Source organism: Comamonas sp. A23 (assembly GCF_004522605.1).
Lineage (GTDB): Bacteria > Pseudomonadota > Gammaproteobacteria > Burkholderiales > Burkholderiaceae_C > Comamonas > Comamonas thiooxydans.
This window is the reverse complement of record NZ_RSDT01000008.1, coordinates 168788-223138: the sequence shown is the minus strand read 5'-3', so window position 1 is coordinate 223138 and position 54351 is coordinate 168788. Positions and strand designations below refer to the sequence as shown.

At 62.0% G+C, this 54351-nt stretch carries 60 protein-coding genes (2 of these 60 only partly in view); 42 read left to right on the top strand and 18 right to left on the bottom strand.

Annotated elements, in window-relative coordinates; translation table 11 throughout:
* A protein-coding gene (locus EIC84_RS18430; protein WP_003070372.1) for a hypothetical protein crosses the window boundary here: on the top strand, positions 1-115 show its 3' end. It extends 557 nt beyond the left edge of the window; only the last 115 of its 672 coding nucleotides appear in the window; its start codon lies beyond the left edge, outside the window; the stop codon is at positions 113-115.
* A gap of 11 nt (positions 116-126) precedes the next feature.
* Here the strand turns inward: EIC84_RS18430 and EIC84_RS18425 are convergent, their stop codons facing one another.
* The 5 genes from EIC84_RS18425 to EIC84_RS18405 form a co-directional block, all read right to left on the bottom strand.
* Entirely contained in the window at positions 127-480 is a 354-nt protein-coding gene (locus EIC84_RS18425; RefSeq protein ID WP_003070374.1) for a hypothetical protein, read from the bottom strand.
* Positions 481-566: 86 nt separating this feature from the next.
* On the bottom strand, positions 567-785 hold the full coding sequence (locus tag EIC84_RS18420) for a hypothetical protein (protein ID WP_003070377.1): 219 nt from the start codon (positions 783-785) through the stop codon (positions 567-569).
* Between the two features lie 90 nt (positions 786-875).
* On the bottom strand, positions 876-1997 hold the full coding sequence (locus tag EIC84_RS18415; protein WP_237704520.1) for an HPP family protein: 1122 nt from the start codon (positions 1995-1997) through the stop codon (positions 876-878).
* Between the two features lie 133 nt (positions 1998-2130).
* Positions 2131-2706 carry a nitroreductase family protein gene (locus EIC84_RS18410; protein WP_034363350.1) on the bottom strand — a complete coding sequence of 192 codons (576 nt, stop codon included), beginning with the start codon at positions 2704-2706 and terminating at the stop codon, positions 2131-2133.
* A gap of 100 nt (positions 2707-2806) precedes the next feature.
* Positions 2807-3844, bottom strand: coding sequence for a hypothetical protein (locus tag EIC84_RS18405; RefSeq protein ID WP_003070384.1), 1038 nt, complete (start codon positions 3842-3844; stop codon positions 2807-2809).
* 276 nt (positions 3845-4120) lie between these two features.
* Between EIC84_RS18405 and serA the strand changes: the two genes are divergently transcribed.
* The 4 genes from serA to EIC84_RS18385 all read left to right on the top strand — a co-directional run bounded on the left by serA (position 4121) and on the right by EIC84_RS18385 (position 8790).
* A complete protein-coding gene (gene serA / locus EIC84_RS18400) occupies positions 4121-5350 on the top strand; it encodes a phosphoglycerate dehydrogenase (protein WP_003070385.1) in 1230 nt (409 codons plus the stop codon).
* 158 nt (positions 5351-5508) lie between these two features.
* Positions 5509-7509: an OPT family oligopeptide transporter gene (locus EIC84_RS18395; RefSeq protein WP_003070387.1), complete on the top strand. Its 2001-nt coding sequence runs from the start codon at positions 5509-5511 to the stop codon at positions 7507-7509.
* On the top strand, positions 7506-8330 hold the full coding sequence (locus tag EIC84_RS18390) for a hypothetical protein (RefSeq protein ID WP_003070389.1): 825 nt from the start codon (positions 7506-7508) through the stop codon (positions 8328-8330). The genes EIC84_RS18395 and EIC84_RS18390 overlap by 4 nt, the downstream gene beginning before the upstream one ends.
* Positions 8331-8451: 121 nt before the next feature.
* Positions 8452-8790, top strand: coding sequence for a YegP family protein (locus tag EIC84_RS18385; RefSeq protein ID WP_003070392.1), 339 nt, complete (start codon positions 8452-8454; stop codon positions 8788-8790).
* 41 nt (positions 8791-8831) lie between these two features.
* Here the strand turns inward: EIC84_RS18385 and EIC84_RS18380 are convergent, their stop codons facing one another.
* The 5 genes from EIC84_RS18380 to gatC form a co-directional block, all read right to left on the bottom strand.
* Positions 8832-9644 (bottom strand): alpha/beta hydrolase, encoded by an 813-nt coding sequence (locus EIC84_RS18380; protein WP_003070394.1) that lies wholly within the window; start codon positions 9642-9644, stop codon positions 8832-8834.
* 1065 nt (positions 9645-10709) lie between these two features.
* Positions 10710-11402, bottom strand: coding sequence for a hypothetical protein (locus EIC84_RS18375; RefSeq protein ID WP_003070396.1), 693 nt, complete (start codon positions 11400-11402; stop codon positions 10710-10712).
* A 128-nt stretch (positions 11403-11530) separates the two neighbouring features.
* Complete coding sequence (gene gatB / locus EIC84_RS18370) at positions 11531-12988, bottom strand: Asp-tRNA(Asn)/Glu-tRNA(Gln) amidotransferase subunit GatB (protein WP_003070398.1); 1458 nt, start codon at positions 12986-12988, stop codon at positions 11531-11533.
* A 150-nt stretch (positions 12989-13138) separates the two neighbouring features.
* A complete protein-coding gene (gatA, locus tag EIC84_RS18365) occupies positions 13139-14629 on the bottom strand; it encodes an Asp-tRNA(Asn)/Glu-tRNA(Gln) amidotransferase subunit GatA (protein ID WP_003070401.1) in 1491 nt (496 codons plus the stop codon).
* Between the two features lie 20 nt (positions 14630-14649).
* The gene (gene gatC / locus EIC84_RS18360; RefSeq protein ID WP_003070403.1) at positions 14650-14949 is read right to left on the bottom strand and encodes an Asp-tRNA(Asn)/Glu-tRNA(Gln) amidotransferase subunit GatC; all 300 of its coding nucleotides are present in this window, start codon (positions 14947-14949) and stop codon (positions 14650-14652) included.
* Between the two features lie 212 nt (positions 14950-15161).
* Here gatC and EIC84_RS18355 point away from each other — a divergent pair, with 212 nt between their 5' ends.
* The 4 genes from EIC84_RS18355 (at position 15162) to mrdA (ending at position 19986) form a co-directional block, all read left to right on the top strand.
* Complete coding sequence (locus EIC84_RS18355; protein ID WP_003059473.1) at positions 15162-16205, top strand: rod shape-determining protein; 1044 nt, start codon at positions 15162-15164, stop codon at positions 16203-16205.
* Between the two features lie 165 nt (positions 16206-16370).
* Positions 16371-17396 (top strand): rod shape-determining protein MreC, encoded by a 1026-nt coding sequence (gene mreC / locus EIC84_RS18350; RefSeq protein ID WP_003070406.1) that lies wholly within the window; start codon positions 16371-16373, stop codon positions 17394-17396.
* A complete protein-coding gene (gene mreD, locus EIC84_RS18345) occupies positions 17393-17911 on the top strand; it encodes a rod shape-determining protein MreD (protein WP_003070409.1) in 519 nt (172 codons plus the stop codon). The genes mreC and mreD overlap by 4 nt, the downstream gene beginning before the upstream one ends.
* A 122-nt stretch (positions 17912-18033) precedes the next feature.
* Positions 18034-19986 carry a penicillin-binding protein 2 gene (gene mrdA / locus EIC84_RS18340; RefSeq protein ID WP_003070410.1) on the top strand — a complete coding sequence of 651 codons (1953 nt, stop codon included), beginning with the start codon at positions 18034-18036 and terminating at the stop codon, positions 19984-19986.
* A 36-nt stretch (positions 19987-20022) separates the two neighbouring features.
* Here the strand turns inward: mrdA and EIC84_RS18335 are convergent, their stop codons facing one another.
* Together EIC84_RS18335 and EIC84_RS18330 are read right to left on the bottom strand one after the other, a co-directional pair.
* Positions 20023-20781, bottom strand: a complete 759-nt coding sequence (locus EIC84_RS18335) for a TSUP family transporter (RefSeq protein WP_003070412.1) — start codon at positions 20779-20781, stop codon at positions 20023-20025.
* Positions 20782-21354: 573 nt separating this feature from the next.
* Positions 21355-23022 carry a GMC family oxidoreductase gene (locus EIC84_RS18330; RefSeq protein ID WP_003070413.1) on the bottom strand — a complete coding sequence of 556 codons (1668 nt, stop codon included), beginning with the start codon at positions 23020-23022 and terminating at the stop codon, positions 21355-21357.
* 312 nt (positions 23023-23334) lie between these two features.
* Here EIC84_RS18330 and EIC84_RS18325 point away from each other — a divergent pair, with 312 nt between their 5' ends.
* From EIC84_RS18325 to EIC84_RS18305, 5 genes are all read left to right on the top strand, one after another.
* Complete coding sequence (locus tag EIC84_RS18325; protein ID WP_003070415.1) at positions 23335-24462, top strand: ABC transporter permease; 1128 nt, start codon at positions 23335-23337, stop codon at positions 24460-24462.
* A 126-nt stretch (positions 24463-24588) separates the two neighbouring features.
* Positions 24589-25449: an ABC transporter ATP-binding protein gene (locus EIC84_RS18320; protein WP_003070417.1), complete on the top strand. Its 861-nt coding sequence runs from the start codon at positions 24589-24591 to the stop codon at positions 25447-25449.
* Complete coding sequence (locus tag EIC84_RS18315; RefSeq protein ID WP_003070419.1) at positions 25449-26396, top strand: MlaD family protein; 948 nt, start codon at positions 25449-25451, stop codon at positions 26394-26396. Before EIC84_RS18320 ends, EIC84_RS18315 begins: the two co-directional genes overlap by 1 nt.
* A 106-nt stretch (positions 26397-26502) precedes the next feature.
* The gene (locus EIC84_RS18310) at positions 26503-27186 is read left to right on the top strand and encodes an ABC-type transport auxiliary lipoprotein family protein (RefSeq protein WP_003070420.1); all 684 of its coding nucleotides are present in this window, start codon (positions 26503-26505) and stop codon (positions 27184-27186) included.
* A 172-nt stretch (positions 27187-27358) separates the two neighbouring features.
* A complete protein-coding gene (locus EIC84_RS18305) occupies positions 27359-27856 on the top strand; it encodes a hemerythrin domain-containing protein (protein WP_003070423.1) in 498 nt (165 codons plus the stop codon).
* Positions 27857-27952: 96 nt separating this feature from the next.
* On the opposite strand, the gene EIC84_RS18300 is transcribed toward EIC84_RS18305, so the two are convergent.
* Complete coding sequence (locus EIC84_RS18300) at positions 27953-28600, bottom strand: MarC family protein (RefSeq protein ID WP_003059455.1); 648 nt, start codon at positions 28598-28600, stop codon at positions 27953-27955.
* Between the two features lie 182 nt (positions 28601-28782).
* Here EIC84_RS18300 and EIC84_RS18295 point away from each other — a divergent pair, with 182 nt between their 5' ends.
* Complete coding sequence (locus EIC84_RS18295; protein WP_003070425.1) at positions 28783-29475, top strand: dienelactone hydrolase family protein; 693 nt, start codon at positions 28783-28785, stop codon at positions 29473-29475.
* Between the two features lie 165 nt (positions 29476-29640).
* Here the strand turns inward: EIC84_RS18295 and EIC84_RS18290 are convergent, their stop codons facing one another.
* Positions 29641-30843, bottom strand: a complete 1203-nt coding sequence (locus EIC84_RS18290) for a magnesium transporter CorA family protein (RefSeq protein WP_134737336.1) — start codon at positions 30841-30843, stop codon at positions 29641-29643.
* 133 nt (positions 30844-30976) lie between these two features.
* Entirely contained in the window at positions 30977-31987 is a 1011-nt protein-coding gene (gene hemB / locus EIC84_RS18285) for a porphobilinogen synthase (RefSeq protein ID WP_003059450.1), read from the bottom strand.
* A gap of 144 nt (positions 31988-32131) precedes the next feature.
* Here hemB and EIC84_RS18280 point away from each other — a divergent pair, with 144 nt between their 5' ends.
* The 21 genes from EIC84_RS18280 to EIC84_RS18180 all read left to right on the top strand — a co-directional run bounded on the left by EIC84_RS18280 (position 32132) and on the right by EIC84_RS18180 (position 47095).
* Positions 32132-32548 carry a CopD family protein gene (locus EIC84_RS18280; RefSeq protein WP_003064013.1) on the top strand — a complete coding sequence of 139 codons (417 nt, stop codon included), beginning with the start codon at positions 32132-32134 and terminating at the stop codon, positions 32546-32548.
* A gap of 57 nt (positions 32549-32605) precedes the next feature.
* Positions 32606-33703 carry a VanZ family protein gene (locus EIC84_RS18275; protein WP_034357922.1) on the top strand — a complete coding sequence of 366 codons (1098 nt, stop codon included), beginning with the start codon at positions 32606-32608 and terminating at the stop codon, positions 33701-33703.
* 11 nt (positions 33704-33714) lie between these two features.
* Positions 33715-34071 (top strand): ferredoxin, encoded by a 357-nt coding sequence (locus EIC84_RS18270; RefSeq protein WP_003064010.1) that lies wholly within the window; start codon positions 33715-33717, stop codon positions 34069-34071.
* 161 nt (positions 34072-34232) lie between these two features.
* Positions 34233-34871, top strand: coding sequence for an alpha/beta hydrolase (locus tag EIC84_RS18265; RefSeq protein ID WP_003064008.1), 639 nt, complete (start codon positions 34233-34235; stop codon positions 34869-34871).
* 151 nt (positions 34872-35022) lie between these two features.
* Positions 35023-36195 carry a D-alanyl-D-alanine carboxypeptidase family protein gene (locus tag EIC84_RS18260; protein ID WP_003064007.1) on the top strand — a complete coding sequence of 391 codons (1173 nt, stop codon included), beginning with the start codon at positions 35023-35025 and terminating at the stop codon, positions 36193-36195.
* Between the two features lie 238 nt (positions 36196-36433).
* Positions 36434-36811: a 30S ribosomal protein S12 gene (rpsL, locus tag EIC84_RS18255; protein WP_003059441.1), complete on the top strand. Its 378-nt coding sequence runs from the start codon at positions 36434-36436 to the stop codon at positions 36809-36811.
* A gap of 168 nt (positions 36812-36979) precedes the next feature.
* Positions 36980-37453: a 30S ribosomal protein S7 gene (gene rpsG, locus EIC84_RS18250; protein WP_003059438.1), complete on the top strand. Its 474-nt coding sequence runs from the start codon at positions 36980-36982 to the stop codon at positions 37451-37453.
* A gap of 145 nt (positions 37454-37598) precedes the next feature.
* On the top strand, positions 37599-39707 hold the full coding sequence (gene fusA / locus EIC84_RS18245) for an elongation factor G (protein WP_003064006.1): 2109 nt from the start codon (positions 37599-37601) through the stop codon (positions 39705-39707).
* A 180-nt stretch (positions 39708-39887) separates the two neighbouring features.
* Positions 39888-41078, top strand: a complete 1191-nt coding sequence (gene tuf, locus EIC84_RS18240) for an elongation factor Tu (protein ID WP_012836789.1) — start codon at positions 39888-39890, stop codon at positions 41076-41078.
* Positions 41079-41103: 25 nt separating this feature from the next.
* A complete protein-coding gene (gene rpsJ, locus EIC84_RS18235) occupies positions 41104-41415 on the top strand; it encodes a 30S ribosomal protein S10 (protein ID WP_003059431.1) in 312 nt (103 codons plus the stop codon).
* A 200-nt stretch (positions 41416-41615) separates the two neighbouring features.
* Entirely contained in the window at positions 41616-42290 is a 675-nt protein-coding gene (gene rplC / locus EIC84_RS18230) for a 50S ribosomal protein L3 (RefSeq protein ID WP_003059417.1), read from the top strand.
* Complete coding sequence (gene rplD, locus EIC84_RS18225) at positions 42290-42913, top strand: 50S ribosomal protein L4 (protein ID WP_003065421.1); 624 nt, start codon at positions 42290-42292, stop codon at positions 42911-42913. The genes rplC and rplD overlap by 1 nt, the downstream gene beginning before the upstream one ends.
* Complete coding sequence (gene rplW / locus EIC84_RS18220) at positions 42910-43224, top strand: 50S ribosomal protein L23 (RefSeq protein WP_003059415.1); 315 nt, start codon at positions 42910-42912, stop codon at positions 43222-43224. Before rplD ends, rplW begins: the two co-directional genes overlap by 4 nt.
* Positions 43225-43226: 2 nt before the next feature.
* Positions 43227-44051: a 50S ribosomal protein L2 gene (gene rplB / locus EIC84_RS18215; protein ID WP_003059414.1), complete on the top strand. Its 825-nt coding sequence runs from the start codon at positions 43227-43229 to the stop codon at positions 44049-44051.
* 10 nt (positions 44052-44061) lie between these two features.
* Complete coding sequence (rpsS, locus tag EIC84_RS18210; protein ID WP_003059413.1) at positions 44062-44337, top strand: 30S ribosomal protein S19; 276 nt, start codon at positions 44062-44064, stop codon at positions 44335-44337.
* A gap of 10 nt (positions 44338-44347) precedes the next feature.
* Positions 44348-44680: a 50S ribosomal protein L22 gene (gene rplV / locus EIC84_RS18205; protein ID WP_003059408.1), complete on the top strand. Its 333-nt coding sequence runs from the start codon at positions 44348-44350 to the stop codon at positions 44678-44680.
* A gap of 16 nt (positions 44681-44696) precedes the next feature.
* The gene (rpsC, locus tag EIC84_RS18200; RefSeq protein ID WP_003059406.1) at positions 44697-45566 is read left to right on the top strand and encodes a 30S ribosomal protein S3; all 870 of its coding nucleotides are present in this window, start codon (positions 44697-44699) and stop codon (positions 45564-45566) included.
* A gap of 2 nt (positions 45567-45568) precedes the next feature.
* Complete coding sequence (gene rplP / locus EIC84_RS18195) at positions 45569-45985, top strand: 50S ribosomal protein L16 (RefSeq protein ID WP_003059405.1); 417 nt, start codon at positions 45569-45571, stop codon at positions 45983-45985.
* Between the two features lie 10 nt (positions 45986-45995).
* The gene (rpmC, locus tag EIC84_RS18190) at positions 45996-46193 is read left to right on the top strand and encodes a 50S ribosomal protein L29 (RefSeq protein ID WP_003059403.1); all 198 of its coding nucleotides are present in this window, start codon (positions 45996-45998) and stop codon (positions 46191-46193) included.
* A 9-nt stretch (positions 46194-46202) separates the two neighbouring features.
* Positions 46203-46472, top strand: coding sequence for a 30S ribosomal protein S17 (gene rpsQ, locus EIC84_RS18185; RefSeq protein ID WP_003059401.1), 270 nt, complete (start codon positions 46203-46205; stop codon positions 46470-46472).
* A 116-nt stretch (positions 46473-46588) separates the two neighbouring features.
* Entirely contained in the window at positions 46589-47095 is a 507-nt protein-coding gene (locus EIC84_RS18180; RefSeq protein WP_003065420.1) for a peroxiredoxin, read from the top strand.
* A gap of 116 nt (positions 47096-47211) precedes the next feature.
* Here EIC84_RS18180 and EIC84_RS18175 read toward each other — a convergent pair whose 3' ends face one another.
* Positions 47212-47700 (bottom strand): GNAT family N-acetyltransferase, encoded by a 489-nt coding sequence (locus EIC84_RS18175; protein ID WP_003065419.1) that lies wholly within the window; start codon positions 47698-47700, stop codon positions 47212-47214.
* Between the two features lie 83 nt (positions 47701-47783).
* The gene (locus EIC84_RS18170; RefSeq protein WP_050788964.1) at positions 47784-48488 is read right to left on the bottom strand and encodes a DUF4017 family protein; all 705 of its coding nucleotides are present in this window, start codon (positions 48486-48488) and stop codon (positions 47784-47786) included.
* Positions 48489-48625: 137 nt separating this feature from the next.
* Here EIC84_RS18170 and EIC84_RS18165 point away from each other — a divergent pair, with 137 nt between their 5' ends.
* Positions 48626-49072 carry a cytochrome c gene (locus tag EIC84_RS18165; RefSeq protein WP_003065417.1) on the top strand — a complete coding sequence of 149 codons (447 nt, stop codon included), beginning with the start codon at positions 48626-48628 and terminating at the stop codon, positions 49070-49072.
* Positions 49073-49270: 198 nt separating this feature from the next.
* Here the strand turns inward: EIC84_RS18165 and EIC84_RS18160 are convergent, their stop codons facing one another.
* On the bottom strand, positions 49271-49783 hold the full coding sequence (locus EIC84_RS18160) for a TlpA disulfide reductase family protein (RefSeq protein WP_003065416.1): 513 nt from the start codon (positions 49781-49783) through the stop codon (positions 49271-49273).
* A 151-nt stretch (positions 49784-49934) separates the two neighbouring features.
* Here EIC84_RS18160 and EIC84_RS18155 point away from each other — a divergent pair, with 151 nt between their 5' ends.
* The 5 genes from EIC84_RS18155 to EIC84_RS18135 all read left to right on the top strand — a co-directional run.
* Positions 49935-50498 carry a hypothetical protein gene (locus tag EIC84_RS18155; RefSeq protein ID WP_003065415.1) on the top strand — a complete coding sequence of 188 codons (564 nt, stop codon included), beginning with the start codon at positions 49935-49937 and terminating at the stop codon, positions 50496-50498.
* 97 nt (positions 50499-50595) lie between these two features.
* A complete protein-coding gene (locus EIC84_RS18150) occupies positions 50596-51051 on the top strand; it encodes a PTS sugar transporter subunit IIA (protein WP_003065414.1) in 456 nt (151 codons plus the stop codon).
* Positions 51020-51289 (top strand): HPr family phosphocarrier protein, encoded by a 270-nt coding sequence (locus tag EIC84_RS18145; RefSeq protein ID WP_003059390.1) that lies wholly within the window; start codon positions 51020-51022, stop codon positions 51287-51289. The genes EIC84_RS18150 and EIC84_RS18145 overlap by 32 nt, the downstream gene beginning before the upstream one ends.
* A 205-nt stretch (positions 51290-51494) precedes the next feature.
* Positions 51495-53270: a phosphoenolpyruvate--protein phosphotransferase gene (gene ptsP / locus EIC84_RS18140; protein ID WP_003065413.1), complete on the top strand. Its 1776-nt coding sequence runs from the start codon at positions 51495-51497 to the stop codon at positions 53268-53270.
* Between the two features lie 42 nt (positions 53271-53312).
* Positions 53313-54351, top strand: the 5' portion of a protein-coding gene (locus EIC84_RS18135; protein WP_003065412.1) for a YwqG family protein. 2 nt of this gene lie beyond the right edge of the window; the window shows 1039 of its 1041 coding nt (coding positions 1-1039); it begins with the start codon at positions 53313-53315; its stop codon straddles the right edge of the window (only 1 of its three bases is visible, at position 54351).

Sequence of the window (54351 nt, the reverse complement as noted above, 5' to 3'; positions counted from 1 at the left end):
CATCAAGCAGCAGGAAGAGGAAAAGCAGCGCATCAACCAGCGCTTCGATGCCGAGCTGCAGCAGCTGCGCAAGCTATGGGCTGATCTGCAGCCGGCCGCAACGCGCTCGCACTGACGGCTGTGCCTTCAGTCTTCGTGGCCGTCTTTGTGCATGGCCATGACGCGGCCCAGCAGCAGGGTCGCAATCCAGGCCACTCCAGCGATGATCAAGGGCATCTGCACCAGCAGCGGTGCCTGAGCCATGAGCATCAGCGCATCGGCTTGCCACAGCGCCCCATAACCCTTGAACAAGCCATAGGCCAGCCATAGCAGCAGGCCTGCGCTGGCAATGGCGGCCATGCTGCGCATATTGCGGCCGTCACGGCTGCCTGCGGGGATGCGAAGGGCGGTACGCCATAGCCAGCCCACGGCGGCCAGTACCAGCAGCACGCAGGCCGCAACGGACAGCGGCATCCACAACGAAAGAGGAATCAGCGACATGGCGCCGCACTTTAGCCCAGTTGATCCCTGGATGAAAAAGAAAATACCCACCGAAGTGGGCATGCATGAAGAGGCTTGTCAGCGGCTCAGTTTGCGCGCCAGACCACATGGTGGCCCGGCACGGACTGAATGCCCAGCACGGTGGCGTGGTGGGCGAGCAGCTCTTCGAAGGTCTTGGTGATTTCGCTGCTGGCAGTGCTGCCTTCATATTCCGTGGCCACCTGTGTCGCGGTAAAGGAACTGGCTCCAAAGCTTTGCACGATGTTGCGCAGCTTGTCGAGGTTGGGGGTGAACACGGCGTCCATGGCAGCAACTCCTTTTCGGGCAATCAAACCAGTACTGCCCATAGTTTATCCAGCAGTCCGTGTCAGGCAAGAGGGCCTTTGCCCGCATGGCTATTGATTGATGGAGAGCAAGGTGCGAATCACGTCGGAGCGCGTGATGACCCCGATCAGGGTTTTGCCGCGCAGCACGGCAATGAACTGAACGCTGTGCGATGCCAGCTCGTGCAGCAGATCGCCCATGGGTGTGTCTTCCTGCACGCTCATCTCTGGTGCGCGCATCAGTTCCTGGGCTACGGACTGCACTTTGGATGGCCGGCTGCGCAGGCGCTGCCAGAGGTTTTGCTGCTGGCGCGCGCGGTGATCCTGCCAGAGCCAGTCGAACAGGTCGGCGCGCAGCACGCGGCCAATCAGCTCACCTTGCGCATCGACCACGGGAAGGCTTTTGATCAGATGGCGGTGAAACAGCTCGGCGACCTCTTCGAGCGGAGTTTGCGGGCTGACGGTCAGGAGCTTGGCGGACATGACGGTGCCGCAGTTCACGCTGGACAGCCGGCGCTTGATGGCTTCCTCCTCGGCGGCGGCCAGCAGCTCGCCCAGGTCCTCGGGTGTCAGGTTGTAGCTTTGCTCGAAGCGCTGCAACAACTGCTCCAGATCCTGCTCGCTCAGCGCCAGGCGCGTGGTGGGGCGCTGGGTCTTGGTCGCTTGGGGCGGCTGGTGGAGGTAGGGACGGCCGCAGGCACGATGGTAGAGCACGCCGACTGCAGCAAGAACGCCTGAGAGCACGGCCATGGGGATCAGCAGATGCCAGCCCAGCGGCGCCATCTGGGCCGCCGCCAGTACCGTCAGCAAGGCCACGGCGCCACCTGGCGGGTGCAGGGCACGCAGCAGCAGCATCAGGGCAATGGCTCCTGCCACGGCCAGCGCGGCCAGCGAGGTCTGGGACAGCGTGGGAAAGGCCCAGAGCAGCAGCAAGGTATAGAGAGCAGGCACGGTGTTGCCGACGACACAGTTCCAGGGCTGGGCCAGCGGGCTGCTGGGCACGGCGAACACCAGCACGGCCGTGGCGCCCAGCGGTGCGAACAGAAACAGGGTGTTGGGAAAGAAATGCTCGACCAGCCCAACCAGAATGCCTGCCAGCGCGAGACCCAGGCCTGCGCCAATGCTGGCGCGGATCAGCTCTTTCCAAGAAGGGCGCGAGGCCACCGGCCCCAGGCGCTGCCACATTGTTTGCATGACGGACATAGGCTCAGGCTACGGGGCGCAAATTTGATAGCTGCTCCCGCAATGTTGTATTGATTAATGCGGCAATTCTGTCAAAAAAAGCTCCACAGGGTGAGCTGTGGAGCTTTGGCGGGATTGCTCCGCTTCAGGCGGTTGCGGAGGCTTGAACGGCTCCGGCACTCAGCATTTCGGTCAGCGGCTTGCGGTCAGAGGGCTGCTCGCGCTCGCGCAGATCGTCGGGCAGCGTGGAGGCATCGGCGCGGCGGCCCACGGCGATCACGCATTCGGGCACCAGATGCTCGGGCAGGTTCAGCACCTTGCGGGCTTCATCGGCAGAGAAGCCGCCCATGGCGTGCGTGGCCAGACCCATGGCATGGGCCTGCAGCGCCAGATAGCCCCAGGCACAGCCCGCATCGAAGCTGTGCTTGGCGGCGGAAGCCTGCCTGTCCGACAGCAGCACGATCAGCGCGCCGCCATTCAGGCACCAGCGGCGGTTGGCTTCGTTGGGGATCTGCGAGAGCGCCTGCCAGTTCGCGTCGTCACGCAGGGCGTAGGCAAAGTGCCAGGGCTGCTTGTTGCTGGCCGAAGGCGCCCAGCGGGCGGCTTCCACCAGTTGCTCGATCTGGGCAGCGCTCAGTGCTTCAGGCACAAAGGCGCGCGGCGACATGCGCTCGACGAATTGCGCGTGGACGGGGACGGTACTGCTACGGGTGGTGCTCATGGTGATATCGCTGAACTGAAAAGAAAAGGGCCCGCCTGCTGTACAGCGGCGGGCCCGAAACCATAGCGCAAGCTCCGGCCTTTGTGCCGGAGCCGGAAGATCAGGACTTTTGACCCGATTGCGCGCCGATGCCGCGCAGATGGCGCTCCATACGGAACATCACCAGCGCCATCATCACCATCACCAGGCAGGAAATCAGCAGCGTGGCAAAAGCCGTGTCCATGCCCAGAAACTCCCACTTTTCCTCATCGGGGTTGTCGCCGCGCAGCTTGGCGGCCGTGCGGTCGAACGACAGTGTGTAGTTGGTCAGCAAGGTGTTGACGATCTGCGGAGCGGACTGCTGCTGCAGCTTCTTGGCCAGGCTTTCGTTGCCCAGCACCTTCTCCAGCGCCACGGGCAGCCCCTTGATGTAGGCCGCGTATGAACCTTCGCCATGCTCCATCTCGGCTGCCTGGGCACGGTCGTTGATTTCTGAGGCCAGGTTCACCGGATCCATCAGCATGGCGTCTTCGCCCGAAGCCTCGGCGGCTGCCGCAATCGCTGCATCGGCTGCAGCATCTGCGGCGGCACGGGCCATGCGGTCCTCGCGGGTCAGCGAGATGCGGCGAGCCGTCCAGGCGGCATCCACCTCGGCAGCGGCCGCGTCGGCAGCCTCCTTGTCGCAGCAGGAGTTTTCACGTGCCTCGCGCATCTTGATCTGGCGGTTGACATCGTCGGCCGAGGGCAGGGCATCGCCCTTGAGCAGGGGGTGGATGGGATCCAGGCCCTGGCTGCTGTTTTCCGTTTCTACGCGTTTGCGCGCAGCCGTGTCCCGGTAGATGAAGCCACGCAGCAGGCCGTCGGCCTTGCGGAAATCAGGACGCAGGGCGGGGTCGGCCAGACGCTTTTCCATGGGCACGGCGTTGCCGAGGACGCTCAGGTCGCGGCCGGTCTCTTCTTCCATGTACTTGAGGTCGTAGGGCGCATCCTTCCAGTTCAGCGCCGTTGCGCCGGCAGTGGCGATATCGGGCTTCTTGGGCTTGTAGTGGTCCCAGATCCAGTGGCCCATGCCAAACAGCACAAAGATGGAAAAGGCGAGCAAGACAAGACGCAGAACTTGAATCAGCAAATCTTCTGCGCGGCGCAAGAGGGTCAGCATAGGCAGCAAATCCTTGTAAAAAGCTTGAGTGGTCTGCACTTTCAACTATGAAATTGGAAGCGCGTGAATGATCGCGATTGTAGGAAGCGAATCGGAAAGTCGTAATTTGTTACAGCTGAGTCGACACATGCACGCTTCCGTCCCGCCCAGTGCTTGTTTTTGGGCCAGGGACGCCAGTGCGGCTCCTCTGCACTTCACGAAGGGGCGATGCACCCAGATCCTGTAACGGAATTACGAAACCGCTGTAATGGAGTTTTGATGGATCGAGGCTGGATCATGGGTAAGACATCGCTGGATAAATCGAAGATCAAGTTTTTGCTGCTCGAGGGCATACATCCCTCTGCGCTCAAGGTGCTGCATGACGCGGGCTACACCAATGTGGAGGCACTGACCGGCGCGCTGGACGGCGAGGAGCTCAAGCGCAAGATTGCCGATGTGCACTTTGTCGGCATCCGCTCGCGCACCCAGCTCACGGCCGATGTGTTCGCGGCCGCGCAGAAGCTGGTGGCCGTGGGCTGCTTTTGCATCGGCACCAACCAGGTGGATCTCAACGCAGCGCGCGAGCGCGGTGTGGTGGTCTTCAACGCGCCTTACTCCAATACCCGTTCGGTGGCGGAGCTGGTGCTGGGCGAAGCCATTTTGCTGCTGCGCGGCATCCCCGAAAAGAATGCCGTCTCCCACCGCGGCGGCTGGAAGAAGAGCGCGGAGAATTCCTTCGAGATCCGCGGCAAGACGCTGGGCATCGTCGGCTATGGCTCCATCGGCACCCAGCTGTCGGTGCTGGCCGAAAGCCTGGGCATGAAGGTCATCTTCCACGACGTGGTGACCAAGCTGCCGCTGGGCAATGCCCAGCAGAGCAGCGGTCTCAACGAGCTGCTGGCCCAGTCCGACATCGTCACCCTGCATGTGCCCGAGCTGGCCTCCACCAACGGCATGATGGGAGCGGCGCAGATTGCCGCCATGAAGCCCGGCAGCATTCTCATCAATGCATCGCGCGGCACGGTGGTCGATATCGAGGCGCTGGCGGAGTCGCTGCAAAGCGGCAAGCTGCTGGGCGCGGCCATCGACGTCTTCCCCAAGGAGCCCAAGAGCAACAAGGACGAATTCCTGTCGCCGCTGCGCGGCATGGACAACGTCATCCTCACGCCGCATATCGGCGGCTCCACCATGGAGGCGCAGGCCAATATCGGTCTGGAAGTGGCGGAAAAGCTGGTCAAGTACAGCGACAACGGCACGACCACATCGGCCGTCAACTTCCCCGAAGTGGCGCTGCCCGAGCACCCCGGCAACAACCGCATCCTGCATGTGCACGAGAATCGCCCCGGCATTCTCTCTGCCATCAACCAGGTGTTTGCCGACAACGGCATCAATATCGCCGGTCAGTACCTGCGTACCGATGAAAAAGTGGGCTATGTGGTGATCGATATCGATGCCAAGTCCTCGGCGCTGGCGCTGGAAAAGCTCGCGCAGATTGCGGGCACCATCCGCTGCCGCGTGCTGTTCTGAAGCCTTGGCCGCTGAACGGAAAAGGAGACCTTGGTCTCCTTTTTTCATGGACCGGCCATTGGCGATGCCAGGAGCTGGCCCGAACGGCGCGCGACGGACATGGTGTTGCGCGCCGCTGATGCTAGGCTTGTGCCGTTACAGACCCTCCCGCTTGCACAATGAATACACCAATCAAGAGAGAGTTCACCTTTCGTGGCGTGCTGCTTGGCGCGCTCATCACCCTGGCGTTCACCGCCGCCAACGTCTATCTGGGGCTCAAGGTCGGGTTGACCTTTGCCTCGGCGATTCCCGCTGCCGTGATCTCCATGGCGCTGCTCTATCGCTTCAAGGATTCCAACATCCTTGAAAACAATCTGGTGCAGACCCAGGCCTCCGCGGCCGGCACCTTGTCTTCGGTCATCTTTGTGCTGCCGGCATTGCTCATGCTGGGGCTGTGGACGGGTTTCCCGTTCTGGCAGACGGCATTGATCTGCGCGGCCGGCGGCACGCTGGGCGTGCTCTACACCGTGCCCCTGCGCCGCGTGCTGGTGGTGCAGTCCGAGCTGCCCTATCCCGAAGGCGTGGCCGCTGCCGAGGTGTTGCGCGTAGGCGATGAGCAGCGCCATCTTCACGATCCGGAGAACCTGGGAAAACCGCGTAGTTCGGGCTTGCGCGAGCTGGGGTGGGGCACGGGGCTGGCCGCGCTGTTCGGCTTTCTCAGCGGCGGTCTGCGCCTGCTTGGCGATGCCTTCAATTTCTGGATTCCCGCAGGCAGCGTGGCCTTTCGCGTGGCGGCAGGCTTTTCGCCCGCCCTGCTGGCTGCCGGCTATCTGATGGGGGCGGCCGCAGGCATTGCCGTGCTTGCGGGGCTGGCGCTGTGCTGGGGCGTGGTCGTGCCCTGGCTGACGGCCCAGGCTTCTCCTGCGGCCGGCCAGGCGCTCTCCGAGCTGTCCACCCAGCTCTGGGGCAGCAAGGCCCGCTTTCTGGGGGCGGGCGTCATCGGCATCTCGGCGCTGTGGACCGTGGCCACGCTGGCCAAGCCCATTGTCCAGGCGATTCGCAACCAGCCTGCACGCAGCGTTGCCGAGGGGGCCGGTGGCGACGAAACCGACAAGGACATGCCGCGCAGCTGGATGCTGACGATAGGTGCTGCCGCCCTGGGCGTGCTGTTCCTGGTGGTCAATGACTTCATCGCCGGGCATATGCCCGATCTGGCCGCTGGCGCACGCTACGGCCTGGCGGCCTTGTGCGTGCTGTTCGCGGCCCTGTTCGGCTTTCTGGTGGCGGCGGCCTGCGGCTATATGGCCGGTCTGGTGGGCTCGTCGGCCAGTCCCATCTCGGGCATCGGCATCATCGCCACCTTGCTCATGGGCGTGGCCCTGCTGGCGCTGCATGCCCTGGTGCCGGCCTATGCCAGCGCCGTCGCGGGGCAGATGGGCATTGCGCTGGTGCTGTTCATGGTTTCGGCCGTTCTGGCCATGGCTGCGATCTCCAACGACAACCTGCAGGATCTCAAGACCGGCTATCTGGTGGGGGCCACGCCCTGGCGTCAGCAGATCGTGCTCATCATCGGCTGTCTGGTGGGCGCGCTGGTCATACCGCCCGTGCTGGATCTGCTCTACAACGCCTACGGTTTTGCCGGCAGCATGCCGCGTGCCGGCATGGACCCGAATCAGGCCCTGGCCGCGCCACAGGCCACGCTGATGATGCAGATTGCCAGCGGCATCTTCAAGGGCTCGCTGGACTGGAGCATGCTGGGTCTGGGCGTGGCCGTGGGCATTGCCGTCATCCTGATCGATCTGACCCTGCGCAAGAGCGGCAAGGGCGCGCTGCCGCCGCTGGCCGTGGGCCTGGGCATCTATCTGCCGCCCACCATAGGCCTGACGCTGACCATAGGCGCGGTGCTGGGCTGGTGCATTGCCAGAGCCATCAAGGCCTATGCGCAGTGCGGCGGCAAGGACTGGACGGCGGCGGCCGAGGAGCGAGGCCTGCTGCTGGCCTCCGGCTTGATCGTGGGCGAGAGCCTGATGGGCCTGCTGATTGCGGCACTCATAGGCTTCAGCGGCAAGGACGCACCGCTGGCCCTGGTGGGCGAAGGCTTTGCGCCCGCCATGTGGCTGGGCCTGGCCTATTTCGTGGGCCTGTGTGTGTTCTTTTATCGCCGGGTGCTGCGCAAATGAAGACAGGAGGATTCGACGGGGAACAGGCCGAATACCGCCAGGGCAACTTCGGATTCGCCCATGAATGGCTGCAGGAGTTCAAGACGCTGGACGAGGTGCTGGAGCGGCTGGACGCGCTGCGTGCCGCCGACCCTGCACATCGCTACCTCTGCACGCTGGACGATGTGAGTCAGTGCAGCTACACCAGCGGCCATGCGAGCCAGGATGAGCGCCTGTATCTGGACAGTCCCGACGACATGGACTGGGAGGACCCGGCGCAGGAGCAGGCCCTGACGCTGGCTTCGCTGCAGCACCGCGTGGCGCAGCTGCAGCGGCCCGAGCTGGTGCAGGACTGGGCGCAGGTCTGCGGCACGCTGCTGCTGGCTGCGGAGGACGTGGATGCCCTGCTGCAGGCCAACCGCAGGCCCGAGGTGCTGCTCGACGAGGTGGTCTATGTCCAGTGTCTGCCCGTGCCCGACGACGAGCTCATGATTGCGGGCCAGCCCAACGGCTATTTCAGCGCGGACTGGGACAGATTCCAGAACCGCGCCGTCATTCGTCATCTTGCGGCGCAATATGGTTATCGCTTCTTCGGCATGGGCGCCGCCTGGATGGGATTTGTGCGCGCCAGCTTGCCCGATGCGGTGCTGGTCGATCGGCTGATAGAGGATTTGCGCATGCTCTACGGTCAGGGGCTGGACGAGGTGCGGGAACATGCGGGCTGGGCGCAGTTGGCGTCCGTGCTGCTATCACGGCGCACGCTGATGCTCGGCTATGCCGAGGGCTTGGCAGAAGGCCTGGGGCTTGATCAGCCGTCTTCTGAAAGCACTATGAAAAGCTGACAGGGTTGGATTCATGAACGCTGGAGCCGGTCATGAGATGTCCGGTTTCAGCGGTGATGGTTTTATAGTGTGCGGGCTACCCCCGCGGCGCAGGCCGCTTTTTGCAACCAAGGAGAAACCGATGGCAGGTCATTTCGAGTTGAGCAAGAGCAGCGATGGGCAGTTCCGGTTTGTGCTCAAGGCCGGCAACGGCGAGATCATTCTCACCAGCGAGCTGTACAAGACCCGGGCGGCGGCCGAGAACGGCATCGCCTCGGTGCAGACCAACAGCCCGCTGGCCGAGCGCTACGAGAAAAAGACCGCCAGCAATGGCAAGGAGCATTTCAACCTCAAGGCCGCCAACCACCAGGTCATAGGCAGCAGCCAGCTCTATGCCTCGGCGGCCTCGCGCGATGCGGGTATCGAGTCCGTCAGGAAAAACGGCGCGACGACGGTCGTCAAGGATTTGACTGGCACTTAACGCATCGCCGGACAGCACCTGCTGGGAGCGTCGGAGGCCTTTCAGGCCGCTTTGTGATGCCCGTCCACGAACTGCTCTATGGCGCTCCAGAAGCCGTTGGCGCGGAAGATGGTCGAGTGATTCGCCTGGGCGAATGCCTGCACCTGCACAGCCTTGTCCCTGAGGCTGTGCAGCAGGGCGTCGGTGCGCTCGGGCTGCACCACCTGATCGCGTCCGGCGCGCAGCACCAGAATCGGCCCATGGTAATTGCGCAGATGCGCGGCAGAGTCGAACGGGTCGCGCAGCAGCAGTTCCACAGGTAGCCAGCCATACATGCCGCGTACCGTGTTCAGAATGCTGTCGAAGGGCGTGACCAGCACCAACTGGTCCGGCTGGCGCAGGTCGGCCACGGCAGCCGCCACGCCCGTGCCCAGGCTGCGGCCGATCACGGTGATGGGTAGCTCGGGGTGCAGGCGCCTGACCTCATCGAACAAGGCGGCGGCATCGAGCTCCACCAGTTCTTGCGTGGGCTCGCCCTCGCTGGCGCCATAACCGCGGTAGGCCAGCATATAGATATCGCTGTGCGGCAGGCTGCGCGCCAGCTGCTGGCGCCGGTGGGCAATGTTCTCGGCATTGCCGCCAAAGTAGATCACCGCATTGCGCGCCTTGCCATCCGCCGGGTGTAGCTGCCAGCCCCGCAGCAGCACATCGGCGCGTTGCAGCGAGAAATCGGTGCTCTCGGCCGCCACCTGCGTGCCGCCGCCCGGAAAAATCATCTGGCGCTGCTGCGCAAACATATAGCTGCAGATACAGATATAGACCGCCAGGCACAGGGCCAGCAGCCAGAGCAGGGGCTTGAGCAGCTTTGAGAGCATGGAGCGCAAAAGTATGAGGTTTGCGCCGGATTGTGCGCAGATTTGTGTGGGTTTGGTGTGCGCTTTACCTCGGCTTTATGTAAGCGGAGGTTTGAGGAATTGATAGCGGTTGGTGCTGGTGTTGTCTGTGCTTGGGGCTGGTTTGGCTCGTAATTCGGCTTCAGCCCTTCTTCTGGATGACGGAGCTGTCTGTATGCCTGCTTTTTGGGCAAAGAGCCGGCCCCTGCTGCCCACGACCCCTTCGCTGCGTTTCACTTCGCTATGGGGCAACCTGCGCCCTCAAGCTCTTGGGGCTGTACGGCAAAACTCACTGCGCGCTTGCAGCGCTTCGCTCAAACAGGTTGCCGTAAAAGTGATGACGATGCAGTTGCACTCTGCGGTGCAACTGTCAGCCTCAAGAACTTGCCGTCGCAGGCGTGGGCACAAGGGGCAATACTGGATACGGGATAGCTTCTTTGGAAAATTAATAGCTGCTACCGCAATACAGATAAGCGAAAGAAGCCAATTTCGTCATAACTCTCGCAGGCCGTCCGCACCCGCTTCCACCCGTGTGTCAGCGCCTGCGGCACGCGGTTCAGGCTGTGGGCAACGCTGCCGCAGGACAGCGTTGCATCGTGCTCTGACCTGCCGCCGCTTGTTTGAGCGAAGCGCTGCAAGCGCGCAGCGAGTTGGGCGGCACCGCAGACTGAATGGCGTGACGCAGGTTTGCCCGGAGCGAAGCGCAGGGACGCAGACAGTCGGGTTTGTGTTCTTTGCTCACTTTCTTGCACAAGCAAGAAAGTGAGTCGCCAGCCGGGGCGAAATCCCGGCCTCTGTCGCTGGCGACAAAGCAATGCTTTTTTAATAGCTGTCAGTGCCTGAGGTGATCGGGTTGGAGGCCCATTTGACTTGAAGCCTCTGTTTTAGCGACATGCCTGATTAGTGGACAGTGGGCGGGCCTCAGCCCGCCATGCCGACCTACTTTCTGCTACCGGTATGCCGGACCACCAGAAAGTAGGCAAAGAGCCAGCCCCTACTGCCCCCGTTCCTTCGGCTGCGCCTGCGAGGGGATCAGACACCTAACTATCACGCCCCCGGCAAAAAATACCCCGCCTTATGCTGATTCCGCGAACTGCTCACGCACAGCTTCAACCGCGCCTCCATGTACTGCCGCACTTCCGAGCGGTCGCACATCTGGGCCAGGTCTTCCCAATAGAGCAGGCTGGTGAAAGAAGGCTTCGAGGACTCAGCCGCGTCGCCCTCGCTCACTTCTGCGGCGCGCGCAGGGGTGGGAACATAGATAGGTCCATTCACCGGGGCGTAGTGCTGCACCGGGCGGCCTGCGGCTTCTTCCTTGCGGCGCGAGGTCAGCACAAAGTAATGCTGGCAGGCGTCCGCCAGATGGGGCTTCTTGTCGGCGTCGAAGACCTTGTCCAGGCGCTCCAGCCCTTTGGCCACATCGGCGGCGTAAGTCCAGTTGCTCAGGTATTTGGTCTCGATGAACAGAAAGACCTGGCGTGCCGGGTCGGAGATGAGGACATCGGCCAGCTTGCTGCGCAGGCGCTCGTGGCACAGGTAGGCGTGGGTGTCAAACGAGATATGGGGACTTTGAATGCCCAGGTCTTCGCGGCCTGTGACTTCCTGGATGTAGCGGTTGAACTGGACGATGCGCTTGGCATAGCCGGCCGTGAATTCGTTGAAAAAGTAGCCGGCAAAGAACTTGGTGCAGAGGTTGCGTTCTTTTTCAGATTCGATGAGGGAAGCGTTCGAGAAGATCACTGAAATTTTCCTGCGCCGCGCGGCGCAGGGCATGGAGACGGCGGACCTGGATGTCCGGCAAGCAACAAGGCCGCAGGCATGTGCTGCCTGCGGCCTTGAACGGTGGGTTGGCGCCTGGAGTTGGCGGCTTAGGCCAGCTTGGCCTTGAGCAGCTCGTTGACCTGGCCGGGGTTGGCCTTGCCCTTGGAGGCTTTCATGACCTGGCCGACCAGGGCGTTGAAGGCCTTGTCCTTGCCGGCGCGGTATTGCTCCACGTTGGCGGGGTTGGCGGCGATCACCTCGTCGATGATGGCTTCCAGTGCGCCGGTGTCGTTGGACTGCTTGAGGTCCTTGGCTTCAATGATGGAGTCCACATCGGAGCCTTCGCCGGTCCACAGCGCCTCGAACACCTGCTTGGCCGAGTTGTTGCTGATGACATTGCCGTGGATGCGGGCGATCAGGGTGCCCAGCTGCTCGGCGCTGACCTTGACCTGGTCCATGCCGATCTCTTCCATGTTCAGGCGGCGCGAGATCTCGCCCATGATCCAGTTGGACGCCAGCTTGGCCTGGCCGCAGGCCTTGGCGGCGGCTTCAAAGTAGGCGGCCATGGCCTGGCTTTGTGTCAGCGTGGTGGCATCGTACTCGGGCAGGCCGTATTGCTCGACAAAGCGCGCGGCCATGGCGCGGGGCAGCTCTGGCATTTCGGCCTTGACCTGCTCCACCCACTCGGGCGCCACGACCAGCGGAGGCAGGTCGGGGTCGGGGAAGTAGCGGTAGTCGGCCGCGTCTTCCTTGGTGCGCATGGCGCGGGTCTCGCCCGTGTCGGGGTTGAACAGCACGGTGGCCTGCTGGATCTTGTGGCCGTCCTCGATCTGCTCGATCTGCCAGAGGATTTCGTAGTCGATGGCGATCTGCATATTCCTGAACGAGTTCAGGTTCTTGATCTCGCGGCGTGTACCCAGCGGCTGGCCGGGCTTGCGCACGGAGACGTTGGCGTCGCAGCGGAAGCTGCCTTCCTGCATATTGCCGTCGCAGATGCCGATCCAGGTGACGATCTTGTGCAGCTCCTTGGCGTAGGCCACGGCTTCGGCGGTGGAGCGGATATCGGGCTCGGTCACGATTTCCAGCAGCGGCGTGCCGGCGCGGTTCAGGTCGATGCCGGACTGGCCGATGAACTCGTCGTGCACGGACTTGCCGGCGTCTTCCTCCAGGTGGGCGCGCACCAGGCGCACGGTCTTGAGGACGTTGTTCTTGCCTTCTTCCAGATAGAAGCTGACTTCACCGCCTTGCACCACGGGGATCTCGAACTGGGAGATCTGGTAGCCCTTGGGCAGGTCGGGGTAGAAGTAGTTCTTGCGCGCGAAGATGGAACGCGGAGCAATCGTCGAGCCCAGCGACAGGCCGAGCTTGATTGCGCATTCCACGGCCTTTTTGTTCATCACCGGCAGCGTGCCGGGCAGGGCCAGGTCCACGGCGCTGGCCTGGGTGTTGGGCTCGGCGCCGAAGGCGGTGCTGGCACGGCTGAAGATCTTGCTGTTGGTCGCCAGCTGGGTGTGGGTTTCGAAGCCGATGACGACTTCGTAGCCATTGATTAGTTTCACAGTCATGTTCTTGCTTCAAAAAGTGGGCTGTATCCATGGCGCCGCGCATGAAACCGGCGCGGCCCGATCCAGGGACAGCGAGCAAGGGCCGCCCCGCAGCGAGGCTGTCGTCCCCCTTGAGGGGGAAGGCGCGAAGCGACTCAGGGGGTGTTTCATTTAAATGCCGGCGGGGCTCTTCAGGTGGAAGTCTGTCGCTTGCTGGAAGCGGTGGGCCGCGTTCAGCAGTTTGGCTTCGCTGAAGTAGTTGCCAATCAGCTGCAGGCCCACGGGCATGCCGCCGTCGCCGAAGCCTGCGGGCAGGCTGAGACCGGGCAGGCCGGCCAGCGATGCGGGCAGGGTGAAGATGTCTGCCAGGTAGTTGCTGACCGGATCGGCCTTGCCGCCAATGGCCCAGGCCGTCGTCGGCGCGGCCGCGCCGGCGATGACGTCGCAGTCCTTGAACGCGGCCTGGAAGTCGTCGGCAATCATGCGGCGGATCTTCTGCGCCTGCAGATAGTAGGCGTCGTAATAGCCTTCGGACAGCACATAGGCGCCGATCATGATGCGGCGCTTGACCTCGTCGCCGAATCCTTCGGCGCGGGTCTTCTTGTACATATCGTTGAGGTCTTCGTACTTGGCGGCGCGATGGCCGAACTTCACGCCGTCAAAGCGCGACAGATTGGACGAGGCCTCGGCCGGAGCCAGGATGTAGTACACGGGCACGGACAGTTCGGTGCGCGGCAGGCTCACGGGCACCAGCTTGGCGCCCAGCTTTTCGTATTCCTTGAGCGCTGCGTCGACGGCTGCGCGGACATCGTCGGACAGGCCTTCACCAAAGAACTCGGCGGGCACGCCGATGCGCAGGCCTTCGATCGAGTCACCCAGGCGGGCAGCGAAGTCCTCGGCCGGGTAGTCCAGGCTGGTGGAGTCGCGGTCCAGATCGGGGCCGCACATCTCGGAGAGCAGCAGCGCGCAATCTTCGGCACTGCGGCCCATGGGGCCGGCCTGGTCCAGGCTGGAGGCAAAGGCGATCATGCCGTAGCGGCTGGCGCGGCCATAGGTGGGCTTGATGCCGGTGATGCCGCAGAACGAGGCGGGCTGGCGGATGGAGCCGCCGGTGTCGGTGCCGGTCACGGCCGGGGCCAGGCGCGCGGCCACGGCAGCGGCCGAGCCGCCCGAGGAGCCGCCGGGCACGCGCTCGTTGTTCCAGGGGTTGCGCACGGGCTGTGCCGCGTCAAAGCCCACGGGGGCCACGGCCGAGTTCTCGTTGGCGCCGCCCATGGCGAATTCGTCGCAGTTGAGCTTGCCCAGGGTGACCACGCCGGACTCCGCCAGCTTGCGCACCACGGTGGCGTCAAACGGCGATTGGTAGCCCTCCAGCATCTTGCTGGCGGCGGTGGTGGGGAAGTCCTTGGTGACGAAGATGTCCTTGTGCGCAATGGGCACGCCGGCCAGCTTGCCGCCCTTGCCTTCGGCGATCAGGGCGTCGGCCGCCTTGGCCTGGGCCAGGGTGGCGTCTTCATTGATGGCGACAAAAGCGCCCAGGTTCTGGTGCTGCCTGGCGCGGGCCAGGAAATGCTGGGCGGCTTCGGTGGCAGAGACCTGCTTGGCGCGCAGCTGCGCGGCCAGCTCGGCCACGCTCAATTGGTGGAGTTCGGTTTGGCTCATGTTCTTGTGGTTCCGCGCGTTTATTCGATGACCTTGGGCACGAGGAAGTAACCCTTTTCGGCTGCAGGGGCGTTCTGCATGTTGGCGTCGCGGTTATTGCCCTCACTTACCAAATCGTCACGTAGCCGTAAGGCGACGTCCTGGATGGCTGCCACCGGATGTGACAGAGGGCTGACGCCCGAAGTATCCACAGCCTGCATTTTTTCGACGATGCCGAAAAAGTTGTTTAGTTGCGCGAGCATGCGCTTACTTTCGTCTTGTGACAGTTCAAGGCGGGCCAAGTTGGCGATGCGCGCAATGTCTTGATCGTTCAATGCCATAGAAATTATTTAACAGGGCCGCCGCGTGTAAAGCAGTGTTTCTAACCCTGACAGTAGAAGTTATTCACAGGGGATACGGTATTATCTCGGCTTTGCCGCAATACCTCCGTTCGGCTGGTCATTGTGCAAAAAATGCCCACCACCCAGACTCCATTACCTTACATCCCGGCGACGGCCAGCCGATGCGCAAGCCGTGCCTGAGAGGACCCTGAATGTTCGGAGCTTTCCGTCGGTACTTCTCCACCGACCTTGCCATTGACCTTGGCACAGCTAACACCCTGATTTTCGCCCGAGACAAGGGCATTGTTCTGGACGAACCTTCGGTGGTTGCGATCCGTCACGAAGGCGGCCCCCACGGCAAGAAGGTGATTCAGGCTGTCGGCCGCGAAGCCAAGGCCATGCTGGGCAAGGTGCCCGGCAACATCGAAGCTATTCGCCCCATGAAGGACGGCGTGATCGCCGACTTCGTGATCACCGAGCAGATGATCAAGCAGTTCATCAAGATGGTGCATCCGCGCTCGGTGCTGACGCCCAGCCCCCGCATCATCATCTGCGTGCCCTGTGGCTCCACCCAGGTCGAGCGCCGCGCCATCAAGGACGCTGCCGAAGCTGCGGGCGCCACGGCCGTGTACCTGATCGAAGAACCCATGGCTGCCGGCATCGGCGCGGGCCTGCCCGTTTCCGAAGCCTCCGGCTCCATGGTGGTGGACATCGGCGGCGGTACGACCGAAGTGGGCGTGATCTCGCTGGGCGGCATGGTCTACAAGGGCTCCGTGCGCGTGGGTGGCGACAAGTTCGACGAGTCCATCATCAGCTATATCCGCCGCAACTACGGCATGCTGATCGGCGAGCCGACGGCAGAACTGATCAAGAAGCAGATCGGCTCGGCTTTCCCCGGCTCCGAAGTCAAGGAACTGGAAGTCAAGGGCCGCAACCTGTCCGAAGGCGTGCCGCGCAGCTTCACCATCTCTTCCAACGAAGTGCTGGAAGCGCTGACCGACCCCCTGAATCAGATCGTTTCCGCCGTGAAGAATGCGCTGGAGCAGACGCCTCCCGAGCTGGGCGCCGACATTGCCGAGCGCGGCATGATGCTGACCGGCGGCGGTGCGCTGCTGCGCGATCTGGATCGTCTGCTGGCCGAAGAGACGGGTCTGCCCGTGTTGGTGGCCGAGGAGCCGCTGACCTGCGTGGTGCGCGGTTGCGGCATGGCGCTGGAGACCATGGATCGCCAGGGCAGCATCTTCACCAGCGATTAATCGCTGTGCAATGTGGTGTTTTGCGGCACGCGGCATAGTGCGCGTACCGCAGCCACTTCCATGAACAGGGCCTGAGTCCGTGATACGCCTGCATACCGCGCTCTCTTTTTGCATTCCTTCTGATCCGGGAGGCCGTGCGCATGCGGCCATGCCGCGGGAGCACGCATGAGCCTGGACACCCTGGACCACCGCGCTCCATCCCTGTTCAAGCAACAGGCCTCGCGCACTTCCCAGCTTGCCCTCTACAGCGCCTTGGCGCTGTTTTTGATGGTGGCCGACGCGCGCTTCAAGATCACCACGCCGGTGCGCGCGGCCTTGTCGGTGGCGCTGTCGCCCGTGCAATGGTTGGTGGCCCAGCCCGTGCTGGCCTATCAGAACGCCAGCCGCTATGCCGAGGTGCAGCAGCAGGCCGTGGCCCGCGAGGATGCTGCGCGCAAGGAGCTGGTCGTCATGGCTCAGCGCGCCGAGCTGGCCGACGAGTTGATCAAGGAGAACGAGCATCTGCGCTCCATGCTGGAGTTGCGTGAGCGCTCGTTGACGCCGGGGCAGGTGGCCGAGGTGGTCTATGACAGTCCTGACCCCTATACGCGCCGTGTGGTGATCGACAAGGGGCAGGCGGACAATATTGCGCCGGGCTCGCCCGTGCTCGATGAAAAAGGCGTGATAGGTCAGGTCACGCGCGTCTATCCGACGCGTGCCGAGGTCACGCTGCTCATCGATCGCGATCAGGCCATTCCCGTTTTCAACCCGCGCACTGGCGCGCGCAGCGTCGCCTATGGCGATGCATCCTCGACCCGCGCCGGCGGATTGGAGCTGCGCTTCATGCCCAGCAACGCCGATGTACAGGTGGGCGATCTGCTCACCACCAGCGGTATTGACGGGCTTTATCCCACGGGCCTGCCCGTGGCCAAGGTGGTGACCGTGGACCGCCGTGCCGACTCGGCCTTTACCCGCATCTACTGCGAGCCCGTGGGCCGTGTGCAGGGCGTGCGCCATGTGATGGTGCTCAAGCCCCAGGGCCGTACCGAGCATCCCGAGGCCGCCAATATGCAGGCCCAGGCCGATGCCGAGAAGGCCGACCGGGCTGCCAAGGCACGTGGCAAAAAGGAGGCGGCCGCTGCCGAAAAGGAGAAGGCCGCCGCTGAGAAGGCGGGGACCAAGGCCGCCAAGCCTGCAAAGGATCCCGCATGATCATGCCGCGCGGCCAGCAGTTGTTGCTGCCGGTCAATCCTCTGTTCATCGTCGTCACCCTGGTGATAGGCCTGGCCGTCAACATGCTTCCGCTGGGCCGCATCGTCTGGCTGCCGGACATGTTGCTGCTGCTGCTGGCCTTCTGGAGTCTGAATCAGCCGCAGCGCGTGGGCCTGGGTATTGCCTTTGTGCTGGGGCTGATCATGGATGTGGACCGGGCCTCGCTGCTGGGCCAGCATGCCCTGGCCTATACCTTGCTGGTTTTCGTGACGGGCTGGATGAGTCGCCGCCTGCTCTGGTTCTCGAGCCCTGTGCAGGCCCTGCACCTGTTGCCGGTGTTTGCTGCGGCGCACGGCATTCAGGTTCTGCTGCGTGTGGCGACGGGAGGTATCTTCCCCGGGCTGGAGTTTCTGATAGCTCCAGTGATCGAGACCTTGCTGTGGCCTGTGGTCAGCGCTTTGCTGCTGGCGCCGCAGCGCCGTGCGCCGGACAGCGATGAAAACCGGCCTCTGTAGATGAAAGCCCTCTTGAGTCGCTGCGCGCCTTTCCCCCTCTCGCTTCGCGGGGGGGGACGACTGCCTCGCTGCGGGGCGGCCCTTGCTTGCAGTCACTGGCTTGGCGTGCGGGGAGCCTGCGCATGATGGAGATTCGCAACACTGAAGTCGAGCTGCAGCGCTTCCGGATGCGTGCAGTCGTCATGGGCTGCGTGGTGTTCCTGGCGTTCTGTCTGCTGGTCTGGCGTCTGCTGGTGCTGCAGGTCGAGCGCCATGAGGAATTTGCCGAGCGGGCCGAGAGCAATCGCACGGCGGTGGTGCCCATCGTGCCCAACCGGGGCCAGATCCTGGACCGCAACGGCGTGGTGCTGGCGACCAATTACTCGGCCTATACGCTGGAGATCACACGCTCCAAGGTCGAGGATCTGGACGAGACCATCGAAGGGCTGTCCGGGGTCATAGAGATCACGCCGCGCGACCGCCGCAAGTTCAAGCGGCTCATGGATGACTCCAAGAGCTTTGAGTCGATTCCGATCCGCTCGCGCCTGACGGATGAGGAAGTCGCCAAATTCGCGGCTCAGCGTTATCGCTTTCCGGGCGTGGATATCAAGGCCCGCCTGTTCCGCACCTACCCGCTCAAGGAAACCGGCAGCCATTTGATCGGATACATCGGTCGTATCAACCAAAGAGAAAAAGAAGAGATCGACGACTCCGACGATGCGGCCAACTACCGTGGCACCGAGGTCATGGGCAAGCTGGGGGCCGAAAAGAGCTATGAGTTGCAGCTGCACGGTCAGACCGGCTGGGAGGAAATGGAAACCTCGGCTGGCGGCCATGCCGTGCGCCGCCTGGGCAGTCGCCCTGCCACGCCGGGACACAGCCTGCAGCTATCGGTGGACATCAAGCTGCAGAAGATGGTGGAAGACCTCTACGGCAACCGCCGCGGCGTGGCCATCGCCATGGATCCGCGCAACGGCGAGGTGCTGGCCATGGTCAGCAAGCCGACCTACGACCCCAATCTCTTTGTCGACGGCATCGACCAGGAAAGCTGGAAGGCACTCAACGAATCGCTGGACCGCCCTTTGCTCAACCGTTCCATGCGCGGCACCTATCCCGTGGGCTCGACCTACAAGCCCTTTATGGGCCTGGCGGGCATAGAGACCGGCAAGCGCACGCCGGGCACGGTGATCCAGGACGGTGGCTCCTGGACTTTCGGCGGCCACACCTTCCGTTCCGGCCATGCGCTGGGCCCGGTGGATCTGGCGCGCGCCATCCAGCATTCCAGCAACGTCTATTTCTACACGCTGGCCAACGAGATGGGCGTGGATGCGATCCACGACTTCATGAAGCCGCTGGGCTTTGGTCAGATCACCGGCATCGACCTGCCCGGCGAGGTGCGCGGCGTGCTGCCCAGCAAGGAGTGGAAGCGCAAGACCTACAAGCGCGCAGCCCAGCAGCAATGGTTTGCAGGCGAGACGATTTCTCTGGGTATCGGCCAGGGCTACAACAACTTCACCATCCTCCAGCTCTCGCATGCGCTGGCCACGCTGGTCAACAACGGCATGAGCTTCACGCCCCATGTGGGCAAGGAGCTGATCGACTCCGTCACCGGCACGCGCACGGCCATTGTTCAGCCGGCACCCGTCAATCTGGGCTACAAGCAGAGCAATGTCGATGCCGTCAAGCGCGGCATGGTCGGAGTGGTGACCGGCGGCACGGGGCGTGGCGTATTCGGTAGTGCCAGCTATCTGTCGGGTGGCAAGACCGGCACGGCCCAGGCAGTGAGCGTGGGCCAGAAGGAAAAGTACAACGCTGCGCGTCTGGCCGAGTACCAGCGCGACCACTCGCTCTATATCGCCTACGGCCCTGCCGAAGCGCCCAGGATTGCCGTGGCCGTGATTGTGGAGAATGCTGGCTTCGGTGCAGCGGCTGCCGCGCCTATCGCACGCCGCATACTGGACTACTGGCTGGTGGGCAACTATCCCAGCGAGGCTGATATCGCTGCCGTGCGCCAGGGCAAGGCAGGCGCACCGATCGGCACGCCGCGTCGTGTGGAAGATATCTCGGTGCTGTCCGACGACGAAACAGCACCTTGATAAATTGATAGCTGTTAACGCTTGCTGTGTAATGGTTTAACGCAGAAAAGCGTCGTAACCTGTCTTCAGAATCAGCAGGCTGACCACGCCGATGAAAATCGTGCGCACAAAGCCCGTGCCGTGGCGCAAGGCCATCCAGGTGCCAAGCATGCTGCCCAGCACATTGGCCACGGCCAGCGGAATCGCAAAGTGCCACCAGACATGGCCCTTGAGAGTGAATAGCAGCAGTGCCGCGGCGTTGGAGGCCAGGTTCAGCAGCTTGGCGCTGGCCGAGGCGTTGAGGAAGTCATAGCCCAGCAGGCGCACGAACAGGAACACGAAGAAGCTGCCTGTGCCCGGGCCGAAGAAGCCGTCGTAGAAACCGATCAGCAGGCCGATGGCGCTGGCGGTCAGCATCTCGGTGCGGCCTGCCAGGCGCGGCTCGTGGTCGCGGCCCAGCTCTTTTTTGGCCAGGGTGTAGCCCAGCACGCCCAGCAGGATGAAGGGCAGCAGCTTGCGCAGAAAATCGGGCGAAATCAATGTGACAGCCCAGGCTCCGAGAAAAGCTCCCACCAGCGTCGTGCCGATGGCGGGTACCAGCGTGGCCCAGGTGATATGCACACGCTTGCTGTACTGCCAGGCGGAAATGGCCGTGCCCCAGACGGCGGCACTCTTGTTGGTTCCAAACAGCGTGGCAGGCGTGGTGGTGGGGAAGGCTGCAAACATGGCCGGCACCAGAATCAGTCCGCCGCCTCCCACGATGGCGTCAACAAACCCGGCCAGGGCCGAGGCGAGGGAAACAAGAATCCATTCCATGGAGCAAATGCCTGCAATTGGTGCATGCCGTGAGCAACGCGCGTTGCCGCTGGGCGGCGCTGCCGGAGGCGGGATGAAGAAGCCAGGGGAGAGCGGGCTTGAATGCCCGAGGATGGCGCCGGCATTGTCGCACCACAGCCTCAAGCTTGTGCGCAGGCATAAAAAAAGCGCCCACTGTGGGGCGCTTTTGAACGCATCTTTGATGCTTTTATATGTATTGGTCTGGTTGTGTCGAGTTGTCTCCTCGGCCCTCCATGCTGCTTCGTGGAGCAGCGAGAGTGACGAGAATGTAAGGGCTGCACCTGTGTGGTGCATTGGGGAATTCCCTTGGGTTATATCAAAAACGTCTGACAAATGAATCAGAAAGTTTCGTGACATCCTTATGAGTTTTGAGATATTTCAAAAACAATAGCGTCATATGCTTATAAGCAAAAGATCTCTGAGGACTTTGCTTCATGGGGAATGACGCCGCGCGGGATTCTCCCGCTCGGACAGACTTTGCGCTCCAGAGCGAATTTCGGGCGCTGACGGGCTTGTCGCAGTGAATCGCTCGGCTTTTCGAGCGGCCGTTTTTCAGTTCGCGTCACGAATCCACTGCGCCGCCTTCTCGGCCATCATCAGCGTCGGGCTGTTGGTATTGCCGCTGGTGATGGTGGGCATGGCGCCGGCATCGACCACGCGCAGACCCTGCATGCCTCGCACCTTGAAACGGCTGTCCAGGACTGCCATCGGGTCGTCGGCGCGTCCCATCTTGGTCGTGCCCACGGGGTGGAAGATGGTGGTGGCGATATCACCGGCCAGACGCGCCAACTCCTCGTCGCTCTGGTATTGAGCACCGGGCTTGAACTCTTCGGGTTGGAAGCGCGCAAGCGCCGGCTGGCTGACGATGCGCCGCGTGACGCGCAGGCTGTCTGCCGCCACCTGCCGGTCTTCTTGCGTGGAGAGGTAATGGGGTGCGATGGCCGGAGCCTGGCGGAAATCCGCGCTTTGCAGTTGCACCGTGCCGCGGCTGCTGGGGTTGAGGTTGCAGACGCTGGCGGTGAAGGCGGCAAAGTCGTGCAGCGGCTCGCCAAAGGCATCCAGCGACAGCGGTTGTACGTGATATTCCAGATTGGGGTGGGCCAATGCCGGATTGCTGCGTGTAAAGGCACCGAGTTGCGAAGGCGCCATGCTCATGGGGCCGCTGCGCTTGAGTGCGTATTCCAGGGCGATGGCCGCCTTGCCCCAGAGACTGCCGGCCATGGTGTTGAGCGTCTGGGCGTTCTGCACCTTGTAGACGGAGCGGATTTGTAAATGGTCCTGCAGATTGGCGCCCACGCCGGGCAGATCGCGGCGCACAGCCATCCCATGGCGCTGCAGCAATTCGCCGGGGCCTATGCCCGACAGCTGCAGGATATGCGGCGAGTTGACCGCACCCGCGCAGAGCAGCACCTCGCGCCCGGCCTGCACAGTCACCATCTCCTCTCCGGTCCAGACTTCGGCGCCGGTGCAGCGCTGGCTGCCGTCCGGCAGATCTTCCAGAATCAGCCGGCGCACCTGAGCGCGGGTCCACATCTCGAAGTTGGGACGGCCATAGCAGGTGGGGCGCAGAAATGCCTTGGCAGTGTTCCAGCGCAGGCCCGATTTCTGATTGACCTCGAAGTAGCCCACGCCCTCGTTGCAGCCGCGGTTGAAGTCGTCGGTGGCCGGGATGCCGGCTTGCTGCGCGGCCTGGGCAAAGGCGTCGAGTATGTCCCAGCGCAGACGCTGCTTCTCCACGCGCCACTCGCCGCTGCCGCCGGTGCTCTTGCTGCCGTGCAGGCGCATGAACTCTTCGCTGGCGCTACCGCCGGCGTCGAGACGCCAATGGTCTTCATGCTGTTTGAAAGCCGGCAGGACCTGCTCCCAGCGCCAGGTGTCGTCGCCGGTGAGCTCGGCCCATTGTTCATAGTCGCGGGCCTGGCCGCGCATATAGATCATGCCGTTGATGCTGGAGCAGCCGCCCAGTGTCTTGCCGCGCGGATAGCGCAGGCTGCGACCGTTGAGGCCGGGGTCGGGCTCGGTCTGATAGAGCCAGTCGGTGCGCGGGTTGCCTATGCAATAGAGATAGCCGACGGGGATGTGGATCCAGTGGTAGTCATCCTTGCCGCCGGCTTCGATCAGCAGAATCCGGTGATTCTTGTTGCGGGTGAGACGGTTGCACAGCAGCGAACCTGCTGTGCCGCCGCCGATGACGATGTAGTCGAACTGGGTATCACTCATGGGCAGATCAAAAGGCCGGTACAGCTAGGCGCAGAGGCCAGAGCATCAGGCAGTCATGGGCAAAAAGGCTGGTTCATTAGGTGTGATGAGCTTGCGGGTGTCGATAGGGAAAGCGCTCGCATACTCCTGTTTTGGAAGCTGTCGGCGCAGTGCTGGTTTTGACTTTCGCGGATTTTTGATAAAAATTGCAACGCTATCATTGCGTGGCATGCAGCAGCGGCCTACGTGCTGCGTTTGGCATGCTCCTCGCTTGGCGCGTTATGCTGGCCCCTGCGGTCAGCCCGTCTCCCCCATGTCCTAGGAAGCTTTTCTTTGCCCAGCTCAGACCAACTACCTCAATGCCCGCTGCAGTCCCGCGAAGGTCAGCAATGGGCCGTGCCTGCGGGCCGCTGGAGTGCCGCCGAGCTGGGCGACCGCCATATCTGGCGTCGGCTGGCGCCGCAGATCAGGGCCGTGCCCAAGGGCGCGGCCTGGGATTTGCAGCAAATGGTCTGGTTCGACCATATCGGTGCCCAGTTGCTGTGGGAGCAATGGGGCAAGGCCTGGCCGGCCCAACTGCTGACGACCAAGACCCAGCGCTCCATGCTGGAGCGTGTGGCCAGGTTCAGCGAAGTGCCCGAGTCCAAGCCCGAGCCCTCGGGATGGATGTGCGAGGTCAATCGGCTGGGTCAGATGGTGATCGATGCCTGCGGGCACTTTTCCAACTTGATCCAGCTGGTCGGCCAGTTGCTGCTGGACTGCCTGCGCCTGCTGCGCAACCCGCTTCGCGGCCCCTGGCGCGATATTTCGGGCCATCTCTATGCAACGGGAGCGACAGCCTTGCCGATCACGGCGCTGGTCGGCTTTCTGATCGGCGTGGTGCTGGCCTATCTGATGGCGCTGCAGCTGCGTCAGTTCGGGGCCGAATCCTTTATTGTCAACATTCTTGGCATTTCGCTGATCCGCGAGCTCGGGCCGCTGCTGGCGGCGATTCTGGTGGCGGGGCGCAGCGGCTCGGCCATCACGGCGCAGATCGGCGTGATGCGCGTGACCGAGGAGCTCGACGCCATGCAGGTCATGGGCATTTCCCAGGGTTACCGGCTGGTGCTGCCGCGTGCGCTGGCGCTGGCCGTGTCCATGCCGCTGGTGGCGCTGTGGACCATTCTTGCGGCACTGGCTGGCGGCATGGTCGCGGCGGACCTGACCATGGACATCACGCCCTCCTATTTCGTGCAAAGCCTGCCCGCGGCCGTGAAGGTCGGCAATCTGGTGCTGGCCATGGGCAAGTCCGTGGTGTTTGGCGTGCTGATTGCCTTGATCGGCTGCCATTGGGGCCTGAAGGTAGAGCCCAATACCCAGAGCCTGGGTCGCGGCACCACGGCGGCGGTGGTGTCATCCATCACCATGGTCATCATCGTGGATGCCATCTTTGCCATCCTCTTCAGAAACGTGGGCTTTTAGGATGAACTACCCCCTGTGCGGCTTCGCCGCTTCCCCCCAAGGGGACGACACCTTCGCTGCGGGGCGGCCCTTGCTCGGCGTTTCTGGCTTGGGTCGCGCAAGCCTCGTGCAGCGGGGGGCACGCCAATGACAGAGGTGATGCACAACCGCCGTATCGAGGGTGCCGTGGGCGATTACGCGCCGCCGCAGGATGTGAAGCCCCTGGTGCAGGCAGTGGACCTGTGGACCGAGTTCGGCGAGGGCGAGTCGCGCTTTGCCGTGCACCAGGACTTGAACTTCGATGTCTACCCGGGCGAGATTCTGGCCCTGGTGGGCGGCTCCGGCACGGGCAAGACGGTGCTGCTGCGCCAGATACTGGGGCTGCTTTCGCCATCGCGCGGCACGGTGACCGTGGATGGCCGGCCCTCGCGCGAAGTTATCAGCGGCGAGCTGGCGGCGAGTCAGGTGGGCATGCTGTTCCAGCAGGGGGCGCTGTATTCGGCCTTCAACGTGCTCGACAACATCGCGTTTGCGCTGCGTGAGCAGGGCACCTTGCCCGATGCCGTGGTGCGCGATGCGGCCATGGTCAAGCTGCAGATGGTGGGCCTCAAGCCCGAGCATGCCTCGCGCATGCCTGCGGACCTGTCGGGCGGCATGATCAAGCGTGTGGCGCTGGCGCGCGCGCTGATGATGGATCCGCCGCTGCTGCTGCTCGACGAACCCACAGCGGGGCTGGACCCCAAGGGCTCGGACGAGTTCTGCGAGCTGCTGCGCGATATTCATGCAGAGCTGGGCCTGACCGTGATCATGGTCACCCACGATCTGGATACGCTGTTTGCGCTGTCCACACGAGTGGCCGTGCTGGCCGAGAAAAAAGTGCTGTTCACCGGAGCTCCGCGCGACGTGGCACGGATCAAGCACCCGTTTATTGAACATTTCTTCCAGGGAGAGCGTGGCCGCCGTGCCATGGCCCCGGTGCAAGGCGGCGTGGCCGCAGAGGAAAGCTGATGGAAAACAAGTCCCATGCCATGGCTGCCGGCATCTTCGTGCTGGTGGTGGCGACCCTGCTGGCAGGGCTGGCCGTCTGGCTGACGCGCGACAACCGCGAATACCAGCTCTATGAAATGTCCACCAAGGACGGAGTCAGCGGCCTGCAGCCCCAGGCCACGGTGCGCTACAAGGGCGTGCCCGTGGGCAAGGTGGTGCGCATCGGTTTTGATCCGCAGATTTCCGGCAATGTGCTGATTCGCATTGCCGTGGGCGAGGACACGCCGGTCACGCCGGCCACCTACGCCCAGCTCGGCTATCAGGGAGTGACGGGGCTGGCCCATATCCAGCTCGACGATGACAGCAAGTCTTCGCAACCGCTCAAGCCCGGGCCCAGCGGCCTGCCGCGCCTGCCCATGAAGTCATCGCCGCTGAACATGCTGGCCGACCAGGGGCCGGTGCTGCTGGAGCGGGTTGACGAAATTTCACGCCGCCTCAATTCCATGCTGGGTGAGGACAACCAGAAGCGGGTGAGCGTGGCGCTCGACAATATCGCTGCCGCATCCGGCGGGATCAAGGATCTGGCCGAGACCATGAACAAGACGGCCAAGGACTTTCCACAGATCACGGCAGATGCGCACCAGACCCTGCAGTCCCTTACCAAGGCCGGCAATGCCGCCACGGGCGTGGCGACCGATCTGCAGCAGACCGTGCGCAAGGTCAATGCCCCCGATGGCCCGCTGCAGCAGATTGCCGAGGGCACGCAGGCCCTGTCGCAGGCGGCCGAGTCGCTGGGGCGCAGCACCTTGCCGCGCATGAACGGCGCGGCCGACGATGTCTCGCGCGCCGCGCGCAGCATGGGCGCGGCCGCGGGCCGCTTCAATGACAACCCGCAATCCGTCATCTACGGCCAGGGAATGGGCTTGCCAGGCCCCGGCGAGGCCGGTTTCGTGGCTCCGGCCAAGTGAAGAAGCAACAAGGACACGACTTGCGCCAATTCGGATCGGGCAGGCAGCTTTTCGATGGAAATGCCTGCTACTCATTCTGACTGGCCTAAGTCCCAAAGGAATCAATATGGCAGACACAAAGATTTCACTCACCGGCCGCGGAGCATGGCGATTGCTGGGCGCTTCTTCCCTGGTACTGGCGCTCGCCGCCTGCTCGGGCCTGCCCACGGCACCCACGCAACCGGTGCGATATGACCTGGGCATGGCCGACCTGGCAGTGCCGGCCGCGAATGCGGCCGCACCCTCCGTGGCGCCGGTACCGCTGGTGCTGGCCGAAGTCCAGGCGCCGGGGTTGCCCGAGGGCCTGACGGCCATGTTCTACCGTCTGAACTACAGCGACAGCCAGCAACTGCGTGCCTACCAGAACGCGCGCTGGAGCCTGCCTCCCGCTCAGATGGTGGAGCAGCGCCTGCGCATGCGCCTGGGGCTGGAGCGCCCCGTGCTTTCGGGCAAGGATAATGTCCGCCCCCTGCAGGCCGACAAGCGCTCGATTGCGCAGCTGCGCGTGACGGTGGACGAGTTCAGCCAGGTCTTCGACAACGCCAGCAACAGCCGTGCGTTGCTGCGCCTGAGCGCCAGCCTGATCGGTGCCGGCGAGAGTGCAGGCAACCAGTTGCTGGGCCAGAAGGTGTTCACGGTCGAAGTTCCGGCTGCCTCGGCCGACGCAGCCGGCGGTGCCCAGGCCATGGCACGCGCCGTGGACGAGGCTGCGGCCCAGCTCAGCCGCTGGTTGCAGGGTTACGGGCGCTAGGGCCCGACCAGTCCCAGGCATTTCCGCTCCCAAAGCCCTGCCATGCAGGGCTTTGTTGATTCCGGGCAAGTCCTGCCTACTCGCGCGCAGCTGCTTTGCTGATGTGGGTCAATGGCCGGGCCGGGCCTTGTTCTTAAGCTGCCAGTTCCTCAACCTCGCACAAGGAACTGCCATGGCCAGCCTCGAATGGAATGCCGCTCTCATCCTGGATTTTCCCGTCATGGACGCGGTGCATGAAGAGTTCGTCACCCTGCTGGCCCAGGTGGAAGCTGCGGGCGACGAGCAGCTGTGCGCGCTCTGGGACGAGCTGATTGCCCATACCCAGCAGCACTTCGATCAGGAAGACCGCTGGATGCAGACCACGGGCTTTGCCACGGGCAACTGCCACAGCCAGCAGCACAAGGTGGTGCTGGCCGTGCTGCGCGAGGGGGCGGTCAAGGGCGGGCAGGGCGATCTGGCCACGATCCGCCATATGGCGGCCGAGCTGGGTCCGTGGTTCAGCCACCATGCGCAGAACATGGATGCCGCCCTGGCCCTGCACATGCGCCGCGCGGGCTTTGACCCGGTGACCGGCGCGGTGCTGGTGCCCGAGGCTTTGCCTGCGGAGCCGATCACCGGCTGCGGTGGTGCCTGTGGTGAAGCTGAAAAAATGGAAGTGGTAACTGCCTGAAACTGGCACGCGATAAGGCGAGAGACAGCGAGCAAGAGCCGCCGCGCAGCGAAGCTGCCGTCCCCCTTGGGGGAAGCGGCGCAGCCGCTCAGGGGGTCAAGGGTATATTGCCGGGGAGGCCAGGATGGGGAAGATCTTGATCAGGCCTCCCGCCATCACCTCGATGGCCAGCGCTGCCAGAATCAGGCCCATGAGCCGGGTCATCACATTGATGCCGGTCTTGCCCAGCACACGGGCAATCGGGTGGGCCAATGAAAAGCAGACCATGATGGCAGCGGCCACCACCACGCCATAACCGACCAGTGCCACATGCTGCCAGATGGTGCGCGCCTGATCGGCATAGATCACCACGGTGGACATGGCGGCAGGCCCGGTCAGCAGCGGAATGGTCAGCGGTACGACGGCAATGCTGTTGCCCTCGGCGGCCTTCTCGACGCCGGCTGCCAGCGTGGCATTGTTGGGGCGGTCTTCGGCGGGGCGGGCGTTGAGCATGTTCATCGCACTGATCAGCAGCAGCAGGCCGCCGCCGACTTGAAAGCTTTGCAGCGAGATATTGAAGAACTGCAGAATCTGCAGTCCCAGCAGGGCGCAGACCGCAATCACGCAGAAGGCGGCAAAGGCGGCGGTGCGAATCGTCTGCCAGCGCTGCTCGGCGTCGAAGCCGGCCGTGTAGTGGATGAAGAACGGGACGATGGCCAGCGGGTTGATGATGGCGACCAGGGTGATCAGCGGCTTGATATCCATTACAGCTCGCCTCCTGGCATGGGGGGCTTCTTGCGACTGTCGGCCTTTTGTGGGGCTGAGATAGCTTGCATCAACACTCCTGTGAAAAAATGGCCGAATCATCGACGCGGCATCAGCCATTACAGCATTGCTGGCGGCCGCGTCGCGGATTTCCCTTTTGAACCATGTTAAGGAGCTTCGCAATGGGCAGCTTTGTTGAACTGACAGCCGTGGATGGCGCAAAAACCCCGGCTTATGTGGCCATGCCCGAGGGCCAGGCACGCGGTGCCATCGTGGTACTGCAGGAGATCTTCGGCGTGAATTCGCATATCCGCTCCGTGGCAGACCGCTACGCAGCCCAGGGCTATGTGGCCGTGGCGCCCGCCATGTTTGCCCGCGTCAAGCCCGATGTGGAGCTGGGTTACAGCGAAGAAGACTTGAAGGCCGGCTTTGCGCTCAAGACCGCAGTGGAAGCCCTGCCTGAGCCTGGAGCGCTGCGCGATGTGGAAGCAGCCGTGGCCTATGCGGCGACTCTGGTGCCTGGCGGCAAGATCGGCGTGGTGGGCTTTTGCTGGGGCGGCCTCATGACCTGGCGCTCGGCTTGCAATCTGGCCAGCGTCTCGGCTGCAGTCTGCTACTACGGCGGCGGCATGACGGGCGAACTGGAAGCCAGCCGTCTGGCGCTGTGCCCGGTGCTGGCCCATTTCGGCAGCAAGGATCACTACATCTCGCTGGAGTCCGTCGAAGCCTTCAAGAAGGCCCAGCCCAAGGTGGAAGTCCATGTCTATGAAGCCGACCATGGCTTCAACTGCGACCAGCGCGGCTCCTACAACGAAGCCGCTGCAGCGTTGGCAGGTGAGCGCACTCTGGCCTTCTTCGCCCAGCATCTGGGTTGATATAAAAACAATAGCTGCTTGTGCTTTATATATAAGCGCAAGCAGCTGTTTTTATCTAAAGCCCGTTGCCGCTGGGCGGTCCCCCATCAGAGACATCAAGCAAGCGCCGCCGCGCAGCGAGGATGTCGTCCCCCTTGGGGGAAGGCGCGGAAGCGCCTCAGGGGGTCATTCTTTTTCTTCGCTTTCCAGATAGCGGCGGCGCCAGAAATAGGCCACCAGCACCACGGTGATGATCACCATGGCCACCAGGGCCCAGATGAAGCCGTCCTTTTTGTGGACGAACGGGATGAACTCGAAGTTCATGCCGAAGATGCCGGCAATCAGGTTCAGCGGCAGAAAGATGGCCGTCACCGTGGTCAACGTGCGCATGATGTCGTTGGCGCGGTTGCTCTGCGCCGAAAAGTGCATCTGCACGGCGGTCTCAGCACTTTGCTCCATGCGGTGAATGTGGTGGGTCACGCGCTCTATATGTTCGAGCACGTCGCGCGAGCGCACGCGCAGCAGTTCGCGCTCATGCTGGCGCGCAGGTGTGTGCTCGGGCGGCCAGCCCTCCAGCGCCTCGGTCCAGTCCTGCACGGCGGCACGCTGGTCTTCGCAGATTTCATCCAACTGGTGCAGCGCCAGGCGCACGTCGAGCACGCTAGCCCAGTTGCTGAAACGCTTGTTGGGCTTGAGCAGCGCCATCTGCCAGTGGTCGATCTGGCGCGTTAGTGTGCGGCGCAGATCCAGGTAGCCGTCCACCATGCCGTTGACCATGCGCAGCATCAGGTCGGCAGGCTCCACGGGCATCTTGGTGCTGGCCTGGCGGCTGTCAGTCTTGGCGGGGCCGGAAATCAGGCGCTGCCAGAAGTTTTCCAGTACAAAGCAGCCGTCGGGATGCACGGACAGCAGAATCTGGTCATACAGCGCAAAGCCCACGGGCTGGGTTTCCACGCGTTGCAGCACCGGCGCTTCGCGCTGGCTGCTGTGGGCCGGGTTGTGCGATGGAGGCGGGGCGCTGGATGTCGCACTGCCGGTGCCTGCCATCACTGCAGGCAGGCCTGGCGGTGAGGCCGCGGCTGACGCGGGCGAGGCGTGGTTGCCGCTGAGCGGCGGCAGATGGGCGTTGGCCAGGCGTCGGAATACCAGCACGTCGTACACCGAGGTGTAGTCGTAATTGGAAGGGATTGCCGGATTCAACAGGTCGGAGACATGCAGGTCCACGAGGGCGGAGCCGCCCAGCCTGACCAACATGGTCTGAATGGCTGGCAGCTGAGCCTCCAGCTCCGAGCGTGTGCAGGAGACCCAGTAAAACCCCGTTGTTGCCGCCTGCGTGGGCAGTCCGTCAACAGGCTGGGCATAGAGGGGAGAGATATGCAGCACGCGCATGGGATTAGGCAGTCTCGATGTCAGTGCAAAAAGCAGATGTAAAAACGGCCCGTGCAAGCTGCACGGGCCGTCAGATCATGCCTGAAATGCTCTCAGGCGCAAGCATGACCTGCGCTGACAGCTATCAATTTTGTTACAAGCCGCGCAGCTTCTTGGCGGCGTCGATGGCAAAGTAGGTCAGGATGCCGTCGGCGCCCGCGCGCTTGAAGGCCAGCAGGGCTTCCATCATCACAGCGTCGTGATCGAGCCAGCCGTTGGCGGCAGCGGCCTTGAGCATGGCGTATTCGCCGGACACCTGGTAGGCGAAGGTCGGTACCTTGAACTCGTCCTTGACGCGGCGCACCACGTCCAGATACGGCATGCCGGGCTTGACCATGACCATGTCCGCGCCTTCGGCGATGTCCTGTGCCACCTCGCGCAGGGCTTCGTCGGTGTTGGCAGGGTCCATTTGGTAGACATTCTTGTCGGCCTTGCCCAGGGCGCCGCGTGTGCCCACGGCGTCGCGGAAGGGGCCGTAGAAGGCGCTGGCGTACTTGGCGCTATAGGCCATGATGCGGGTGTGAATATGGCCTTGCAGCTCCAGCGCCTCGCGGATGGCGCCGATGCGACCGTCCATCATGTCGCTGGGGGCCACCATGTCCACACCGGCTTCGGCATGGGCCAGGGCCTGGCCGACCAGCACTTCCACGGTGTCATCGTTGATGATGTAGCCGCTCTCGTCGAGGATGCCGTCCTGGCCGTGGCTGGTGTAGGGGTCCAGGGCCACGTCGGTCATCACACCCAGCTGGGGGAATTCCTTTTTCAGCGCGCGCACCACGCGCGGGATCAGGCCGTCGGGGTTCAGGGCTTCCTTGCCGTCGGGGGTCTTGAGGCTGGATTCGATGGCGGGGAACAGCGCCAGGTAGGGAATCTCCAGCTTCACGCATTCCTCGGCCACGGGCAGCAGCAGGTCCAGGCTCAGGCGGTCCACGCCGGGCATGGAGGGCACGGCCTCGCGCTTGTTCTGACCTTCATGCACGAACACGGGGTAGATGAAGTCGTGCGGCGTCAGCACGCTCTCGCGCACCAGATTGCGGGTGAAAGCATCGCGGCGCAGGCGGCGCGGACGGTTCTGGGGAAAAGGAGTAGGGCTGGACAAATGCATGGGGAAAATTGTGCCCCATTCGTCATGGCTTGGCTTGCAGCTGCGTGACTATTCCATGACGGCCGGCGCGACTGGGCCCGAGCTCCGAGGTAAAGACGCGGCGCGCAGCGGCTGTGGCGCAGCGCAGGCCTTTACACTGGCTCCATGCTATGGGTCAAAGCCTTTCACATCGTTTTTGTCGCCAGCTGGTTTGCTGGTCTGTTCTACCTGCCGCGCATCTTTGTCAACATCGCCATGGTCACGCCGGGCTCGGTGGCCGAACGCGAGCGCCTGCTGCTGATGGCGCGCAAGCTGCTGCGCTTCACCACCATGCTGGCCGTGCCCGCGCTGGGACTGGGCCTGTGGCTGTGGCTGGGCTGGGGCTTCGCGGGCGGCTGGCTGCATGCCAAGCTGGCCGTGGTGCTGCTGGTCATCGGCTACCACCACAGCTGTGCCGTGCTGCTGCGCAAGCTGGCGGACAACACCTGTCATAAAAGCCATCGCTGGTTCCGTTTCTATAACGAAGTGCCGGTGCTGCTGCTGATCGCTGCCGTGATTCTGGTGGTGGTCAAGCCCTTCTGAATCTTGCGCTGAGAGTAGGAGGCGACTGTGTCCGATTCCGCGGTGCCGGTGATTTCCATGCGCCATACCTCGGCCTGGCCGCTGGCGCTGGTTTATGGGCTGCTCATTGTCTTTGCCAGCCTGTTCCCCTTCGACGGCTGGCGCGCCCAGGGCATAGATCCCAGCGTGTTCCTGTTCGCGAGGATTCCGCCGCCTTACTGGACCTGGTTCGACGTCAACACCAATATCGTCGGCTATGCGCCGCTGGGCTTTTTCCTGGCGCTGGCCCTGATGCGCTCGGGCCAGCCCAGGCTGGCCGTGCCGCTGGCTTTTCTTGCCGGCACGCTGCTGTCGCTGTGCATGGAGTTTCTGCAGATCTATCTGCCGCGCCGCGTGCCGTCCAATCTGGATCTGGTGCTCAATGCCGGCGGTACCTTGATCGGTGCCTTGCTGGCTGCGCTGCTGGAGAGGCTGGGGGCTCTCTCGCGCTGGAGTGCATTTCGCAACCAGTGGCTGGGCGAGGGCGGTGCCGGCGTGCTGGTGCTGCTGGCGCTGTGGCCGTTTGCGCTGCTGTTCCCGGCGGCCGTGCCGTTTGGCCTGGGCCAGGTGCTGGAGCGCATCGACGACACCTTGCAGGACTGGCTGCTGAACACGCCGTTCGAAGACTGGCTGCCGCTGGGCGACTTCGCCATGACGCCGCTGTCGCTGGTGACGGAGATGCTATGCGTAATGCTGGGGCTGTGGATTCCCTGCCTGCTGGCCTACTGCGCCGTGCGTCATATGGGCCGCCGCGCGCTGGCCGGACTGCTTCTGGTGGCGGCAGGGGTGGGGGTGACAGCGCTGTCGGCCGCGTTGAGCTGGGGCCCGGCCCATGCCTGGGAGTGGGTGGATCTGCCGGTGCGCCTGGGTGTCTGGGGTGGGCTGGGCTTGGCCGTGATTGCATTGCCTGCCTCGCGCAGCATGTGCGCCGTGCTATTGCTGCTGGTGCTGGTGCTGCATCTGAGCATCCTCAATCAGGCCCCGACGAACGTGTACTTCGCCCAGACCCTGCAGGCCTGGGAGCAAGGCCGCTTCATCCGCTTCTACGGTCTGGGCCAATGGCTGGGCTGGCTCTGGCCTTACGTGACACTGGCGTATGTAGTGATTCGACTCTCGCGCCGCCAACAGCCTGCCTAGAATGATCCACCATGAGCGACATCCAGAATCAAGACCAGGCCGGCGGCTACTACCAGCGTCATATCTTCTTTTGCCTGAACGAGCGTCCCAACGGTGAGGACTGCTGTGCTCTGCATGGCGCCAAGGCGGGCTTTGACCACTGCAAGCGCAAAGTCAAGGAAGAGGGGCTTGCTGGAAAGGGGTTGGTGCGTGTGAACAAGGCCGGCTGCCTGGATCGCTGCGCCGGCGGTCCCGTGGCCGTGGTCTACCCCGAAGCCGTCTGGTACACCTTCATCGACGACAGCGATATCGATGAAATCGTCGAATCCCATCTCAAGCACGGCAAGGTGGTCGAGCGCCTGGTGCTGCCCGAAAGCGTGGGGCGCTGATCTGGCTGCCTTGAGTCCTTTGGCCGTCCCGACAGGCTTGCGGCAAGGCGGCTCTTGCATGGTGCGGCCGACTTTGGGCTTGCTTGTTCAGGAACTTTAAGCGTTTTCAAGCGTCAGCCCAATTACAGCAAGCGCAAAAAGCTACAACTAGGATAGCAATCGTGAATTCCCAGACCGAACGACTGACGCTCACCGGCACCGCCGGTGCCATTGAGGCCCTGCGCGATGCGCCGCAACTGGTCGAAGGCCAGAGCCCCAAGGGCGTGGCCATCATCGCCCATCCGCATCCGCTGTTTGGCGGCACCATGGACAACAAGGTGGTCCAGACCCTGGCGCGTGCCTTTGTTCAGTGCGGCTACACGGTCGTGCGTTTCAACTTTCGCGGCGTGGGCGCCAGTGCCGGCGAATATGACGCCGGCAAGGCCGAGCTGCAGGATTTGCTGGCCGTGGTGCAGCAGGTGGCGCCCGAAGGCCCTGTAGCTCTGGCCGGCTTTTCCTTCGGCGCTTTCGTCACCAGCCATGCGCTGGCCCAACTCTGGGGTACGGGCCGGGTGCAGAAGGCTGTACTGGTGGGCACAGCCGCCAGTCGCTTCGAAGTGGCTCCCGTGCCTGCCGAGGCCCATGACCAGACCCTGGTGATCCACGGCGAGGCGGACGACACCGTCGAGCTGTCCGCCGTGATGGACTGGGCGCGCCCGCAGATACTGCCTGTTACCGTGATTCCGCAGGTCGGCCATTTCTTTCACGGACAATTGCCGCTGCTCAAGAGCCTGGTGGTGCGCCACCTGAAGTCCCTGTAAGAGCCATTTCCCACACCTTGACGCACGTGAATTGCTGCCCCGTCTTGGTTAACTCCCTTTTCATAGCGCCAGGCCGAGGTATATCCTTGGCTTTGGCCGTTTCCGACGGTAAATCACCGCGCTTACCTTTGCTTTAGCGAGAGTCCTCTTCATGAAGCCCATCTACTCCACACTGCGTGTTCTGGCCGTTGCTGCCGCAGTGGCGCCCGTGTTTGCCATGGCACAGGTGGCGGCCCCTGTTCCTCCCGAAATTGCTGCGCGCAACTATCTGCTGGTGGACGTCACTGCCGGCCAGGTGCTGGGCGCCAAGGACGTCGATGCTCCCGTCGAGCAGGCATCGCTGACCAAGCTGATGTCGGCCTATGTGGTGTTCGACGCCTTGCGCTCCAAGAAGATTACGCTGGAGCAGCGCATGCCCGTGAGCGAGCGCGCCTGGAAGATGCCCGGCTCGCGCATGTTCATCGACCCCAAGATGCAGGTGCCCGTCAATGACCTGCTCAGCGGCATGATCATCCAGTCCGGCAACGATGCCACCATGGCATTGGCCGAGGCCGTGGGCGGCACGGCCGAGAACTTCGTCAAGATGATGAATGACCAGGCCAAGGCCCTGGGCATGAAGAACACCAGCTACAAGAACCCCGAAGGACTGACCGAGCCCGGTCACCTGACGACGGCGCGTGATCTGTCCATCCTGGCCCAGCGATTGATGCATGACTTCCCCGAGTACATGCACTACTACGCCACCAAGCAATACAGCTACCCCGGCACGCCCGCCTCCAACGGCAGCAACCGCAATGCCTTGCTGTTTCGCGATCCCACCGTGGACGGCCTGAAGACCGGTCACACCAATGCCGCCGGCTATTGCCTGGTGGCCACGGCCAAGCGTGACTTGCCCAACGTGGGTCAGCGCCGCCTGCTGTCCATCGTGCTGGGAACGGCCAGCGAAAAGGCGCGTGCCAACGAAAGCCAGAAGCTGTTGAACTGGGGCTACACCGCTTTCGATGCCGTCAAGCTGTTTGATTCCGATCAGCCCGTGGCCACTCCCGCCGTCTGGAAGGGCGCTGCCAATGCCGTCAAGATCGGCAAGGCCGACGGCGCCGTGGTGGTGACCGTGCCCTCGGGCACCGGCGGCAAGCTGACCACCGAGGTGGTGCGCCAGGATCCGCTGATTGCACCCATTGCCAAGGGGCAGTCCATGGGGGTGCTCAAGGTCAAGTCGGGTGCGGATGTGGTGGCCGAGGTGCCGCTGGTAGCGCTTGAGGCCGTCGAGCAGGCAGGCTTCTTCGGTCGTCTGTGGGACACCATCCGCCTCTGGATCAAGTAAGTTCCCGGGCCGGCAGGAGGTAGCTCCTGCCGGTGAGAGCACTTTGATGTGCCATGCAAAGCATCTTGCTGCCGGCAGGGCTATTGTCGGCAGGGAGTTGTGCTGATTTGCACAAGCTGGTACATTCGAGGGCTTTTCGGAATTTCCGAAGGGATTCACGTTTCCGCATCGGCATCTGTTGCTGCGGATAAACCTTTTGCTTTCACGAAGCAAATTCACGTTTAGGGACGTTTAATTAATGCCAACCATTAACCAACTCGTGCGTCAGGGCCGCACGGTCGAAGTTGTTAAATCCAAGAGCCCTGCTATGGAAAACTGCCCCCAACGCCGTGGCGTGTGCACCCGTGTGTACACCACCACTCCCAAGAAGCCTAACTCGGCTCTGCGTAAGGTGGCCAAGGTTCGTCTGACCAACGGTTTCGAAGTGATTTCGTACATCGGCGGTGAAGGCCACAACCTGCAAGAGCACAGCGTTGTGCTGGTGCGCGGTGGTCGTGTGAAGGACTTGCCCGGTGTGCGTTACCACATCGTGCGCGGTTCCCTGGACCTGCAAGGCGTCAAGGACCGTAAGCAAGCTCGCTCCAAGTACGGTGCCAAGAAGCCTAAGGCTAAGTAATCAGCCCTGGTTTTTTGAAAACAAACGGTGTTTGATTCGCCTGACTGGCGCGGTCAAACGTAGTGGCCCTGAGCACGAATGTTTTGTGCGGGTCGAGTAAGTGAGAGTTTTGAATAGCTCTCGCGGTATCTGAAAAGATGCCAACTGAAGCAAAGATAGAGGTAAAAAATGCCACGTCGTCGCGAAGTCCCCAAACGTGAAATCCTGCCGGATCCCAAGTTCGGCAATGTAGAGCTGTCCAAATTCATGAACGTGATCATGGAAGGCGGCAAGAAGGCGGTTGCTGAGCGCATCATTTACGGCGCTCTGGACCTGATCGAGAAGAAGCATCCCGGCAAGGACCCTCTGGAAGCTTTCGTTGTTGCCATCAACAACGTCAAGCCCATGGTTGAAGTGAAGTCCCGCCGTGTTGGCGGTGCCAACTACCAGGTTCCCGTGGAAGTGCGTCCCGTCCGTCGTCTGGCTCTGGCCATGCGCTGGATCAAGGAAGCCTCCCGCAAGCGTGGCGAGAAGTCCATGGCTCAACGCCTGGCCAACGAGCTGCTGGAAGCTACGGAAGGCCGTGGCGGCGCCATGAAGCGTCGTGACGAAGTGCACCGTATGGCCGAAGCCAACAAGGCCTTCAGCCACTTCCGCTTCTAATCGGAATCTCGCTCGAGATACAGGGCCGCATGCAAAAACTTGCTGCGGCCTTGTGTCGATTCTGAGCGCCCCCATATAGAGCTGCTGCCTCCTGCGCACAATGCGGGGCCGGCAGTACTCCCATACGATCAAGCAAGGATCCATCATGGCTCGCAAGACCCCCATTGAGCGCTATCGCAACATCGGTATTTCCGCTCACATTGACGCAGGTAAGACAACCACTACAGAACGTATCCTGTTCTATACCGGTGTGACCCACAAGCTGGGCGAAGTGCACGACGGTGCTGCCACCACCGACTGGATGGAGCAAGAGCAAGAGCGTGGTATCACCATCACTTCCGCTGCAGTGACCTGCTTCTGGAAGGGTATGGATCTGTCCTACCCAGAACACCGTTTCAACATCATCGACACCCCCGGTCACGTGGACTTCACGATTGAAGTGGAACGTTCCATGCGCGTGCTGGACGGTGCTTGCATGGTGTATTGCGCTGTGGGTGGCGTGCAGCCCCAGTCCGAAACCGTGTGGCGTCAGGCCAACAAGTACAAGGTGCCTCGTCTGGCCTTCGTGAACAAGATGGACCGTACCGGTGCCAACTTCTTCAAGGTCTATGAAGGCATGAAGACTCGCCTGAACGCGAACCCTGTGCCCGTGGTGATCCCAATCGGCGCTGAAGAAAACTTCCAGGGCGTGGTCGATCTGGTCAAGATGAAGGCCATCATCTGGGACGAAGCTTCCCAGGGCATGAAGTTCGAATACCAGGACATCCCCGCCGAGCTGGTGGAGACCGCCAACAAGTGGCGTGAAAACCTGGTGGAAGCCGCTGCCGAAGCTTCGGAAGAGCTGATGAACAAGTACCTGGAAGAAGGTACTCTGACTGAAGAAGAAGTGAAGCTCGGCGTGCGTACCCGTACCCTGGCCACCGAAATTCAGCCCATGCTGTGCGGCACCGCGTTCAAGAACAAGGGTGTGCAGCGCATGCTGGACGCCGTGATCGACTATCTGCCCGCTCCTGTGGACATTCCTGACGTTACCGGTACCGACCCCGATGACGAAGAGAAGAAGCTGAGCCGCAAGGCTGACGATGCTGAGAAGTTCTCGGCTCTGGCCTTCAAGCTGATGACCGACCCCTTCGTGGGCCAGCTGACTTTCGTGCGCGTGTACTCTGGCGTTCTGTCCAAGGGTGAGACCGTTCTGAATGCCGTCAAGGGCAAGAAGGAACGTATCGGCCGTATCGTGCAGATGATGGCCAACGACCGCGTGGAAGTGGAAGAAATCCGTGCTGGCGACATCGCTGCCTGCGTGGGCCTGAAGGACGTGACCACCGGTGAAACCCTGTGCGACATCGCCGCGCCTATCGTGCTGGAGCGCATGGTGTTCCCCGAGCCCGTGATTGCACAGGCTGTGGAACCCAAGTCCAAGACCGACCAGGAAAAGATGGGTATCGCTCTGTCGCGTCTGGCTGCAGAAGATCCTTCCTTCCGCGTGCGTACCGACGAAGAATCCGGTCAGACCATCATCGCCGGTATGGGCGAACTGCACCTGGAAATCATCGTTGACCGCATGAAGCGCGAATTCAACGTGGAAGCCAACGTGGGCAAGCCCCAGGTTGCCTACCGCGAAACCATCCGCAGCACGGTCAAGGACGTGGACGGCAAGTTCGTTCGCCAGTCCGGCGGTAAGGGCCAGTACGGCCACGTGGTTCTGACTCTGGAGCCCCAGGAAGCCGGCAAGGGCTTCGAGTTCGTCGACGAAATCAAGGGCGGTGTGGTTCCTCGCGAATACATCCCTGCGGTGGAGAAGGGCGTGATCGAAGCGCTGACTTCCGGCGTGCTGGCTGGCTACCCTGTGGTGGACGTCAAGGTTCGTCTGACCTTCGGTTCGTACCACGATGTGGACTCGAACGAAATGGCGTTCAAGATGGCCGCTATCTTCGGTTTCAAGGAAGCTGCCCGCAAGGCCAACCCCGTCATCCTGGAACCCATGATGGCTGTGGAAGTGGAAACGCCCGAAGACTACGCCGGTACCGTGATGGGCGATCTGTCCTCGCGTCGCGGCATGGTTCAGGGTATGGACGACATGGTTGGTGGCGGCAAGGCCATCAAGGCTGAAGTGCCTCTGTCCGAAATGTTCGGCTACGCCACTTCGCTGCGTTCCATGACTCAAGGTCGCGCCAGCTACACCATGGAGTTCAAGCACTACGCTGAAGCTCCTCGTAACGTGGCTGAAGCCATTGTTGCTGCCCGCGCCAAGTAATTGACGCAGGTTTGACGAATCCGTCATAATCTACGGCTTCCAATCGCGGCAGTCCTTTGAGGATTGCCGCGATTTTTGCCGGTCTGCGATCCCATGCCGTCCTGTTTCCTGTGCGGGGCGAGTCAGCAATGAGGTGCAGACCTTAAACATCACACAGGTTTTTGCTCTTTCGGAGAAATCATGGCAAAAGAAAAGTTCGAACGTACCAAGCCCCACGTGAACGTGGGCACCATCGGTCACGTTGACCACGGCAAGACCACCCTGACTGCTGCTATCGCTACCGTGCTGTCCAAGCACTTCGGCGGTGAAGCCAAGGACTACTCGCAGATCGACAACGCCCCCGAAGAAAAGGCTCGTGGCATCACGATCAACACTTCGCACGTTGAGTACGAAACTGCCAACCGCCACTACGCTCACGTGGACTGCCCCGGCCACGCTGACTATGTGAAGAACATGATCACTGGTGCCGCTCAGATGGACGGCGCTATCCTGGTTTGCTCCGCTGCTGACGGCCCCATGCCCCAGACTCGCGAGCACATCCTGCTGTCGCGTCAGGTGGGCGTGCCCTACATCATCGTGTTCCTGAACAAGGCCGACATGGTGGACGACGAAGAACTGCTGGAACTGGTCGAAATGGAAGTGCGCGAGCTGCTGTCCAAGTACGACTTCCCCGGTGACGACACCCCCATCATCCGCGGCTCTGCCAAGCTGGCCCTGGAAGGTGACCAGTCCGACAAGGGCGAGCCTGCCATCCTGAAGCTGGCCGAAGCTCTGGACACCTACATCCCCACTCCCGAGCGTGCTGTTGACGGCGCCTTCGTGATGCCCGTGGAAGACGTGTTCTCCATCTCCGGTCGTGGTACCGTGGTGACTGGCCGTATCGAGCGCGGTATCGTCAAGGTCGGCGAAGAAATCGAAATCGTCGGTATCAAGGACACCGTCAAGACCACCGTCACCGGCGTGGAAATGTTCCGCAAGCTGCTGGACCAAGGTCAAGCTGGCGACAACGTGGGTCTGCTGCTGCGCGGCACCAAGCGTGAAGACGTGGAACGCGGCCAAGTGCTGTGCAAGCCCGGCTCCATCAAGCCCCACACCAACTTCACTGCTGAAGTTTACGTGCTGTCGAAGGACGAAGGCGGTCGCCACACTCCCTTCTTCAACAACTACCGTCCTCAGTTCTACTTCCGTACAACTGACGTGACCGGCTCCATCGAACTGCCCGAAGGCAAGGAAATGGTGATGCCTGGCGATAACGTGTCGATCACTGTGAAGCTGATCTCCCCCATCGCCATGGAAGAAGGTCTGCGCTTCGCTATCCGCGAAGGTGGTCGTACTGTGGGCGCCGGTGTGGTTGCCACGATCATTGCCTAATTCTTAGAAAAGCTAGGAATTAACAATGTCTAAGCAAAAAATCCGCATCCGTCTGAAGGCTTTCGATTACAAGCTGATCGACCAGTCTGCAGCCGAAATCGTTGATACCGCCAAGCGTACCGGCGCTATCGTCAAGGGTCCCGTGCCCCTGCCGACACGCATGAAGCGCTTCGACATCCTGCGTTCGCCTCACGTCAACAAGACCAGCCGTGACCAGTTCGAAATCCGTACGCACCAGCGTCTGATGGACATCGTGGACCCGACTGACAAGACTGTTGACGCTCTGATGAAGCTGGACCTGCCCGCAGGTGTGGACGTCGAGATCAAACTGCAATAAGAGTTTTGGAGGCCTCGCAAGAGGCTTTTAAGGGTCTTTGTTTAACGCGAACTTGCTTGAAAAAGCAGTTCGCGTTAAAATTTGGAGCTTCGCCTTTGATGCGAAGTTTTATTAACCTTCTTTTGTGTGCTAGGCATGATTGCTAAAGCACAACGCTGGGCCAATTGCAGTTTCAGCGGCAAAAGTTTTGGAGCAAACAAATGAGTCTGAGCAACTCCCTGGGGTTGCTGGGTCGCAAGGTGGGCATGATGCGTCTGTTCACTGATGATGGGGACGCAGTGCCTGTCACAGTGGTGGATGTTTCTAACAACCGCGTGACTCAGGTCAAAACCCAAGAGAACGATGGCTATGTGGCCCTGCAGGTCACTTTCGGTGCACGCAAGGCTTCTCGCGTGACCAAGCCTCAAGCCGGCCACCTCGCCAAGGCGGGTGTCGAAGCCGGTGAAGTGACCCGTGAATTCCGCGTGACCGATGAAACCGCTGGCAAGTATGCCGCTGGTGCCGTTCTGCCTGTGGCCGAACTGTTCAGCGTTGGCCAGAAGGTGGACGTGCAAGGCACTTCCATCGGTAAGGGTTACGCCGGCACGATCAAGCGCCACAACTTCAGTTCGCAGCGCGCTTCGCACGGTAACAGCCGTTCGCACAATGTTCCCGGTTCTATCGGTATGGCGCAAGACCCCGGTCGCGTGTTCCCCGGTAAGCGTATGACTGGCCACATGGGCGACGAAACCGTCACTACTCAAAACCTCGACGTGGTTCGTATCGACGAAGCACGCCAACTGCTGTTGATCAAGGGTGCCATTCCTGGTGCCAAGGGTGGCTTCGTTTCCGTGCGCCCCGCGATCAAGGCTAAAGCTTCCAAAGGAGCGAACTAATGCAGCTCGAACTCCTGAATGAACAAGGCCAGGCCGCTTCCAAGGTGGAAGCTCCCGAGACTGTGTTCGGTCGTGAATTCAACGAAGATCTGGTCCACCAGCTGGTGACTGCCTACCGTGCCAACGCACGTCAAGGCACTCGCGCCCAGAAGGACCGTGAACAAGTGCGTCACACCACTGCCAAGCCTTTCAAGCAAAAGGGTACAGGCCGTGCACGTGCTGGTATGTCCTCCTCGCCTCTGTGGCGTGGCGGCGGTCGCATCTTCCCGAATCTGCCCGAAGAAAACTTCTCGCAGAAGATCAACAAGAAGATGTACCGCGCCGGTATGGCTTCCATCCTGTCTCAGCTGGCCCGCGAAGGCCGTCTGGCAGTTGTGGAATCCCTGACGCTGGATACCCCCAAGACCAAGGTGCTGGCAGACAAGTTCAAGGCTATGAACCTGTCTTCGTCGGTGATGGTGATCGCTGAAGAAATCGACGAGAACCTGTACCTGGCATCCCGCAATCTGAAGAACGTGTTCGTGGTTGAGCCGCGCTATGCAGACCCCGTGTCGCTGGTGCACTACAAGAAAGTGCTCGTCACCAAGGGTGCGATCGACAAACTCAAGGAGATGTTCGCATGAGCACTACCAAGTTTGACGAAGGTCGTCTGATGCAAGTGCTGGTCGCTCCCATCGTGTCCGAAAAGGCCACTCTGGTTGCTGAAAAGTCCAATGCTGTGACATTCAAGGTGCTGCAGAACGCTACCAAGCCCGAAATCAAGGCCGCTGTGGAATTGATGTTCAAGGTTGAAGTGGCTGGCGTGTCTGTGGTGAACACCAAGGGCAAGACCAAGCGCTTTGGCAAGACCGTGGGCCGTCGCGACAATGTGCGCAAGGCATACGTGATGCTCAAGCCCGGTCAAGAGCTGAACCTGTCTGGGGAGGCTGCGTAATCATGGCTGTTATCAAGCTCAAACCTACGACCCCCGGCCAACGCGGCGCGGTGAAGGTTACTCGCGACCACCTGCACAAGGGTGAGGGTTTTGCCCCCCTGCTGGAAGCTCAATTCCAGAAGGCCGGTCGTAATAACAACGGTCACATCACAACTCGCCACAAGGGCGGTGGTCACAAGCACCACTACCGTGTGGTGGACTTCAAGCGCAACAAGGACGGTATCCCCGCCAAGGTTGAGCGCATTGAATACGATCCCAACCGTACTGCCCACATCGCTCTGGTGTGCTACGCAGACGGCGAGCGTCGCTACGTCATTGCTCCTCGCAACCTGGAAGTCGGCGCTACCATCATCAGCGGCTCCGAAGCTCCTATTCGCGTGGGCAACACCCTGCCTATCCGCAACATCCCCGTGGGCTCGACCATCCACTGCATCGAACTGAAGATCGGTGCCGGTGCTCAGATCGCTCGCTCGGCTGGTACCTCCGCCACTCTGCTGGCTCGCGAAGGCATCTACGCTCAAGTGCGTATGCGTTCGGGCGAAGTCCGCAAGGTGCACATCGAGTGCCGCGCCACCATCGGTGAAGTTGCCAACGAAGAACACAGCCTGCGCCGTCTGGGCAAGGCCGGTGTGAAGCGTTGGATGGGTATTCGTCCTACCGTCCGCGGTACGGTCATGAACCCTGTCGACCACCCGCACGGTGGTGGTGAAGGTAAGACCGGTGAAGGCCGTCACCCAGTTGACCCATGGGGCAATCTGACGAAGGGCTACCGCACCCGTAACAACAAGCGCACACAGACCATGATCGTGTCGCGCCGTAAGAAGTAAGGGGTAGCAAATGACTCGTTCTCTTAAAAAGGGTCCGTTTGTTGACCATCACTTGCTGGCCAAGGTCGAAAAGGCCATCGCCACCAAGGACAAGAAGCCAGTGAAGACCTGGTCGCGTCGCTCCATGGTCCTGCCCGAGTTCATCGGTCTGACCATCGCCGTGCACAACGGCAAGCAACACGTGCCGGTTTATGTGACTGACCAGATGGTTGGCCACAAGCTGGGTGAATTCGCGCTGACTCGTACCTTCAAGGGTCACCCTGCGGACAAGAAAGCCAAGAAGTAAGGAATAGAACATGTCTGAAACACGTGCTGTTCTCCGTGGCGTCCGCCTGTCTGTTGACAAGGGTCGCCTGGTCGCGGATCTGATCCGCGGCAAGAAGGTGGATCAAGCTCTGAACATTCTCCAGTTCACGCAGAAAAAAGCTGCCGTGATCGTGAAGAAGGTTCTGGAATCCGCTATCGCCAACGCTGAGCACAACGACGGCGCCGATATCGACGAACTGAAGGTCAAGACCATCTACGTCGAGCAAGGCACTACGCTCAAGCGTTTCACTGCTCGCGCCAAGGGCCGCGGCAACCGCATCAGCAAGCCTACCTGCCACATCTACGTGACAGTGGGTAACTGAGGCCTTAAGGAAGAATATGGGACAGAAAATCCATCCTACCGGCTTCCGTCTGGCGGTGAGCCGCAACTGGGCAAGCCGCTGGTACGCTAGCAACCGTGACTTCGCCGGCATGCTGGCCGAAGACATCAAGGTGCGCGAGTACCTGAAGGCCAAGCTGAAGAACGCCGCCGTGGCTCGCGTTCTGATCGAGCGTCCTGCCAAGAACGCCCGCATCACCATTTTCTCGGCTCGTCCGGGCGTGGTGATCGGCAAGAAGGGTGAAGACATCGAAGCCCTGAAGAAGGAACTCGCTGCTCGCCTGGGCGTGCCCGTGGCTGTGAACATCGAAGAAGTGCGCAAGCCTGAAATCGATGCCAAGCTGATCGCTGACTCCATCTGCCAACAGCTGGAAAAGCGCATCATGTTCCGCCGCGCCATGAAGCGTGCCATGCAGAACGCCATGCGTCTGGGTGCTCAAGGCATCAAGATCATGTCTTCTGGTCGTCTGAACGGTATCGAAATCGCTCGTACCGAGTGGTACCGCGAAGGCCGCGTGCCTCTGCACACTCTGCGTGCCGACATCGACTACGGCTTCTCCGAAGCCAAGACGACTTACGGCATCATCGGCGTGAAGGTCTGGGTCTACAAGGGTGACACCCTGGGCCGCAACGATCTGCCCGCCGTGGAAACGCCCCGTCCTGAAGACGAGCGTCGTCCTCGTGGTCCCCGTCGTGACGGTCGCCGTGATGGCCGTGATGGCGCTGGCCGTGGTGGCCGTCGTCCCGCAGGCACCAATGCCGCTCCTGCCGATGGCAGCGACAAGCCTGCTGGCGCTGGTGCTGATTCCGTTAAGCGCGTTCGTAAGGCCGACGCGCCCGCTACAGCAGCGGACGGTAAAGGAGAATAAACATGCTGCAACCTGCACGCCGCAAGTTCCGTAAGGAACAAAAAGGCCGCAACACCGGTATCGCTACCCGTGGCAACTCCGTTGCCTTCGGCGATTTCGGTTTGAAGTCTACTGACCGTGGTCGTCTGACCGCACGCCAGATCGAAGCTGCACGTCGTGCAATTTCCCGTCACGTCAAGCGTGGTGGTCGTATCTGGATCCGCGTGTTCCCGGACAAGCCCATCTCTACCAAGCCCGCCGAAGTGCGTATGGGTAACGGTAAGGGCAACCCCGAGTACTACGTGGCCGAAATCCAGCCCGGCAAGGTGATCTACGAAATCGTGGGTGTGCCTGAAGAGCTGGCCCGTGAAGCGTTCCGCCTGGCTGCTGCAAAGCTGCCTCTGCGCACGACCTTCGTGTCCCGTCACATTGGTGCTTAAGGAGATCAACATGACGAAATCTGCTGAACTCCGCCAAAAAGACGTGGCTGGTCTGGAAGCTGAAGTGAAGTCCCTGCAAAAGGCTCACTTCGGTCTGCGCATGCAAAAGGCCACGCAACAACTGGGCAACACTGCGACCATCAAGGCTACACGCCGTGACATCGCTCGTGCCAAGACCATCCTTGCTGAAAAGCAAGCCGCCAAGTAAGGAGCCGACATGACGGAAGCTAAAACATCCCTCAAGCGCACCTTGATTGGCAAGGTGGTCAGCGACAAGCGTGCCAAGACTGTGACCGTTCTGGTGGAACGCCGCGTCAAGCACCCCATCTACGACAAGATCATGATCAAGTCGAGCAAGTACCACGCTCACGACGAGCAAGGTGAGTACAAGCTGGGTGACGTGGTTGAAATCACCGAGAGCCGTCCTCTCTCCAAGACCAAGAACTGGGTTGCTACCCGCTTGGTTCAAAAGGCTGCTCTGGTGTAAGCCTAACCAGGCCCGCCGGCTGCAAAGCCCTTGAAAACGACCCACAATGCTGTGGGTCGTTTTTTTATTTGGGCCGCCAAGAATGCGGTCCGTGCTTTGCAACAAAGGAGATAGTCATGATTAAAGTTGGTGATGCCCTGCCCGCAGTGACCTTGATGGAATATGTGGAAGTGGAAGGCAATGGCTGCAGCCTTGGTCCCAACCCCGTGAAGCTGCCCGAGGCTCTGGCCGGCAAGACTATTGCCGTGTTTGCCGTGCCCGGCGCATTCACGCCCACCTGCTCCGAAAAGCATCTGCCAGGCTATGTGGCCAAGGCCGAAGAACTCAAGGCTGCGGGCGTGGACGAAATCTGGTGCCTGGCCGTGAACGATGCTTTCGTGATGGGCGCCTGGGGCCGCGATCAGAAGGTGGCCGGCAAGGTGCGCATGATTGCCGACGGCGATGCGGCATTCGCCAAGGCGACCGGCCTGACGCTGGACCTGAACGGCAAGGGCCTGGGGCTGCGTGCCAATCGCTTCTCCATGCTGGTCAAGGACGGCAAGGTTGCGACCCTGAACGTGGAAGCTCCCGGCAAGTTTGAAGTCAGCGATGCCGGCACCATGCTGGCTCAAGCCAAGGCTTGATGGCTGAAGCCCTGAGCCGCTGCGCGCGGGAGTGACGCTCTCGCCGCAAGGCGGCTTTGCGCGGCGTCACAGAAAAAAGGCATTGCCAAACTGGCAATGCCTTTTTGTATTCGGGCTCAGAAAAGATCGGCCTTGAGGTAGTGTGCGCCTGGAAGCGGATTGTGATAGTAGGGTTCGATGGGCTCGAAGCCCAGGTCCACATACAGCGCGCGGGCAGACTCCATATCGTCCAGTGTGTCGAGCAGCACATGGTCATAGCCAGCCTGGCGGGCAATATCGAGCATGGCTTCGGCCAGTTGACGCCCCAGGCCGAAGCCACGAAAAGCCTTGCGCACGAACAGGCGCTTCATCTCAGCGGCATTGGGGTAGTCCGAGTCGTCAAGAGGACGCAGTGCGCAGCAGCCCGCAATGCTGCCATCCACGCGAGCCAGCAGAATCTGTCCACGGGGCGCAGCATATTCGCCAGGGAGGGCGGCGAGTTCGGATTCGAATCCTTGAAATTCCAGGTCGATGTTCAGGCTGTCCGCATACTCCTGAAAGATCTGGCGCACAGCACCTATTTCCTCCAGGCTGGGCGTCAGCAAGTCCACGGCAGGCTTGTCCACGGCAACTAGGCAATGATGAAAGAAGGCCCAGTGTAGCGGCAAGTGCTTTACATGGTTAAAGCCGCTGCCTGCAGCGTCAGAACTCAGAAAGCAGCACTCTGCCCCAGTTGATGGATCCACCAGGAAAGAGAGCTTGCCACCACGGCCAGCAGCGCAGCCAGAACCCGGGTGCTGGCGGTGTCGCGGCTCGCAGCAACGGGCTCCTTCAGCAATTTGTCGCCCGTGACCATGGCCGGGACCAGTTTGTCGCCCTTGAGGCTGTAGCCGATGAGGGCCAGCAGATGCAGTGCGACCAGTGCGTAAATCAGGTACTGGCCCCAGTGGGCGTGGTAGTTGGTGGCCTTGGAGATCAGTTCGCCAGAGGCAAAACGCGTCAACGGTCCGCTGAAGGCAATTTCATCATCGCTCATCAGCCCGCTTGCGATTTGCGCCATCAGCACGATTAGCATCGCGATCACGGACAGTGAACCCAGCGGGTTGTGGCCTGCGCGGTCCTGCGTGGTCGAAGTGCCGCGCATATAGCGGCTCATGGCTGCTGCAGAAGGGATGAAGCTGCCAAAGCGCGACCAGTACCCGCCCACCAAACCCCAGAGAATGCGAAAGATCAGCAAGGCCAGCACCACCTGTCCCAGCAGCAGATGCCAGTTCATGGCATTGCCGCCCATCTTGGCAGTGACCACCAGGGCCACGATGCAGATTGCCAGCAGCCAGTGAAACAGGCGGGTGGGCAGGTCCCAGATCCGAATTCTGTGGACTTCCGTGGAGGCTTGTGTGGCGGACTCTGTCATGGCTTTTTCATGGCTGATGGACCCGGACATTGTGCCCTGGCAAGGCTGCAAGCCCAAATCGCGGCCTTTGGGTGACTCTGCCATACTGGTCAGGCAGCCGCCTGCGGCAGGCTGCAGAACCAAGAAAGGATACCCCGATGAAAGCTTTTTCCACTCTGGCATTCGCTGCTGTGGTTGCCACCGTGGCCCTGCCTGCCTCGGCACAGTTCGCCAAGGCTGAAGATGCCATCAAATACCGCCAGAGCGCCTTGAGCGTGCTGGGCACGCATTTCGGTCGCCTGGGCGCCATGGCCAATGGCAAGATGCCCTTTGATGCCAAGAGCGCGCAGGAAAGTGCGGAAATTGTGGCCTTCATGTCCAAGCTGCCCTGGGCCGGCTTCGGCGCCGGCACCGAAGGCGGCAAGGCCAAACCTGAGGTGTGGAAGGAGCAGGCCAAGTTCCATGATCTGTCGGGCAAGATGGAAGCAGAAGTCGTCAAGCTCAACGCTGCCGCCAAGACCGGCAATCTGGACAATCTCAAGACGGCTTTCGGCCCGGCCGCCAATAGTTGCAAGAGCTGCCACGACAGCTTCCGGAATAAGTAGCCCCCTGAGCCGCTGCGCGGCTTCCCCCAGGGGACAGCATCTTTGCTGCGGAGCGGCCCTTGCTCGATGCTCCAGGCATGAAAAAACCGACCAATGGTCGGTTTTTTTGTGAGCTGCTGTCGCTTGCTATTTCTATGTTTTAGGCACTTTTGATGTTGAAGTGACTTGCTGTCAAGCGCTGTGAGCTATGGTTTTTAATCAAGCTGCAGCGGGTTCTGCCAGCAGCTTCTCGATCAGCTTGTGCAGTTGCTCAAAGTCGGGTGCGCCGATATAGCGCTTCACGATCTCGCCGCGCTTGTTGACGATGAAGGTGGTGGGGGTGAGTTGCACATCGCCCCATGCCTTGGCCACGTTGCCGGTGTTGTCCAGCGCGACCTGGAAGGGCAGCTTGCGCGATTCGACGAAGTTCACGACATAGCTGGGCGGGTCGTAGCTCATGGCCACGGCCAGGGTGTCAAAGCCCTTGCCCTGGTACTTCTGGTAGGTGCTGATGATCTCGGGCATCTCTGCCACGCAGGTGGTGCAGCTGGTGGCCCAGAAGTTCACCAGCGTCACTTTGCCCTTGAGGTCGGCGGTGGTTTTCTGGCTGCCGTCCAGCAGCACAAAGGTGGATTGCGGCGCCGCGGCTTGCCCTGCGCCCGAATACACCCAGGCCCCGACGCCGATGACGGCGGCCGCCACAATGCCTGCGATCCAATGTTTGCTTGCCATAGAGATTGATTGTGCACAAATCTTCAGCACCTTGCTGATCTGTGGTTTGGTGTGTCAAACATGCCGAAAGTTCAGTTCTTACTGCTTGACCCACGGGTCAACCCTAGGCTTGCGTGACAAGTCGGGCCCGTGCCGCTGCCGATAATGGGCCATGAAGAAAACCGGACTCTGGGCTGCGACGCTACTGGTCAGCGGTGCGCTGCTGGCCGCCTGCAGCCCGGCACTGAACTGGCGTACCACCCAGCTCAAGGATGCGCCGCTGCAAGCACTCTTGCCCTGCGATGCGCAGACGGCCAGCCGCCCTGTCGATCTGGGCCTGGGCCAGGTGCCGCTGTCGGTGGTGGGCTGCGAGGCCCGGGGCGCGACCTATGCGGTATCGCATTTTGCCGTGGCCGAGCCCGCCCGCGCGGCCGAGGCTCTGACGTTCTGGCAGCAGGCGGTGCTCAAGCAGCTGAAGTCGGCAGACGGCGTCGCGACAAAGCTCAATGTCAAGGGAGACGGTCCATGGGTGCCCAAGGGGGTGCTGAATCTGCCGCAGTCCTTGCGCATCACGTTCGAAGGCCAGGGCCCGAGCGGACAGAAGGTGGTGGGGCATGGCCTCTGGTTCGCTCGCCTGGAAGGCGGCGGCGCCAGGGTCTATCACGCGGTGATTTACGCTGACAAGGCCATGCCTGCAGAGGCCGAGCTGTTTTTCTCGGGCCTGCAGTTGCAATAAGCCCGCATCCAGATCATGACCCTTGCGCTTCATCCACCTCATTGCCCTTGTTGACGGCGGCGACAAGCCATAATTTGCTATCAAGAACTGTGACTACATGACCACGCGCATTCTTTTGCTCACTCACGCTCCTCTGGCCGCTGCATTGCGCGAATGCGCGCTGCATGTGTTTGCCGATAGCGCTGACGACTTGCTGGCCCTGGACGTGCCTTCCGATGAGGCGCCCGAGGCCACGCTGGAGCGTGCCCTGGCCATGCTGGTGGCGCATGGCGGGCTGGATGCACCGACACTGGTGCTGACCGATCTGTTCGGTGCCACACCCTGTAACGTGGCCCAGCGTCTCACGGGCCTGTTGCAGGCCAGGCTGGTGGCGGGCGTGAACCTTCCCATGCTTTTGCGCTCCATAGGCTATCGGCATGAGCCGCTGGATGCCCTGGTTTCGCGGGCCATGGTGGGCGGCAGCCAAGGAGTGATGCAGGTAGCCGGCAGTTCCCGACAAAATCAAAGCGCACGACCTTCCAATGATCAAGACCAATATCACCATCAGCAATAAATTGGGCCTGCATGCCCGTGCATCGGCCAAGCTCACCAAGCTCGCGGGCAGCTTCCCCTGCGAGGTCTGGCTGACCAAGGGCGAGCGCCGCGTCAATGCCAAGAGCATCATGGGCGTGATGATGCTGGCGGCAGGCATAGGCTCCGAGCTGGAGATGGAAACCGATGGCGCACAGGAGCAGGAAGCCATGGATGCGCTGGTGGCCCTGATCAACGACAAGTTTGGTGAAGGCCAGTAAAGGCTGCTTCACCTGTGCCGCGGCTTGACCGCGCGCAGGTGGCAGCTTGACGATTAGCTCTTTTGATAGCAGGCAGGGTCTTGCTGTCAATGAAGTAGAGCGGTTTTGATGCTGTAGTGCAGCGATAGTTGGCGCTGACTGCTGCAAAAACAAGAGCAAGAAGCAAGCAAAAAGCAATCGCGAAATTCGCGAAAGGGCATTCGCTATGACATTTGCCATCCACGGCCTGGCCGTCTCCCGAGGGATTGCCATCGGGCGCGCGGTCGTTGTGGCCTCCAGTCGCATGGAGGTGGTGCACTACTTCATCCGGCCCGATCAGGTGGAGTCGGAGATCCAGCGTGCCCGCACGGCACGCAATGCGGTGATTGACGAGCTGCGCCGGCTTCAGGAAGAAATGCCCAAGGATGCGCCTGGCGAGCTGGATGCGCTGCTCGATGTGCATCTGATGCTGCTGCAGGACCAGGCACTGGCCGAGGCCATTCGGAACTGGATCTCCGAGCGTCTTTACAACGCCGAATGGGCGCTGACCACTCAGCTGGAAATCGTCTCGCGCCAGTTCGACGAGATGGACGATGAGTACTTGCGCGAGCGCAAGGCCGATCTGGAGCAGGTCGTGGAGCGCATTCTGCGCCACATGAAGGGCGCGGCCAGTCCGCTTGCGCAGGTTGCTCCACCTTTGGCTCCGACGGGCGCCGTGCCTGCAACCGATGGACAGCAGCTGCCTCTCGACGTCACCACGGAAACCCCGCTGGTGCTGGTGGCGCAGGATCTGTCGCCAGCGGACATGCTGCAGTTCAAGAGCAAGGTCTTTGCGGGCTTCATCACAGCCGTGGGCGGCAAGACCAGCCACACGGCCATCGTCGCGCGCAGCATGGACATTCCGGCCGTGGTTGGCGCGCGGGCCGCAAGCCAGCTGATTCGCCAGGACGACTGGGTCATCATCGACGGCAACGAGGGCGTGGTCATCGTGGACCCCACGCCCATCATCCTGGCGGAGTACAGCTTTCGCCAGCGCCAGACCGAACTGGAGCGCGAGCGCCTGACCCGTCTGCGCTACACGCCGTCCCTCACCATGGATGGGCAGAAGGTGGAGCTGCTGGCCAATATCGAGCAGCCCAGCGACGGGGCTGCTGCCGTGCGTGCTGGCGCAGTCGGGGTGGGGCTGTTCCGTACCGAGTTTCTGTTCATGGGGCGCAGCGGCAATCTGCCCGGCGAGGAAGAGCAGTATCGTGCCTATCGCGAGGCCATAGACGGCATGCAAGGCATGCCGGTCACCATCCGCACGCTGGACGTGGGGGCCGACAAGCCGCTGGACAAGGCTCAGCCCAAGGACTACTACCTCAACCCCGCGCTGGGCCTGCGCGCCATACGCTGGAGTCTGGCCGACCCCGTGATGTTCCGCACCCAACTGCGCGCCATTCTGCGCGCGGCAGCGCATGGGCAGGTCAAGCTGCTGTTTCCCATGCTGGCCCATCGCAGCGAGATCGAGCAGACCCTGGCACAGCTGCGCCAGGCGCAGCATGAGCTCGATGTGCGCGGCGTGGCCTACGGCCCGGTCAAGCTGGGCGCCATGATCGAGATCCCGGCGGCCGCCCTGACGGTACGCAGCTTTCTCCAATATTTCGACTTTCTGTCCATAGGCACTAACGACCTGATCCAGTACACGCTGGCCATCGACCGTGCCGACGAAACCGTGGCCCATCTCTACGACCCCATGCATCCGGCCGTGCTGCGCTTGGTGGCGGAGGTCATCGCAGCGGCCAATGCTGCAGGCAAGGAAGTCAGCGTTTGCGGCGAAATGGCCGGTGATCTGAGCATGACCCGGCTGCTTTTGGGCCTGGGGCTGCGCAGCTTTTCCATGCACCCCGCGCAGATTCTGGCCGTCAAGCAGGAGGTGCTGCGTGCGGACTCCAGCAAGCTGGCTCCCTGGGCCTGCGAGGTACTGTGCAGCGAATGCCCTGCGCAGATGCTGGCGCCCTGAAGAACCCAGGGAGCGGCCTCGAGGCAGGCAGAAAAGGGATGGATGAATTACGCACATTCGAAGGAAATCGCCCGTGAGCTCGAGCCGGTGCTGGAAGATGCAGCGCTTGCGCAGCAACTGGCTGCACAAGCCAGGCCGGCCGTGTGGCTGCAGACCACTGCGGTGAAGGATGAAGCGGAGATTGCGTCCGGCAGCACCAAGTTTGGCGGCTGTCCCGACCTGCCAGCCGGTGTGGCCTGGCCCGAGCGAGGGCGCTATCCGGACCATGAGCAGCGGGTGAAGCCCCATCGCGAAGACAGCCTTGCTCCCGACAGCCGCTGGCGATGGGCCAGACCCGAGCAAGTACTGCTGTTTCGCAAAGAGGCCTTGCAGCACGTCGCAAGGCTTGAAAGCACTTTTCCGCTGAGCTTTGTGGCGCAGATCAACTTCGCCGAAGCCCGCTCCGCCGGGACTCTGGATGCGGATTTCCCCGAGTCCGGGCTGCTGTCCGTCTTCTACGACCTGATGGAGCAGCCCTGGGGTTTCGATCCTGCCGACGCCTGTGCGCTGAAGCTGATCTTCTCCGAGGGCGATGCCGAGCTTGAGCGGCGCCCGCAGCCGCCGGCGCTGCTAGAGCTGCCCGATCATTGCCAGCTCGCACCTATGGCCTGCGAACTGCATGCCTGCGTCACGGCCTTGCCCCTGGAGAGCGCTCAGTGGGATTCGCAGGGCCTGGCACTTGACGAAGAGCAGCGTGACCGCTTTGTCGAATGGTGGTTCGATGACGCACAAAACGCTGCCAGCAGCGGTGGAGAGGACAGTGGCTGCCATCGCATCGGCGGCTGGCCCACGCCTGTCCAGGGTGATATGCAGACCGAATGCGCGTTGGTGGCTGCGGGGCATTACTGCGGTAATGGCGAGGCCTACGCGGACGAGGCCACGCGGGCCGTACGCGATACCGCAACGCAGTGGCTTTTGCTGCTGCAGATCGGCAGCGATGAAAAAGGCGGCATGGGCTGGGGCGATGAAGGCCAGGTCTATCTGTGGATGCGCCGCGACGACCTGCGCGCACGTCGCTTCGACCGAGTGCGGTTGGTGCTGT

Excerpts from the sequence above, each read along its gene's own strand:
- EIC84_RS18395 (WP_003070387.1), top strand. The coding sequence starts at position 5,509 with ATGAATACACCAATCAAGAGAGAGTTCACCTTTCGTGGCGTGCTGCTT.
- fusA (WP_003064006.1), top strand. The coding sequence starts at position 37,599 with ATGGCTCGCAAGACCCCCATTGAGCGCTATCGCAACATCGGTATTTCC.
- EIC84_RS18380 (WP_003070394.1), bottom strand. The coding sequence starts at position 9,644 with ATGCTCTCAAAGCTGCTCAAGCCCCTGCTCTGGCTGCTGGCCCTGTGC.
- rplW (WP_003059415.1), top strand. The coding sequence starts at position 42,910 with ATGAGCACTACCAAGTTTGACGAAGGTCGTCTGATGCAAGTGCTGGTC.
- EIC84_RS18165 (WP_003065417.1), top strand. The coding sequence starts at position 48,626 with ATGAAAGCTTTTTCCACTCTGGCATTCGCTGCTGTGGTTGCCACCGTG.
- EIC84_RS18300 (WP_003059455.1), bottom strand. The coding sequence starts at position 28,600 with ATGGATATCAAGCCGCTGATCACCCTGGTCGCCATCATCAACCCGCTG.
- EIC84_RS18290 (WP_134737336.1), bottom strand. The coding sequence starts at position 30,843 with ATGCGCGTGCTGCATATCTCTCCCCTCTATGCCCAGCCTGTTGACGGA.
- rpsQ (WP_003059401.1), top strand. The coding sequence starts at position 46,203 with ATGACGGAAGCTAAAACATCCCTCAAGCGCACCTTGATTGGCAAGGTG.
- mrdA (WP_003070410.1), top strand. The coding sequence starts at position 18,034 with ATGATGGAGATTCGCAACACTGAAGTCGAGCTGCAGCGCTTCCGGATG.
- EIC84_RS18385 (WP_003070392.1), top strand. The coding sequence starts at position 8,452 with ATGGCAGGTCATTTCGAGTTGAGCAAGAGCAGCGATGGGCAGTTCCGG.
- gatA (WP_003070401.1), bottom strand. The coding sequence starts at position 14,629 with ATGAGCCAAACCGAACTCCACCAATTGAGCGTGGCCGAGCTGGCCGCG.
- ptsP (WP_003065413.1), top strand. The coding sequence starts at position 51,495 with ATGACATTTGCCATCCACGGCCTGGCCGTCTCCCGAGGGATTGCCATC.
- rpsG (WP_003059438.1), top strand. The coding sequence starts at position 36,980 with ATGCCACGTCGTCGCGAAGTCCCCAAACGTGAAATCCTGCCGGATCCC.
- mreC (WP_003070406.1), top strand. The coding sequence starts at position 16,371 with ATGAGCCTGGACACCCTGGACCACCGCGCTCCATCCCTGTTCAAGCAA.
- EIC84_RS18155 (WP_003065415.1), top strand. The coding sequence starts at position 49,935 with ATGAAGAAAACCGGACTCTGGGCTGCGACGCTACTGGTCAGCGGTGCG.
- EIC84_RS18295 (WP_003070425.1), top strand. The coding sequence starts at position 28,783 with ATGGGCAGCTTTGTTGAACTGACAGCCGTGGATGGCGCAAAAACCCCG.
- rpsL (WP_003059441.1), top strand. The coding sequence starts at position 36,434 with ATGCCAACCATTAACCAACTCGTGCGTCAGGGCCGCACGGTCGAAGTT.
- EIC84_RS18330 (WP_003070413.1), bottom strand. The coding sequence starts at position 23,022 with ATGAGTGATACCCAGTTCGACTACATCGTCATCGGCGGCGGCACAGCA.
- EIC84_RS18315 (WP_003070419.1), top strand. The coding sequence starts at position 25,449 with ATGGAAAACAAGTCCCATGCCATGGCTGCCGGCATCTTCGTGCTGGTG.
- EIC84_RS18170 (WP_050788964.1), bottom strand. The coding sequence starts at position 48,488 with ATGACAGAGTCCGCCACACAAGCCTCCACGGAAGTCCACAGAATTCGG.
- EIC84_RS18420 (WP_003070377.1), bottom strand. The coding sequence starts at position 785 with ATGGACGCCGTGTTCACCCCCAACCTCGACAAGCTGCGCAACATCGTG.
- tuf (WP_012836789.1), top strand. The coding sequence starts at position 39,888 with ATGGCAAAAGAAAAGTTCGAACGTACCAAGCCCCACGTGAACGTGGGC.
- rpsC (WP_003059406.1), top strand. The coding sequence starts at position 44,697 with ATGGGACAGAAAATCCATCCTACCGGCTTCCGTCTGGCGGTGAGCCGC.
- EIC84_RS18335 (WP_003070412.1), bottom strand. The coding sequence starts at position 20,781 with ATGGAATGGATTCTTGTTTCCCTCGCCTCGGCCCTGGCCGGGTTTGTT.
- rplB (WP_003059414.1), top strand. The coding sequence starts at position 43,227 with ATGGCTGTTATCAAGCTCAAACCTACGACCCCCGGCCAACGCGGCGCG.
- EIC84_RS18415 (WP_237704520.1), bottom strand. The coding sequence starts at position 1,997 with ATGCAAACAATGTGGCAGCGCCTGGGGCCGGTGGCCTCGCGCCCTTCT.
- EIC84_RS18275 (WP_034357922.1), top strand. The coding sequence starts at position 32,606 with ATGCGCCATACCTCGGCCTGGCCGCTGGCGCTGGTTTATGGGCTGCTC.
- rplC (WP_003059417.1), top strand. The coding sequence starts at position 41,616 with ATGAGTCTGAGCAACTCCCTGGGGTTGCTGGGTCGCAAGGTGGGCATG.
- EIC84_RS18145 (WP_003059390.1), top strand. The coding sequence starts at position 51,020 with ATGATCAAGACCAATATCACCATCAGCAATAAATTGGGCCTGCATGCC.
- gatB (WP_003070398.1), bottom strand. The coding sequence starts at position 12,988 with ATGACTGTGAAACTAATCAATGGCTACGAAGTCGTCATCGGCTTCGAA.
- hemB (WP_003059450.1), bottom strand. The coding sequence starts at position 31,987 with ATGCATTTGTCCAGCCCTACTCCTTTTCCCCAGAACCGTCCGCGCCGC.
- serA (WP_003070385.1), top strand. The coding sequence starts at position 4,121 with ATGGGTAAGACATCGCTGGATAAATCGAAGATCAAGTTTTTGCTGCTC.
- EIC84_RS18425 (WP_003070374.1), bottom strand. The coding sequence starts at position 480 with ATGTCGCTGATTCCTCTTTCGTTGTGGATGCCGCTGTCCGTTGCGGCC.
- gatC (WP_003070403.1), bottom strand. The coding sequence starts at position 14,949 with ATGGCATTGAACGATCAAGACATTGCGCGCATCGCCAACTTGGCCCGC.
- rplD (WP_003065421.1), top strand. The coding sequence starts at position 42,290 with ATGCAGCTCGAACTCCTGAATGAACAAGGCCAGGCCGCTTCCAAGGTG.
- rplP (WP_003059405.1), top strand. The coding sequence starts at position 45,569 with ATGCTGCAACCTGCACGCCGCAAGTTCCGTAAGGAACAAAAAGGCCGC.
- EIC84_RS18270 (WP_003064010.1), top strand. The coding sequence starts at position 33,715 with ATGAGCGACATCCAGAATCAAGACCAGGCCGGCGGCTACTACCAGCGT.
- EIC84_RS18310 (WP_003070420.1), top strand. The coding sequence starts at position 26,503 with ATGGCAGACACAAAGATTTCACTCACCGGCCGCGGAGCATGGCGATTG.
- rpmC (WP_003059403.1), top strand. The coding sequence starts at position 45,996 with ATGACGAAATCTGCTGAACTCCGCCAAAAAGACGTGGCTGGTCTGGAA.
- EIC84_RS18150 (WP_003065414.1), top strand. The coding sequence starts at position 50,596 with ATGACCACGCGCATTCTTTTGCTCACTCACGCTCCTCTGGCCGCTGCA.
- EIC84_RS18260 (WP_003064007.1), top strand. The coding sequence starts at position 35,023 with ATGAAGCCCATCTACTCCACACTGCGTGTTCTGGCCGTTGCTGCCGCA.
- EIC84_RS18355 (WP_003059473.1), top strand. The coding sequence starts at position 15,162 with ATGTTCGGAGCTTTCCGTCGGTACTTCTCCACCGACCTTGCCATTGAC.
- EIC84_RS18305 (WP_003070423.1), top strand. The coding sequence starts at position 27,359 with ATGGCCAGCCTCGAATGGAATGCCGCTCTCATCCTGGATTTTCCCGTC.
- EIC84_RS18160 (WP_003065416.1), bottom strand. The coding sequence starts at position 49,783 with ATGGCAAGCAAACATTGGATCGCAGGCATTGTGGCGGCCGCCGTCATC.
- EIC84_RS18180 (WP_003065420.1), top strand. The coding sequence starts at position 46,589 with ATGATTAAAGTTGGTGATGCCCTGCCCGCAGTGACCTTGATGGAATAT.
- rpsS (WP_003059413.1), top strand. The coding sequence starts at position 44,062 with ATGACTCGTTCTCTTAAAAAGGGTCCGTTTGTTGACCATCACTTGCTG.
- EIC84_RS18405 (WP_003070384.1), bottom strand. The coding sequence starts at position 3,844 with ATGCTGACCCTCTTGCGCCGCGCAGAAGATTTGCTGATTCAAGTTCTG.
- rpsJ (WP_003059431.1), top strand. The coding sequence starts at position 41,104 with ATGTCTAAGCAAAAAATCCGCATCCGTCTGAAGGCTTTCGATTACAAG.
- EIC84_RS18390 (WP_003070389.1), top strand. The coding sequence starts at position 7,506 with ATGAAGACAGGAGGATTCGACGGGGAACAGGCCGAATACCGCCAGGGC.
- EIC84_RS18320 (WP_003070417.1), top strand. The coding sequence starts at position 24,589 with ATGACAGAGGTGATGCACAACCGCCGTATCGAGGGTGCCGTGGGCGAT.
- EIC84_RS18280 (WP_003064013.1), top strand. The coding sequence starts at position 32,132 with ATGCTATGGGTCAAAGCCTTTCACATCGTTTTTGTCGCCAGCTGGTTT.
- mreD (WP_003070409.1), top strand. The coding sequence starts at position 17,393 with ATGATCATGCCGCGCGGCCAGCAGTTGTTGCTGCCGGTCAATCCTCTG.
- rplV (WP_003059408.1), top strand. The coding sequence starts at position 44,348 with ATGTCTGAAACACGTGCTGTTCTCCGTGGCGTCCGCCTGTCTGTTGAC.
- EIC84_RS18410 (WP_034363350.1), bottom strand. The coding sequence starts at position 2,706 with ATGAGCACCACCCGTAGCAGTACCGTCCCCGTCCACGCGCAATTCGTC.